Source organism: Streptomyces sp. NBC_00659 (assembly GCF_036226925.1).
In the GTDB taxonomy this organism is placed as follows: domain Bacteria; phylum Actinomycetota; class Actinomycetes; order Streptomycetales; family Streptomycetaceae; genus Streptomyces.
In genome coordinates, this window is the sequence record NZ_CP109031.1 from 1 (window position 1) to 57,671 (window position 57,671).

Here is a 57,671-nt window from a genome sequence, read left to right on the forward strand (position 1 = left end):
CCCGCAGACGTGACGCGGCGTCGCTACGCGACGCTCCCCCGCGCTCCGCGCGGGAAGGCGGAACTCCGTTCCGCCGCCGTCCGATCGCTCCGCGATCGGACGGGATCCGGCTGACGCCGGATCACACCCCGTGCCAAGCCTGCTCCGCAGTCCAGGCACGGGAGCTGACGTGCCCTCCGGGCGCGTCAGAAAAACGGCAGTTGCAGGGGCTGGGTCTCTACGGTCTCGGTACTGACTTCCTGGATGGTCGATCACATGTCACCATTTTCGGACATCGCGTGTGCGTCACTTTGGCTCTACAGATATGTTCTGGGATGCTGGATAGGTACCCCTCCAGATGAGAACGGGTCGAACCATAGAGAGTGAATCGGTCTCCTGATTTCTTGTCTTCCTGTCTTGAATGACCCTCGAATTCGCTCCGTACGAGAGCGGGAGAAGAGATTCTCATGGCGATCGTGACGTTGCGTCCGCATCAGGTGGAGGCCGTTGATTCGATTCTCCAGGCTCTGTCGGATCCGCCTGGTGGCCGTATGCCCGCGGAGGGGTTGAGGACACAGGTCATTGCTTGTACGGGGTCTGGCAAGACCTTGATGAGTGTGGAAACCGCGGTCCGTCTTTCCGCCCGTAGGACGCTGGTGCTGGTGCCGACCCTGGATCTGCTGCTGCAGCAGGCTTCGGCGTGGCGGCGGGGCGGCCGTAGGGGTGCCATGGTCGGTGTGTGCTCGCTGCGGGCCGAGGAGAGCGAGGGCATGCCCTGTACGACCGACTCTGCGGAACTGACCGTCTGGGTGTCGGAGTTGGAGACCGTGACGGTGTTCGCCACCTACGCGTCGGTCGGGCTCGGGATTCTCCAGCGGGCACACGAGGCCGGCCTGCCGGTCTGGGACCTGATGGTCCTGGACGAGGCGCACCGGGTCAGTGGGGATGCGGGCCGGCCGTGGGCGGCAGTGCATGACCATCGGCTGATTCCGGCGGTGCGGCGGCTCTACATGACCGCGACGGCGCGTGTCTGGGAGGCGGAGGGTGACAGGCCGCGGCTGGTGGCGAGCATGGAGGAGGACTCTCCCGTGTTCGGGCCGGTGGCCTACAAGCTGCGACTTTCGGAGGCGATCCGGCTGGGGCTGGTGGCGCCGTATCAGGTGCTGTGTCTCGACATCCGCGATCCCGACCTCTACGCCGCTCTGACCAGTGAGGACACCGGGTCTGTGGCCGTGCGCGGGGCACGGCTGGCCGCCGTTCAGGCCGGGTTGATGCGCGCAGCCGTGGAGGAGCGGTTTAGGCGGGTGCTGGCGTTTCACAGTCGGGTGGGTGAGGCGGAGGCGATGGCGGTCGGGGTGCCGGCTGTCGCGGCCCGGCTCGCCGAGGACGACCCGGGCATGTTCCCTGCTGCGGAGCGGGTGTGGGCGGACTGGCTGTACGGCGAGCACGCTCCCCTCCACCGCCGCCGGGTACTGGATGAATTCGCCTCCGATTTTCTCGGAGGGCCTGAATTCGAGGGTCGGGATATTCAGGCCGCATTGCGTGTGTTGAGTTCCGTTCGGGTTCTTGGGGAAGGTGTCGATACGGCTGAGTGTGATGCTGTGCTTTTCGCGGATGCGCGCGGGTCGATGACCGATATTGTGCAGATGGTCGGACGGGCGCTGCGCATGTATCCCGGGACGGGGAAACTGGCCACGCTGATCGTTCCGGTATTCCTCGGGCCGGACGAGGATCCGAACGACATGCTGACCTCGAACTCGCTGGGCACCCTCACGAAGGTCCTCGGGGCGCTGCGGGCGCACGATGCGGAGACGATCGAGGCACTCGCCGATCCCCGTATCCGCAACAGTCGTCCCGGTATCGAACAGGACGGTGCGGAGGGCGAGTTCGAAGGCGAGGGCGAGGGCGAGGGCGAGGGGCGGGGTCAGGAGTTGCGGCGGGTGAGTGGAGCGGCGGCTGGGGTGTTGCGGTTCAGTGAGGAGCGGGATCCGTTCGCGCTGACGCAGTTCATCCGGCTACGGATCATCGACCCCGAGGGAGCGTACTGGCGGCGTGGTATCGAGGCCGCGACGCGATGGCTGCGCGAGAGCGGCAACGTCGAGCTGCGGGTGCCCTACGTTTTTGAGGCGCCGGAGGACTGGGGGGCGGTTAGCGGGTTTCCGCTGGGGCGCTGGCTGGCAGACGTGCGGCGCTACTACGCGGCCGGCACGCTGGAGGCCAAGCGTGTCGTGGAGCTCGAGGCGCTCGGGATGGTGTGGTCGGCGTGGGACACCGCCTGGGCCGACGGCCTCGCTGTGGCGAAGGACTACGCGGCCGTCCACGGGCACTTCCTCCCACCCACCAATGCCGTCTGGGGCGGCGGTAGCGGTGAGGGTGGTCTGGCCATCGGGACCTGGGCCAAGAACCAGCGCGCAGCCGCCCGCAAGACCCGTGTAAACGCCGAACGGCGCGCCGCCGGGGAAACAGGCGTGCCCTACACAGGCGAGCTCTCCGAGAGCCGTATGGACGCGCTGGACGCGATCGACCCGGGCTGGTGCCCCGCCTGGAGTATCGACTGGCAACGCTGCTTCGCATTGACGCTCGTGCATGTCCGGGCCGGCGGGGCGCTGTCTGGAGCTGCGGGTGAGGTGATCATGCAGGGCGAGGACCTCGGAGCCTGGAGTCGGGCGCAGCGGGCGGGGTGGGAGAAACTGACACCGGTGCAGCAGTGGCTCCTCGACAGCGTCCTCGGACTGGAACCGCTCACACCAGAAGAAGCCGCGGCGCAGCCGACACGGAGGACACAAGCAGACCGGTGGGCTATCCATCTCACCGCCGCCCGCCGATACCGTGCCCGCGAAGGCCACCTGAACGTCCCGAGAAAACACATCGAAGAACTGGCCGGAGAGGACAGCGAGAGCAGAACGTCTGTCCGGCTCGGAGGATGGCTCGACAACACCCGCAGAAGGGCAGACAAACTCACCCCGGAACGCCGAGCGGAGCTCGATGCGCTCGGTATGCGCTGGTGACAGTCGCGAGGTGGTGCGCGGTCCAGCGCATCTGTCCGCGTCCGCCAGCCCTGGCCAGGGAGCCTTCACCTGCCAAGGGTCGTTTGCGTCCGCTGGTTTCCGGATGGTGCCGTACCGGACGCCGCGTCCCTATCGTTACGCCATGACGGACGAACAACTACCTGCGCAGGTCTTCCCGAACCACTTTCCCGAGGCGGTGGACTCCCGGTCCGGGGTGCCGCAGGACAGCTGCGACTGCTTCAGCCAGGTTCGGGTGAGTTCCCCCGGCGCGGTGGCGTCCTTCCACGCCGAGATCCAGGACACCAGTGCTCCGGGCTGGCTCCGGTTGCTGGAGCTGATCGAAGAGGCGGCGGCCGACAGACGGGAGGAATTCCGCCCGCTGCCGGAGCTGAGCCCTGAGGAGCGGCGGCAGATCGTGACGCTGCCGAAGGCGATCGGACGGTTGACGGCGGTACGGACCCTCGTGCTGTACGGAAGCAACCTCGTCCGGATACCTCCAGAGATCGGCGACATGACGAGCCTGGAGCAGTTCAGTCCATACACTTCGCGACGGCTGCACTGGTTCCCGTACGAAATCACGCGGTGCGCTCGGCTTGCGCGCAGCACGGTGAGCACGCGCTCGATCTACGGCAACTACAAGCACCGGCCGCCCTTCCCGCGGCTCCTCCCGCCCGGCGATGCCGTCCTGGACCTCGGCAGTCTGGCTCCCTTCCGCTGGGGCAGCACCGCCGCCCGCACCTGCAGTGTCTGCACCGGGCCGATCTCGGTGACAGGCCCTCACCAGGCTTGGCTCTCCCAGGTGGTGGCGACCGACGTCCTGCCGCTATTGGTCAACGCCTGCTCCCAGGCGTGCCTCGACGCTCTGCCACCCGGGCCAAAGGGCTACATCCCTACAGCTCATCGTGGCGGCGCGATCGAACAGCCTCCGTCGCGTTGACCGTCGTCAGCCGGGCCCCGAGTCCTGGCGAAGCAGAGCTGGTGGCTGTCTTCGTACTGCGCCACCTCGCTGGGGGTCGGCGCGGTGGGTGTGCAGGCGGGCGAGGGTGTCGTCGACGGCCAAGGTGACACGGTGCAGGCCCAGCAAGTTGATCGACGTGTTCCGCGGCTGCCGCCCGGGCGCCTGGGGAGGTTGTCGCGACCGGTTCCTCGTTCCGCGCCGGCCTGCGCACGGCCACCTTCTGGACGGCCCGCCAGGTCGACGTGCACGGTGCGGCAGCGGCAGCGGTCGGCGGAGCGGCGGACAGGGTGGTCGCGAGGGCGGTGGTGACGGCGGCCGCCGTGGTGAGCAGGCGTCGGGTCAGGTGCATGACTACTCGTTCCCGCGCGTCGATGTCACGCCCGCGCCCAAGGGCCGTTACGCCACGCTGAAGGTCCGCGGCATCGTCGAGACCGGTGCGCAGGTCGACCGAAGGTCGCGGCCCCGGGCCTCCGCTGAACCGGCCTCGTTTCCCTGCTTGCCATGGGCGATCACCCCGCCGTACATTCCCTGCACCCGGCTTGTCCGGCCGCTTCGTCTATCCCCTTTGAGCACATGAGGAGCGCCCGGTATGACGGGTGTACTGGCGGTCGCAGGCGGCACCGCATCCGGCAAGTCCACCCTTGCCGAAGCCCTGTCGCTGCAGTGGCCCGAGAGCGTGGCGCTGGTCCATCTGGACGACTACTACGTGCCCGCGCACGACCCCTTGAGGGGTGTGTGGACGGTCAGTGCCGACGGGCACGCCGTCCTCGACTGGAACCATCCGGGGTCGATCGACGAGACGGCGGTGGCACACGCCGTCGACGCGGCGCTGTTGCGCCCCGGCGTGCTGCTGGTGGTGGTCGAGGGCCTGTTCGCGCTGTCGCTGCCGTCCGTGGTCCGGCGGGCGGCGTGGCGGGTGTATGTCGACACCCCCGACGACATACGCCTGGCCCGCAAGATCCTCCGGAAGATCGAGGTGCAGCGGCAGGACCCCCGGCTGTCCCTGCGCAACTATCTGCAGACCGGCAGGGACCGCCACGCAGCCCATGTCGCGCCCTCCCGGGCAGCGGCCGATCTGGTCGTGGACGGGACCGCGAGCGAGGCGGAGATGCTGGCGGCCGTCATGCCGCTGATCGGGCCGGTCCTCGCGCCGCCGCCTGCGGCGCCCTCGCGGGCACGGGGGGTGTGCGGTGTGACCCGTACTCCCGGGGTCCCGGTGTTCGCGCTGTGACGTGCCCCGGGGGCACCGGCCCCGGCGAGGGACTCCGCGTGATCATGCTTCCGGCGACACAGCCCAAGCTCCGGCGGGCTCTCAGGTGGATCACGACCGATCCCGGTTCACCTGCGGCCAGGCGAACTGCAGGGGCGGCATATGGCGGGATCGGGGGAAGGCCCGCATCCAGGCTCTCGTCCGCTTCGCCCGGCACCGCATGGGGGTGCGCTTCGGAACGCTCCGCGACGGCACCTTCTACGAACCGCGCACCACCGGAACAGCCACCGCAGACCACTCAGCCTTGATGAAGGGCATAGAGGCATCCCCCGCCCCTCCCGGTCTCAGCTGGTTCATACCGCTCTTCCCCGGGCCGTACGAGCCGGCTGATGGCACCGGGAACGAGGCACGATTCCTGGACCGCTCGCGGACGCGGTCGTGGACGGCCGAAGTACGCGTCAGCCGGCCCGAAGACCGACCGCCAGCGTCAGTTCAAGGACCCGGTGTGGCGATGCGAGATCGGGAAACAGCTCCCGCAGCTGCGACATCCGGTACCGGACTGTCTGGGGATGGACGAACAACGCCGCCGCCACCTCGTCCCGCCTGCCCTGGTGCAGCAGCCACGCCCGCAATGTCTCCTCCAGCCGCTGTGCGGTCGCGACAGGCAGGGTCCGCAACGGTGCGAGGGCTCGGGCGCGCAGGTCTGCGAACGCGTCCATGTCGGCGCTCAGCACCAGCTCGGGCAGGTGGTCCTCGGTGTCGCGAATGTCAGAGGAGAGGGAGCGCGCGCGTACGGCTCGTGCGTACGAGGCGGACGCACGAGTCCATGGCCGGGCCGGGCCGGCCACGGCGGTGCGGTCGGTCAGCTGCCGCAGGAGATGTGATCGGTCGGCATCGGGGACGAGCAGCACACCGGTGGCGTCCGGCAGATCGTCGAGGACGAGGGTGCCCGGGTCGAGCGCGCGGTAGGCAGGCCGGGCCTGGGCGGCGGGCAGCAGGACCGCGGTCAGTGAAACCGGAGGCTGCCACCCGGCCCGTTGGACAGAGGCCAGCAGCACGTCCGGGCTCGCGCCGGCGAGGAGGTCGCGGGCCAGGTGTTCCAGGTGGCGCTCGTGGTCCCTGCCCCGGGCGGCCAGTTCGTCGGCGTGGCCCGCGGCGCTCGCGGCGGAGAGCTCGTCGATGTAGGCGAAGGTCAGCTCGGCGAACTTGGCGACCTCGGCGGCGGGCAGACCTGCGGGTACGGCACCCGCTGCCAGGCATCGCCAGGCCACGCGGGCGCCGACGCGGTAGGCGCTGAGCAGGGCGTCCATCGAACGGCCGTCGCGCACCTCGCCGCGGCCCAGTTCGTAGGCTGCGTCACCGGCGTCGCCGCCTGTGGCGTTCCCGCTCGCGCGGTCCAGGTAGTGCCCCAGGGCGGTGCGGACGGCTCGGCGGATGGTGGCGCCCATGTGGCCCGCAAGGGCGTTTGCGTAGGGAGGGACCTCGTCGATGATCGCCTGGACGACCTCGTCGGCGGTGGTCTTCAGCGCGGCCCGAAGTGCGGTGACCGTCGTCTCGTCCAGGGCCAGTTCGCCGGCCCTCCGAATTGCATGGCTCACGTTTTGTTCCCTGCGAACAATTCAGTCGACCAGATTTACGTCCTGCGGTCAGGACTTTACGCCTTGAGGCGCAGCAAGCTGGGGTCATGACGAGTGCAGCCCTTCGCAGCAGGGCGTGGAAAGTGCTGGAGATGGTCACGACGCCGCTGCTGCCGTCGGACTACCTCGACCTGGTCAGCCCGCTGCGTGCGGGTGCTGACCTGCGTGGGCGCATCGAGGCCGTGCACCCCGAGACGGGGGACGCCGCGACTGTCGTGATCAGGCCGGGACGGGGCTGGCGCGGCCACACGGCCGGTCAGTACGTGCGGATCGGGGTCGACGTCGAGGGGGTGCGCCTGTGGCGTGCCTACTCCATCACCTCGCCGACAGACCGCCAGGACGGCCGCGTCACGATCACCGTGAAGGCGATCCCGGACGGCAAGGTCAGCAACCACCTGGTCCGCAGGGCGAAACCGGGCACGCTGATCCAGCTCGACCAGCCGACCGGTGACTTCGTGCTGCCGCAGGCCAAGCCCGCCAAGGTGCTCTACCTGACGGCCGGCAGCGGCATCACGCCCGTGATGGGCATGCTGCGCGATATCGAGTTCGACGACGTCGTCATGGTCCACTGCGCGCCGCAGCCGCAGGACGTGATCTTCCGCGACGAGCTGCACGGCCTGGTCGCGGACAAGAAGCTGCGGCTCACCGAGGTGCACACCGACACGGACGGCATGCTCGACATCGCCCGTCTCGGCGAACTCGTGCCCGACTGGGCCGAGCGCGAGACCTGGGCCTGCGGGCCCGCGGGCCTGCTCGACGCCGCCGAAGAGCACTGGAGCGAGCACGGCGTCCAGGAGCGCCTGCACACCGAACGTTTCCGCCCCGGCATCGTCGTCGCCGGCGACGGCGGCGAGGTCACGTTCAGCGCCACCGGCAGGACCGTCGACGCGGACGGCGCCACGCCGTTGCTGGACATCGGCGAGGAGGCCGGCGTGCTCATGCCCTCCGGGTGCCGCATGGGCATCTGCTTCGGCTGCGTCACGCCGCTCAAGGCGGGCGCCGTCCGCGACCTGCGCACCGGCGAGATCACCGAGGCCGAGCCGGGCGTCCTCATCCAGACCTGCGTGTCCGCCGCGGCGGGCCCCTGCGACATCGAACGGTAGGAGCACCTTGACCGCCATCGACCCCACCGCCCACCTGACCGCGGAGCAGATCGAGGAGCTGGGCCGCGAGCTGGACGCGATCCGCGACGAGGTGATCGCCGGCCGCGGCGAGAAGGACGCCGCCTACATCCGTAAGGTCATCTCGGCGCAGCGCAGGCTCGAGCTGGTCAGCAGGGGCGTGCTGCTGTTCTCGATCTTCCCGCCCGCGTGGCTGCTCGGCACCGCCGGGCTGTCCGTGGCGAAGATCATGGACAACATGGAGATCGGCCACAACGTCCTGCACGGCCAGTGGGACTGGATGCGGGACCCGAAGATTCACTCCACCACCTGGGAGTGGGATCACGTCTCGCCGTCCGAGCAGTGGAAGCACTCGCACAACGAGCTGCACCACACGTACACCAACGTGATCGGCAAGGACAACGACCTCGGCTACGGCATCATGCGCGTCGACGAGGACCAGAGGTGGCACCCGTTCCACCTCGGCCAGCCGCTGTGGAACTTCATCAACGCCTGCTTCTTCGAGTACGGCATCGCAGCGTACGACCTGGAGCTCGGCAAGAACCTGCACAAGCGCCGCCGCAAGAGCCCGGAGTTCCGCGCGCGGGCCAAGGCCGTGGGCCGCAAGATCCGCAAGCAGGTGCTCAAGGACTACGTGATCCACCCGCTGCTGTCGGGCCCGTCGTTCCTCCCCACGCTCGCCGCCACGTTCACCGCGAACCTGGTCCGCAACATCTGGACCCACTCGGTGATCATGTGCGGGCACTTCCCCGAGGGCGTACAGGTCTTCGAGCGCCGGTCGATCAGGGGCGAGACGCGCGGCCGGTGGTACCTGCGCCAGATGATGGGCTCGGCGAACATCAGCGGCAGCAGGGCCATGCACTTCATGACCGGCAACCTGTCGCACCAGATCGAGCACCACCTGTTCCCGGACCTGCCGAGCAACCGGTACGCCGAGGTCGCGGTGAAGGTGCGTGCGCTGTTCGAGAAGTACGAGCTGGAGTACGTCACCGGCCCGCTGCCCAAGCAGGTGTTCTCCGCGTGGCACAAGGTCTTCCGGCTCTCGCTGCCGAACAAGAAGCCCAAGGTCAAAACGCCGGACCGCGAGCAGGAGCTCGTCGCCGCCTGATCCCGGTATCGGTTCGGATCTCCCGGCCGTACCGGCGGCATCGCCGGTTTCGGTGAGATCCGTTGTCGAGGGGGAGCTCATGGCAGAGCTTGTGCGGCAGCAGGATGTGCATGCGTATGTCGGCTTTCATGCCTTCGGGTTGCAGGAGTCCGATGACGCGGATCTGCCGGTTCCCTTCCCGGACGACTTCAACCGGCGTGCGTTCCTCGGCACTCACCCGGGACGTCTGGACATCACCAGTGGTGGCCATACCCACACCGCCGCGGTCAGCGTCGAAGTGTGGGACGGGCCTCCGTCCCAGCAGGAGCGGGCCGGCTGGGACGAGAGGGCCGAGGCCGACTTCGAGTCGGCCAGTGGTCAGGTAGCCGTGTGGTCCATGTACACGGGCCGGATGGACGACCTGATCACGCTGGCGGATTCCGGTGGTTCGTGGCACGTCCGTGTCCACTGTGCAGGCCGGGCCGAGGCCGCAGCCCTGTCGGAGGGCGAGGGCACCGGCCACGGTGTGGAGCGCTACCTCGTGCAGTTCTGGCCCGTCACATCGTGAACCGGCTGCGGCGGGAGCGGCCGGTGCCAGGGCCGCTCCCGCCGCAGCACAGGTCAGGTGACGATCTTCACGATGAAGCCGTCGTCCATTCCGCCGATGATGCGGTTCTTGGCGTAGAAGCTCTTCAGGATGCTGCCGCCCGCCTGGTTGTCGTCGCCCGGGATCGGCTTCGCGGAGAAGTCGAACTCTCTTGCCTCCGGGTCGCAGTAGTGCTCAGCAGTCCCTTCGTACCGGCACCCGAGCGCGAGCCGAGGCATCCGCCAAGGCCGGCTGGCACTCTGCGGAGCCGCGTCCTCGGCGGCTCACCGCCCTCACGGGTGGCGAGCCGCTGTCAGAGAACGAACTGCCGGCCGGCCCGATTACGAGGTCTCCCATTCCGAGCGGGGACCCTTCTGGCCTGGTGCCAAGGGGCTGCTGGTCAGGAGGTCATTGGTGCTGGATTCCGAGCTGGTTCGCGGCGGCGTCCACGGTCTGCGCCAGCAGGACGGCGATGGTCATCGGCCCGACGCCGCCGGGCACCGGAGTGATCAGACAGGCGCGGGTGCGGGCGGTGTCGAAGTCCACGTCGCCGACGTTGCCCGGGTTGTATCCGGCGTCGATCACCACCGCGCCGGGCTTGATGTCCTCACCCCGGATCAGCCGGGGCCGTCCCACGGCCGCTACCAGGACGTCTGCTTCCCGGACGATCGCCGACAGGTCCGCCGTGCGGGAGTGGCAGTACGTCACCGTTGCGTTCTTGGCGAGCAGGAGCATCCCGGCCGGCTTGCCGAGAATCGGGCTGCGGCCCACCACGACGGCGTGCTTGCCGGCGAGGTCGACGTCGTACGCCTCCAGCAGTCGCATGATTCCGCCTGGAGTGCAGGACGCGAAGCCCGGCAGCGCGAAGCTCATCGCGGCGAACGAATGCATCGTGACCCCGTCGACGTCCTTCTCCGGGGCGATGGCCTCGAACGCGGCTCGCTCGTCGATGTGCGGTCCGCAAGGGTGCTGGAGCAGGATGCCGTGCACGTCCGGATCGCCGGACAGGCCGGCGAGGGTGTCGATCAGTTCGGCGGTCGTGGTGGTGGCGGGCAAAGCGATGTGCCGGGACTGGATGCCCGCCTTCGCGCACCGCGCCCGTTTCATGCGGACATAGGTGGCCGACGCGGGGTCCTCCCCCACCAGCACCGTCGCGAGACAGGGACTGGTTCCCCCACGCCGTGAGATCTCTGCCGCCTTGGCAGCAGCCTCTTCGATGATGCGTTTGGCGAGGTTGGTGCCGTCCATGAGTTGGGCCGTCCGAGTCGCGGACATCGTTGCCTCCAGGCATTGCCGACCACTCGCCCAGGCGCACGGCAATGACGTCTCGTCAGACCGCTCCCCGGTGGTGCTCCACCTCAGCGCCAGTCACAGCCCACGCCGCACTGTAGTAGACGCAGCATGCTCACACCGGTCAGCCAGGCGCGGTCGCGCCGGCGCCCGCCGTGGCGGGTCTTCGTGCCGCCGCCGTGGTACGAGTTGGTGCAGTCCTGGCCGTATTCCCAGCGTGTATCGACGTTGCGGGAAGCCTGCTCGAGCGTTCCGGAGCCGGACACCTGTGTGGCGGCGCGCTTGACGCGCGGGTGCCGGTTTCCGAACGGCCGGAGCGGGTTCCTCGGTCGGCAGGCCGTCCGTGTCGGGCCGATCGGGGCGGACGGGCCCGGCTGCCCGCGCGGGGTGCCTGCCTGCCGCCGGCTCGCGGGGCGGTCAGAGGTTGTCGCCCCAGCCTGACTGGATCATGGTCTGGAAGGCCCAGGTGCCGGCTTTGCGGATCAGGATGTCGGCGTACGTCATGTCGTGGGTCCGGTCGGCCGTGGTGACGGTGGAGTGGGTGAAGACCACGGCCATGGACGGGGAGAGGAAGACGGGGGTGCGGGTGTTGTCGAAGGTGATGTCCGCGGTGCCGTCCCCCATGACGTGGGTCATGGTGTCGATGAACCGGCCGCGGTTCCACTGAGCCGACCTGCCGTCGCCCGCGGAGTCGTCGCTGATCAGGTTGAGGGGGAAGACGGCCATGTCCGCCATCCGCTCGACGTCCGCCTTGGTGCAGTGGGCGTCGTACTCCTGGAACCAGGCGTCCAGGCTTGCGCGTTCCTCGGCGGTGGGGGTGTAGCCGGTCTCGGGCAGGGTCACGCGGGCTCCCGGAGGCAACTGTACTGATCAAGTTTGACTACGGAGCAGCGTAGAGCGGTTCGGGCGGTGGGGCAAACTCGGACGAAGGTGCGGCGGAAGGGTCGATACCGGTGCGGCCCGGGGGTTTTCGTACGCCTCGGTGCTGTCGAAGGTTCCGTTCGTGCGGGGAGGAGCGGAACGCCCGGACGGTGGCGGCGCGCGGCGGCGCCGGTGAGCGTTTCGCCGGCGGGCTCGCTGTCGTCCCTCACGGTATCCGCTCCCGGCCGGTGACGAACCGACCGTCCGTCACCAGCGCAGCAGCGTCAGCCCCGTGGTCATGCCGCCGCCGAAACCCGCGAGGAGGACGAGGTCGCCCGGGGTGAGGTGGTCGCGGGCTGCGGCGAGGGTGACGGGAACGGATGCGGCGCCGGTGTTGCCGTAGTGGCGCAGGGTGCGGTGGACGGTGGCGTTCGGCAGGTTCAGTTCCGGCAGCAGGGCGTCGATCATCCGGCCGTTCGCCTGGTGGGGGACGAAGTGGCGTATCGCCGTGGGGGCGACGCCGGTGGCGGAGAGGAAGCGGTGGACGGCGCCGGGCAGATGGTCCCTGACGAAGGTCTTCACCCCGTAGCCGTCCATGGTGAAGTAGTGCAGTCCGTCCTGGAGGGTCTCCTTGGAGGCGGGCATGCGGCTGCCGCCCGCCGGGACCTTGATCAGGTCGTGGTACTCGCCGTGGCTGGCCAGCCGCGTGGCGACGACTCCCCGGCCCTCGGTGACCGGGCCGACGACCACCGCGCCGGCGCCGTCACCGAACAGGGAGACGGTGCGCCGGTCGGCCGGGTCGATGATCCGGGAGTAGATGTCCACGCCCACCACCAGGGCGTGCCCGCCCGGCGGCACCATGCGGCGGGCGGCCTCCAGCGCGTAGACGAAGCCGCTGCACACCGCGTTGATGTCGAAGGCCGCGGCGTGCCGTGCCCCGATCCGGTCCTGCAGCAGACAGGCCGTCGGCGGCTGCGGGAAGTCCGGGGTGGAGGTGGCCACGACGACCAGGGAGAGCTGGTCGGCGCCCAGGCCGGCGTCGCGCAGGGCGGCGCGGGCGGCCCGTTCCGCAAGATCCGAGGCTGCCTGGTCCGGGTGCGCGTAGCGCCGGGCAAGGATCCCGGTCCTGGTCTCGATCCACTGCGGGGTGACACCCGCCGAGGCGGCGGCCTCCACGTTGTCGACCACCCGCTCCGGCAGATACGCGCCGCAGCCGAGGATTCCGCCCGCGGGGGCCGCGGGGCCGCTGTCGGCGGCCCAGGACGCGAGGGCGCACCCGCACCGGCAGTCGTCTCGGTGAGTCATCTCTTCTCTCTCCTCACGCTCTGCCGCTCACGGCCTGCTGCTCACGGCCTGCTGCGGCGGGCTGTGCCGGGGGGTGGTCTCCGCCTCGACGAACCGCCGGGGCATGATCCAGCGCAGCAGTGGTCCCGCCATCGCTGTCGTCACCACAGCCATCACCACCATGAGCGAGTACAGCTCCGCTCCGATGATCTTCATGTGCAGGCCGATGCTCAGTACGACGAGTTCGGTGAGGCCGCGGGTGTTCATGAGGGTGGCCAGCGCCGCGGCCTGACGGGCCGGCATCCTGTGCGCGCGGGCCGCGAAGAACGCGCCCGTGAACTTGCCGCCGATGGCCACCAGGAGGATCAGGGCCAGGTCGCCGAGCCCGTCCGCGCCGATCCCGGACAGGTCGACCTGGAGGCCGGCGACGAGGAAGAAGACCGGCAGGAGCAGCACGCTGCTCAGCTGCCCGATGCGTTCGTGGATCTGGGTCCGCAGGTGTTCGGTCCGCTCCCGGGGGATGACCACGCCGAACAGGAAGGCGCCGAAGATGAAGTGCAGCCCCATCCACTCCGTGGCGGCGGCGGACACCAGCAGGCCGGCGAGGATGCACGCGAGCCAGGTCTGGTTCAGCCGCGGGCCGTCGCCGCGTTCCGTGACGCGGCGCAGCAGCGGCCGTATCACGAAGAGCATGCCCAGGACGTAGGGCACCGCGAGCAGGATCCGCCACTGGTCCGGGCCGGCCGATCCGGCGAGGGCGACCACGCCGGCCAGCACGGACCAGGCCAGGACGTCGTCGATGGAGGCGCAGGCCAGCGCCACGGCACCCAGCGGGGTGCGGTCCAGGCTCCGTTCGGTGAGGATGCGGGCCAGCACGGGGAACGCGGTGATCGACATGGAGATGCCCATGAAGAGCACGAACGCGGTCCTGTCACCGGTTCCGTACTCGTCCATGAAGGACCAGGCCAGGATCGCGCCGAGGCCGAACGGCAGCAGGATGGAGCTCAGGGACACGGTGACCGCCAGGCCTCCCGAGCCGCGGATCAGGCTCTGGTCCCATTCGAGGCCGACGATGAACATGAAGACGGCGACGCCGACGGTGGCCAGGGCGCTGAGGAAGGGCCGGACATCGGTGGGGAAGAGATGCCCGGAGATCGCGCCGCCGAACAGTGTCGGTCCCATCAGGATGCCGGCCAGGACCTCGCCGATGACCGGCGGCTGGTCCAGCCGCCGGGCCACCGTGCCGAGCAGCCGTGCCAGGAGCACGATGGCCGCCAGGCCGAAGAGCAGTATCGATATCTGGTGTGCGTTCACGGGATCAGGCTCCGGCTCGCCGGATGCCGAGGGTCGGGGTGGTGGTGAGGTACAGGCCGGTGGCCGCGTCGTAGAGGTCGTTCGCGTCCATCTTCATCGGGGCCATGGACAGCGGGCTGTTGGGGCTGGCGGTGATGGCCTGCTGCCTCGCCTGCTCGGCCGCGGTGAGCAGTTCGCCCACCGGGGTGCCGTCGAGCTCTGCGGCGTCGTCGATGACGGTCTGGATGGGTGCGGTGCCCAGGCCGGCCTGGCTGCTGGCCTCGCGCAGGTCGGTGACGCCCGCGACGAGTTCGCCGAAGGCGGCGTCGTTGTTGTCGCTGTGCGGGGCGGGGGCGTCCTGTGTCTCGCGCACCAGGCTCTGCGCGAGTCCGAAGTAGGTGTCCTTGCCCATGTACTGCTGGTACACGCCGGAGACGAGGGTGAACAGGCGCTGGTAGGCGTTGCGGAACAGCACCTCGTAGAAGCCGAGCGCCTCCTTCTCCTCGACGTCGCCGTTGACGGTCGCGAGGATGGAGGCGGCGGACAGCATGCCGCTGTACATCGCCAGGTGAACGCCGGTGGACAGCAGCGGGTCCAGGAAGCAGGCGGCGTCACCGACGATGAAGTGGCCGGGGCCGCAGAAGCTGTCGGCGACGTAGGAGAAGTCCTGCTCGACGCGTACCTCGCCCTGCAGGAACTTCGCGTCGGCCAGCTGCTCGCGGACGGTGTCGGACTCGCCGACGAGGGACAGCAGCATCTGCTCGGTGGACTCGTAGTCCCCGCGCCGCTCCAGGAAGCGGGTCTGGTGGGAGACGAAGCCGACGCTGAAGCGGTTGTCGCGCAGCGGGATGATCCAGTACCAGCCGTCGGGGGAGGAGACGACGTTGATGCCGCCGGAAGGGGTGTTGGGCAGCAGCTTGCCGCCCTCCCAGTAGCCCCAGATGGCGACGTTGCGGAAGACCTCGTGCGGGCGGCGGTTCTTGAAGTGCTGTCCGGCGATCACGCCGGACCGGCCGGAGGCGTCCACGACGAAGTCGAACTCCGTCTTGCGCACGCTCTTGCGGTCGTCGGGGTGTGTCCACTCGGCGGCGACGGCGCGCTCGCCGTCGAACAGGACGCGCTTGACGGACGCGCCCTCGATCACCTCGACGCCCTGCTCCTTGGCGTGGTCGAGCAGCACCTTGTCGAAGTCGTCACGGTCGACCTGCCACGACCGCACGTCGGGTCCGAACAGCTGGGACCAGTCGATCGTCCAGTCCTCCTCCTTGCCCCAGCGCAGCAGGACGCCGGTCTTGACGGTGTAGCCGCGTTCCTCGACCTTCTCCAGAGCTCCGCCGAAGTCCAGGATGCTCCGGCAGGACGAGGCGATGGACTCCCCGATGTGGTACCTGGGGAACGTGTCGCGCTCCAGCAGCGTCACCGACAGACCGGCCCGGGCCAGCAGGGTGGCGGCGGTGGAACCACCAGGGCCCCCACCGATCACCAGTACATTCCGCGTCATAGTGCACCCAATCTTGGTATGGCGTATCGCCCAGAGGAGTTCTGAGTTGAATTCACGTGTGGGGGTGAGTGGCTTTCGCCATGAAAAACGAACCATTCAGGCCGACCCCGCCACAACCCCTACCGCCCCCTAGGAGCCCTTGACCGCCGGCCGAGAACGGAGAATTCCGTTTCTTCTTGCGTTGTGATTGCGGATGTTTTCCCGGACCCGGCCGTTGTGCCGCGGGCAGGGTGCCGGGGGGCGGGGTGCCGGGGGCGGACAGGCTGTGGCACCGAGGCGAAGGAGCAGCGGAATGCCCCTCCGGGCTCGCCTGTTGTGGACCGATCCATCGGCTCACGGTCCCCGGAGCGGTTCCTCACCGTGGGGCCTCGGCCGGGAGCCGGCCGCTCGAGTGGCGCCGGGACGCGGGCCGAGGGGGGCGGATGCAGGGGCAGGCCCGCCGGAGACGGGCCCTGGCGCGTGGGCCGCAGGGGGGAGCGGCCGGGTGCGCCGGGCGGGCCTTCCGGGTGCGGATCCTGGTGGATGCGCGGGGCCTGCCCCTGGAATGCCGAACGCGGGACCTGCGGGGTCCGACGCCGCCCAACGTCGCCGGCGGGTCTCCGAATTCCTGATCGGCACTACGAGAATTGAGCCACAGGACGGACCCGGATTCAACTCCTGGTGGCCCCTAGAGCCCCCTGCCTTGCTGCGGGATGTCCCCGGAATTCGTTTTAGGGGTTGGTGCACGGACGGGCCCTCCATAACTTGGTAATCGTCCATGACTTGAGGGCAAGGGGACAAGGTGACCGAGCAATCTTTCAAGCAGAGCCGTGATGTGGCCCAGTTCCAGAACTGGGGCCCCACCTATGAGGACAGCCGAATTCAGCGGATCCGGGACCGGATTCATCAGTCGCTCGTCGACTGGGTCGGCGAGCAGGGAGTCCGGCCGCAGAACGTGCTCGACGTGGGCTGCGGGACGGGTGCGCTGCTGCGGCGCGTCGGGATCCGCTTCCCGGACGCCGAGCTGACCGGCGTGGACGTGTCCCCGAGCATGGTGGAGACGGCACGCGCGAAGGTCCCCGAGGGGCTTCCCGTGACGTTCGTGCACGGGGCGGCGGAGCAACTGCCGTTCGAGGACGCGTCGTTCGACCTGGTCGTCTCGACGATCTGCTTCCACCACTGGCGCAGCCGCAACGAGGGGCTCGCCGAGATCCAGCGGGTGCTCAGGCCGGGCGGCCGCGTTTTCATCGCCGACCACTACGCGGTCGGCTGGCTGCGTCCGTTCTTCGCGGTGACCCGCTGCCGCGACCGGGTGCACACCCGCGAGGAACTGACCCGCATGTACGGCGCGGCCGGTCTGCGGGCGGACCGGTGGAAGCTGCTCGACCGGCTGGCGAAGCTGCCGTTCATCCACGGGATCGGCGCCGTCAAGCCGTGATCGGAAGCCATCCGGCACCGCCCCGTGGCGGTGCGTCGAGCGGATGACGAGGGGCCGGGGATCCTCACCGGCCCCAGCCGCTCTTTTCCTCTCCATTTCCCGCGTTTCTGCTCCGTCTTCGCGTGACCGAGGAGTCTGTTCCATGCTGCGTACCGAACTGGTGCGGCCACTGCCCGAGTTGCTGCGGATCCAGGCCGAGACCCACGCCGGCAAGGCCGCGTTCAGCGACGTACGCCGGAGCGTCACGTACAAGGAGCTCCGGGCCCGCACGGGGCGGCTGGCCGGACACCTCGCGGCGCTCGGGCTCGCGCCCGGTGACCGTGCGCTGATCCATCTGGGCAACACCGTGGAGACGGTCGAGGCCTATCTCGCCGTGCTGCGCGCGGACGGAGTGGGTGTGCCGGCCGCTTCGCAGGCGACGGCCGCCGAGCTGGCGCATCTGCTGGACGACAGCGGAGCGCGCGTGGTGCTCACGGACGCCGCCGGTGCTGCGCTACTCGCTCCCCTGGCCGCCGAACGGTCCCTGATCCTGATCCTGGCCGCGGACGGCGAGAGCACCGAAGGCCTCGCCTCGTTCGAGGCGCTCGCCACGACCGACGCGCCCCGGCCGGCCCGCGACGGGCTGTCCCTGGACGACCCGGCGTTCCTGCTCTACACCTCGGGCACCACGGGCCGCCCCAAGGGCGTGCTGTCCACGCAGCGCAGCTGCCTGTGGTCGGTGGCCGCCTGCTACGCCCCGGTGTTCGGCCTGTCGGCCGAAACCAGGGTGCTGTGGCCGCTGCCGCTGTTCCACAGCCTGGCGCATGTGTTCTGCGTGCTCGGCGTCACGGCGACGGGTGCGTCCGCGCACCTCATGCCGGGCCTGTCGGCGGGTGATGTGCTGGACGAGCTGGCCGAGGGCGGGTACACGCTGCTGGCGGGCGTTCCCACCCTGTACCACCAGCTGATCGAGGTCGCGCGCGGCCGCGGCGGCGAGCGGCCCGTGCTGCCGGGGCTGCGGCTCGGCCTCACCTCGGGGGCCGGCGCGGGCACCTCGCTCGCGCACGCCTTCGAGGACGTGTTCGGGGTGCCGCTGCTGGACACCTACGGCTCCACCGAGACGTGCGGGGCCATCACCGCCGACGTGCCCGGCGACGAGCGCGTCCCGGGCTCCAGCGGCCGTCCCGTGCCCGGCCTTTCGCTGCGGCTGGCCGACCCCGGCTCCGGGGCGGACGTCGCCCCGGGCGAGGAGGGCGAGGTGTGGGTGTCGGGCCCGAACCTGATGCTCGGCTACCACAACCGCCCCGAGGACACCGCCGAGGCACTGGTCGACGGCTACTACCGCACCGGCGATCTGGGCCGCACGGACTCCGCCGGCCGGCTCACCCTGACCGGGCGGCTGAAGGAACTCGTCATCCGCGGCGGCGAGAACATCCACCCCGGCGAGATCGAGGAGGTGCTGCGCTCGCTCGGCGGCGTCGCCGACGCCGCCGTGAGGGGCGTACCGCACGAGGTGCTCGGCGAGGTGCCGGTCGCGTTCCTGGTGCCCGCGGCGGGTGCCGGGCCGCTGGACGCGGACGTGATCTTCGCCGCCTGCCGGGAGCGGCTGTCCCACATCAAGATCCCGGAGACGCTGTACGTGACGGAGTCGGTGCCGCGCACCGGTTCCGGGAAGCCGGTCCGGCACGCGCTCGACCCCGCGTCGGCGGTGCTGCTGGCGTCGCGGCCGGCCGATGTCTCGGGGCTCGCCGAGGCGGCCCCGCCGGCGGATCCGGCCGTCGCGGACGCGCTGCGCGAACGGCTGCTGGCAGCCACCGTGGACAGCCGCACGGACCTGCTGGCCTCGGTGGTACGGGAGGCGGCCGCCCAGGTGCTGGGCGGGCGCGGGGCGCACGCCGTGCCGGCGGACCGTTCGTTCAAGGACCTGGGCCTGGACTCGGCGGCCGCGGTCCGGCTGCGCAACCGGCTGACCGCCGCCACGGGTCTCAGGCTGCCCGCCTCGCTGGCCTTCGACCGGCCCACCTGCGAGGCGGCGGCCCGGCACCTTGTGGACCTGCTGCTGGGCACGTCGGCCACCCCGGTGGCGCGGCGGCGCCGGGCGGCGGCCGACGAGGACCCGGTGGTCGTCGTCGGCATGAGCTGCCGGCTGCCGGGCGGGGTGCGCGGCCCCGAGGACCTGTGGGACCTGGTCGCCGAAGGGCGCGACGCGGTCTCGCAGTTCCCCGCCGACCGGGGCTGGGACCTGGAGAAGCTGTATCACCCGGACCCGGAGCAGCCGGGGACGAGCTACGTGCGCGAGGCCGGGTTCCTGTACGACGCGGGGGACTTCGACGCGGAGTTCTTCGGGATCAGCCCGCGTGAGGCGCTCGCCATGGACCCGCAGCAGCGGCTGCTGCTGGAGACCTCCTGGGAGGCTTTCGAGCGGGCCGGTATCCACCCGCGGTCGCTGCGCGGCACCCGGACCGGTGTGTACGCGGGTGTGATGTTCCACGACTACGCCACCGGTCTGGACCGGGTGCCGGAGGGTCTGGAGGGCTATCTCGGCACCGGCCGCGCGGGCAGTGTGATGTCCGGCCGCATCAGCTATGTGCTGGGCCTGGAGGGCCCGGCGATGACCGTCGACACGGCCTGCTCGTCGTCGCTGGTGGCGCTGCACCTGGCGGCGCAGGCGCTGCGCGGCGGGGAGTGTGACCTGGCGCTGGCCGGCGGTGTCGCGGTGATGTCGACGCCCGAGGTGTTCGTGGAGTTCAGCCGGCAGCGCGGGCTCGCCGCGGACGGGCGCTGCAAGGCGTTCGCGGGCGCGGCCGACGGCACGGGCTGGGCCGAGGGAGTGGGCGTCCTGGTCCTGGAGCGGCTGTCGGACGCGCGGCGGGCGGGCCACCGGGTGCTGGCCGTGGTGCGGGGCACGGCCGTCAACCAGGACGGTGCCAGCAACGGTCTCACGGCACCCAACGGTCCCTCCCAGCAGCGTGTCATCGAGGAGGCTCTCGCCAGTGCCGGGCTCGGTGCCTCGGACGTGGACGCGGTCGAGGCGCACGGCACCGGCACCCGGCTCGGCGACCCGATCGAGGCACAGGCCGTCCTGGCCGCCTACGGTCAGGACCGCGAACAGCCTTTGTGGCTGGGCTCGTTGAAGTCCAACATCGGGCACGCGCAGGCCGCCGCCGGTGTCGCCGGTGTCATCAAGATGGTGCAGGCCATGCACCACGGTGTGCTGCCCAGGACCCTGCACGTCGACGAGCCCACCCCGCACGTCGACTGGACGGCGGGCAACGTCGAACTGCTCACCGAGGCCCGGGAGTGGCCCGAGCTGGACCGGCCGCGCCGCGCCGGTGTCTCCTCGTTCGGGGTCAGCGGCACGAACGCCCATGTCGTTCTGGAGCAGGCTCCCGCCGAGGAGCCGGCGCACAGCGGGACGAAAACGGGCACGGCGCCGTCGATGTGGCCGCTGTCGGCCCGCACCGAGGAGGCTCTGCGCGCCCAGGCCGGGCGGCTGCTGGAGCGCGTCGAAGCGCGCGCCGACGCCGAACCCGCGGCCGTGGCACGGGCGCTGGCCACCACACGGGCCTCCTTCGACCAGCGCGCGGTCGTGGTCGGGCAAGGCCGCGCCGATCTGCTTCAGGGGCTGCGCGCGCTCGCCGAGGGCGCCTCGGCGCCGCAGGTCGTCGAGGGCACGAGCGTCGGCGAGGACGCGGGCCGGGCCGTGTTCGTCTTCCCCGGCCAGGGCGCGCAGTGGGCCGGCATGGCCGTCGAACTGCTCGACACCTCACCGGTGTTCGCGGCCCGGCTCACGGAGTGCGCCAAGGCGCTGGCACCGTTCACCGACTGGTCGCTGATCGACGTCCTGCGTGAGGCACCCGGCGCGCCCGGCTTCGACCGTGTCGACGTGGTGCAGCCCGCGCTGTGGGCGGTCAACGTCTCCATCGCCGCGCTGTGGCGGTCCCACGGCATCCACCCGGCCGCGGTCGTGGGCCACTCGCAGGGCGAGATCGCCGCGGCGGCCGTCGCGGGCGCCCTCACGCTGCAGGACGCGGCCCGGGTGGTCGCCCTGCGCAGCCGGGCCATCATCGCGCTGGCCGGGCGGGGCGGCATGGTCTCGGTCGCGCTGCCCGCCGCCGAGGCGCGCGAGCTGCTCGCCTCCTGGCAGGGGCTGTCGGTGGCCGCCGTCAACGGCCCGGCGTCCGTGGTCGTCTCGGGCTCCACCGCCGAGCTGGACGAACTGATGGAGCGGTGCGCGGCACAGGAGGTACGCGCCCGCCGCATCACCGTGGACTACGCCTCGCACTCGGCGCACGTCGAGGAGATCCACGACGAGGTGGCCGAGCTGCTGGCGCCGATCGCGCCGCGCACCGCCGAGGTGCCGCTGTTCTCCACGGTGGACGGCGAGTGGCTCGACACCACCGTCATGGACGCCGAGTACTGGTACCGCAACCTGCGCCAGACCGTGCGCTTCGAGGACGCCGTCCGTGCGCTCGCCGGGAGCGGGCACGGCCTGTTCGTCGAGTGCAGCCCGCACCCGGTGGTCGCGATGGGCGTGCAGGAGACCGTGGAGGACGCCGGGTCCGCGGCGGCCGTCGTCGGCTCGCTGCGGCGCGGCGAGGGCGGACTGCACCGCTTCACGCTGTCACTCGCCGAGGCGCACACGCGCGGCGCCGTCCCGGACTGGGACGCCGTACTGCCGCCGTCCGCACGGCCGTTCACCGATCTTCCGACGTACGCCTTCCAGCGCCGCCGGTACTGGCTGGAGGCGGCCCCGTCCGCCGGGGACGTCTCGGCCGCCGGCCTGGGCGCCGCCGGGCACCCGCTGCTCGGGGCCGAGGTGCCGCTCGCCGACGGCGAGGGGCTGCTGCTGACCGGACGGCTGTCGGCCCGTACGCACCCGTGGCTCGCCGACCACCTGATCATGGACGCGGTGCTGATGCCGGGGGCGGCGTTCGTGGAACTCGCGGTGCAGGCCGCCGACCGGGTGGGCTGCGACCACGTCGAGGAACTGATCATGGAGGCGCCGCTGGTGCTGCCCGGGCAGGGCGCGGTCCAGCTGCAGACCTTTGTCGGCGCGCCGGACGACTCCGGCCGCCGCCCCTTCACGGTGCACTCGCGTCCCGAGGACGACCCGGACGGCCCCTGGACCCGGCACGTCAGCGGCACCCTGGACACGGCGCCGCCGACGGCGCGGCAGACGGCGTACGACTTCACCCTCTGGCCGCCGCAGGGCGCCGAGCCCGTCGGCATCGACGGCTTCTACGACACTCTGGCGGTCGGCGGGCTCGGTTACGGGCCCGCGTTCCAGGGGCTGCGCAGGGCCTGGCGGCGCGGCGACGAGGTGTTCGCCGAGGTCGGCCTGGACGAGGAACTCACCTCGCAGGCGGGCGAGTTCGGCCTGCACCCGGCGCTGCTCGACGCGGCCCTGCACGCGATGGACCTGGGCGCTGTCGACCGTGATCCGAGCGAGGGCAGGCTGGCGTTCTCCTGGAGCGGGGTCACCCTGTACGCGGCGGGTGCCTCCACCCTGCGGGTGCGGCTCGCCTCGGCCGGGCAGGACGCGATCTCGCTGGACGCGGCGGACAGCGCCGGGGTGCCGGTGGTGGGCGCGCAGTCGCTGGTGACCCGGCCCGTGTCCCGGGACCGGCTGTCCGCCTCGCGCGAGGCGCCGCTGCTGCACGTGGACTGGGTGCCGGCGCCGAAGGGTGCTGTCTCGCCGGTGCCGTCCTTCGCGTGGGCGGTGGCCGGGGACGACCTGGAGGCGCTTGTCGAGGTGCCCCAGGTGGTCGCGGTGAACGTGCCGGGTGCGTCCGAGGGTGAACTCGCCGATTCCGTACGGGGCGTGACGGGCTCGGTGCTGGAGCTGGTGCAGCGGTGGCTGGCCGGGGAGCGGTTCGCCGGGGCACGGCTGGTGCTGGTGACCCGGGGGGCGGTGGCGGCCGGGGAGCAGGTGCCCGATCCGGCGGCGGCCGCCGTGTGGGGGCTGGTGCGGTCGGCCGAGTCGGAGAACCCGGGACGGTTCGTGCTCGTCGACGTCGAGGGTTTCGAAGGACAAGACGCGGTCGCCGAGGCGGTGGCCACCGGTGAGCCCCAGCTGGCGCTGCGGGGCGGGCGGATCCTCGTACCGCGGCTGACCGCCCTGGCGGCGACGGAGCGGGACGGGGCGGTCTGGGACCCGGACGGGACCGTGCTGGTCACCGGCGGCACCGGAGGTCTGGGCGCGCTCGTGGCCCGCCACCTGGTGGCCGAGCACGGCGTACGGCACCTGCTGCTGACCAGCCGGCGCGGACCCGAGGCCGCCGGGGCGGCGGAACTCGCGGCCGAACTGACCGGCCTGGGCGCCGAGGTGAGGGTCGCGGCCTGCGACGCCGCGGATCGTGACGCGGTCGCCGCACTGCTGGCCGCCGTGCCGGGCGAGCACCCGCTGCGGGCCGTCGTGCACACCGCCGGCACGGTCGCCGACGGTGTCGTCGGCTCGCTCACCCCGAACCACCTGGACGAGGTGTTCCGCCCCAAGGCCGACGGCGCCCTGCACCTGCACGAGCTGACCCGCGATCTGGACCTGACGGCGTTCGTGCTGTTCTCCTCCGCGGCCACCGTCTTCGGCAGCCCCGGACAGGCCAACTACGCCGCCGCCAACGCCTTCCTGGACGCCCTCGCCCACCAGCGGCGCGCCCAGGGCCTGCCCGCCGTATCGCTGGCGTGGGGCGTGTGGGCCGAGAGCGGCGGCATGGCGGGACGCCTCGACGAGGGCGACCTCAAGCGGCTCGCCCGCGCGGGCGCGGCCGCGATGACCGCGCAGCAGGGCCTGGCCCTGTTCGACACGGCCGTCTCCGCGGCCGCATCGGCACCACCGGCGCTGGTGCCGATGCGCCTGGAACTGCCCGCGCTGCGGGCCCAAGCCGCCGACGGTGAACTGGCCCCGCTGCTGCGCGGACTGGTGCGCGCCCCGCGCCGCCGCACGACCGCGGCCGCCGCACTCCCGGGCGGCGGTTCACCGCTGGCCGAACGGCTCTCCGGGCTCGGCGCGAAGGAGCGGCACGAGGCTCTCCTCGACCTGGTACGCGGCCACGCGGCCACGGTGCTCGGCCACGGCTCGGGGGGCTCGCTCGCCGCGAACCGCACGTTCAAGGAACTCGGCTTCGACTCGCTGACCGCCGTCGAGCTGCGCAACCGGCTCACCGCGGCGACCGCGCTGCGGCTGCCCGCGACGCTGATCTTCAACTATCCGACACCGGCGGCTCTGGCGGAGCATCTGCACACCGAGCTGGTGGGCACGCAGCCGGCCGTCGAGCCGGCTGCCGCGGCCGCCCGGGTGGATGCCCGGGCGGACGACGACCCGATCGCGATCGTGTCCATGAGCTGCCGGCTGCCGGGCGGCGTGCGCTCCCCCGAGGACCTGTGGCAGCTCCTGGCCTCGGGCGGCGACGCGATCGGCGCCTTCCCCGCCGACCGCGGCTGGGACGTGGAGAACCTGTACGACCCCGACCCGGACGCCTCCGGACGTACGTACGTCCGCGAGGGCGGCTTCCTGTACGACGCGGGCGGCTTCGACGCCGAGTTCTTCGGGATCAGCCCGCGCGAGGCACTCGCCATGGACCCGCAGCAACGGCTGCTCCTGGAGACGTCCTGGGAGGCCTTCGAACGGGCCGGCATCGACCCGGAGCGGGTGCGCGGCGGCCGGGTCGGCGTCTTCGCCGGTACGCACGGCCAGGACTACGCCACGCTCCTGCCCGACGCCCCCCAGGAACTGGAGGGGTACCGGGTGACCGCCGGTGCGGCGAGCGTCGTCTCCGGCCGGATCTCGTACGCGCTGGGCCTGGAGGGCCCGGCCGTGACCGTCGACACGGCCTGCTCGTCCTCGCTGGTCGCCCTGCACCTGGCGGCGCAGGCGCTGCGGGCCGGCGAGTGCGACCTGGCGCTCGCGGGCGCGGTCGCGGTCATCGCCACCTCCGAGGGGCTGGTGTCTTTCAGCCGCCAGCGGGGGCTGGCCCGCGACGGCCGCTGCAAGGCCTTCTCCGCGGCGGCCGACGGCTTCGGCTTCGCCGAGGGCGTGGGCGTACTGCTCCTGGAGCGGCTGTCCGACGCACGGCGCAACGGGCACGAGGTGCTGGCCGTAGTGCGCGGGTCCGCCGTCAACCAGGACGGGGCGTCGAATGGTCTTACGGCTCCCAACGGGCCCGCGCAGGAGCGGGTCATCCGCCAGGCGCTCGCCGGTGCCGGGCTGAGCACGTCCGATGTGGACGCGGTGGAGGCACACGGCACCGGCACCAAACTGGGTGACCCGATCGAGGCCCAGGCTCTGCTCGCCACCTACGGCAAGGACGACCGCGAACAGCCTCTGTGGCTCGGGTCCATCAAGTCCAACATCGGGCACACCCAGGCCGCCGCCGGCGTCGCCGGTGTGATCAAGATGGTGCAGGCGATGCGGCACGGGGTGCTGCCCAAAACCCTGCACGTGGATGAGCCGACCCCGCACGTCGACTGGTCGGCGGGTGCGGTGGAGCTGCTGGCCCAGGCCCGGCAGTGGCCCGAGGCCGACCGGCCGCGCCGGGCCGGCGTGTCCTCCTTCGGGATCAGCGGCACCAACGCGCACGTGATCCTGGAGCAGGCACCGGCCGAGGAGCCCGCCGAGCAGGCTGAGGTCCAGCCGGGGCGTGAACTGCCCGTTGTGCCCTGGGTGTTGTCGGCCAAGAGCCGGCCCGCGCTGCGGGAGCAGGCCGCACGGCTCGCCGCGCACGTCACCGGTGACCAGGACACATCACCGCTGGATGTGGCGCTGTCGCTGGCCGTGTCACGGACCGGCTTCGACCAGCGGGCCGTCGTCGTCGGCGCGAACCGGCAGGAACTGATCGCGGGGCTCACGGCCGTGGCCGAGGGACGCCCCGGCATCATCTCCGGGACCGCCAAAGCCGGGCGCACCGCGTTCCTGTTCACCGGTCAGGGCGCCCAACGCGCTGGTATGGGGCGTGAGTTGTACGACGCCTTCCCCGTCTTCGCCGACGCGCTGGACACCGCATGCGCCGCACTCGACACCTACTTGGACCGGCCGCTGAAGGACGTGATGTTCGCGGCCGACAACGACCTCCTCGACCAGACCCAGTACACCCAGGCCGCCCTCTTCGCCCACGAGACCGCCCTCTACCGCCTTGTCACCAGCTGGGGCGTCACCCCCGACACCCTCGCCGGACACTCCATCGGCGAACTCACCGCCGCCCACCTGGCCGGACTGTGGACCCTGGACGACGCCGCCCGCGTGGTCGCCGCACGCGGACGCCTCATGCAGGCCCTGCCCGCCGGCGGCGCCATGGCCGCCATCGAAGCAACCGAAGACGACATCACCCCGCTGCTGCGCGGACAGGCCGTCATCGCCGCCGTCAACGGACCCACCTCCACCGTCATCTCCGGCGACGAACAGTCGGTCACCGCCATCACCGACGAACTCTCCGCCCAGGGACGGAAGGTCAAACGGCTCACCGTCAGCCACGCCTTCCACTCACCCCTCATGGAACCCATGCTCCACGACTTCCAACACATCCTGGAGTCGGTCGAGTTCCACTCCCCCACCCTGCCGATCATCTCCAACCTCACCGGACAACCCGCCGACCCCGACCAGCTCACCACCCCCGCCTACTGGGTCCGCCACGTCCGCCAGGCCGTCCGCTTCCACGACAGCCTGCGCACCCTCGCCGACCAGGGCACCACCCGCTTCCTCGAGATCGGACCCGACGGCGTCCTCACCGCCCTGGCCCAGCAGAGCCTGGACGACACCACCGCGGCCGCCACCCAGACCAGGAAGCACACCGGGCCCAAAGCCCTGCTCGAGGCCGTCGCCCAGCTCCACGTGCACGGCGCGTCGGTCGACTGGAGCGCCTACCTCGCAGACACCGGCGCCAAAACCGTCGACCTGCCCACCTACCCCTTCCAGCACACCCACTACTGGCTCGAGCCCACGCCCCTCGCAGAGCCGATCGAGGCCGACACCACCGACGCCCGCTTCTGGGAGACGGTGGAGCGCGAGGATCTGGACGCGTTGGCGACGTCGCTGGCGATCGCTCCGGAGACTCCGTTCAGCGAGGTGCTGCCCGCGCTGTCGAGCTGGCGGCGTGAGGTGCGTGAGCAGTCCGCGGCGGAGGCTTGGCACTACCGCGTGGCGTGGCGGCCTCGGCGCACGGGCGGGACGGCGGCGCAGGCCCCGGCCGGCCGCTGGCTGCTGATCGCCTCGGCGGGGAACGCCGAGCACGCGCTCGTCACCGGGGTGACCCGGGCACTGGCCGGGCGGGGCACCGATGTCGCGACCGTGCTCCTTCCCGAGCGGGCCGGCCGGGCTGCGGTGGCGGAGGCTCTGCGTGCCGCCGCGCCGGCGGGGCCGGACGAGATCGGCGGCGTGCTGTCCCTGCTCGGGCTGGACGAAGAGCCTCTGGAGGAGTTCCCGTCCGTGTCCGCCGGCCTCGCCGGCACCCTCACCCTCACCCAGGCCGTCGGCGACATCGGCCTGACCTGCCCGCTGTGGCTGGCCACCAGCGGTGCCGTCGCCGTCGGCGCCGGCGACGCCGTCACCCGGCCGACCCAGACCCAGCTCTGGGGCCTCGGCCGTGTCGTCGCCCTGGAGCACCCGGACCGGTGGGGCGGGCTGGTCGATCTGCCCGCCGTGCCCGACACCCGCACGCTGGAACAACTGGCCGCCGTACTCGCCGACCCACAGGACGAGAACCAACTCGCCCTGCGCCCCTCCGGCACCCACGCCCGCCGCCTCACCCACACCACCCACACCACCCCCGACCAGCACTGGCAACCCCACGGCACCGTCCTCGTCACCGGCGGCACCGGCGCCCTCGGCACCCACGTCGCCCGCTGGCTCGCCACCCACGGAGCCCAGCACCTCATCCTCACCAGCCGACGCGGACCCCACGCACCAGGAGCAGCACAACTACAAACCGAACTCGAAAACCTCGGCACCCACGTCACCATCACCGCCTGCGACACCTCCGACCGCCACGCCCTCGCCACACTCCTCGACCAACACCCGCTCAACGCCGTCGTCCACACCGCCGGCGTCCTCGACGACGGCGTCCTCGACACCCTCACCCCCCACCGCCTCCACACCGTCCTGACCGCCAAAGCCACCACCGCCCACCACCTCCACGAACTCACCACCGGACACGACCTCGACGCCTTCATCCTCTTCTCATCGTTCGCGAGCCTGACCGGCTCTCCCGGCCAGGGGAACTACGCGGCGGCCAACGCCTACCTGGACGGCCTCGCGGAGCACCGCCGCTCCCTCGGACTGCCCGCCACCTCCATCGCCTGGGGCGCCTGGGCCGAGGGCGGCATGGCGACCGGGCCGGAGCTGGAGGAGCGGATGCGCCGGATCGGGCTGGCCGCGATGGCGCCCGGGCGCGCGGTCGCGGAGCTCGGGCGAACCTCCTCGGGCGGCTGCTTCTCGGTGGCGGACGTCGACTGGAAGCGGTTCACGGGGAACCTGGTGCGGCGCGACCGGTTCTACGACGAGTTGGTCGCCGTCCCGCGGTCCGGCGAGGCCGTGAGCACGGCCGTGGAGGACTCCCCCGCCGGGCTCGTGCAGCGGCTGCGTGCCGCGGCGAGCGGTGAGCACGGGCAGCTGGTCCTCGCGTCGGTGCGAGCCGAGGTGGCCGGGGTGCTCGGTCACGCGTCGGCGGACGCGGTCGACCCGGAGCGCGAGTTCAAGCTGCTCGGTCTCGACTCGCTGACCGCCGTCGAGCTGCGCAACCGTCTCACCGCCGCCACGGGGCTGCGGCTGCCCGCGACGGCGGTCTACGACTACCCGACCCCGGCCGTGCTCGCCGCCCACCTGCGGGCCGAACTCGTCGGCGGGGATCCGGAGTCGGCCGTGGACGCGACGGTCCCGGTGCCCCCGGTGGACGACGACCCGATCGCGATCGTGTCGATGAGCTGCCGCTACCCCGGCGGGGTCGGCTCGCCCGAGGACCTGTGGCGCCTGGTCGCCGACGGGGTCGACGCGATGGGCGACCTGCCGGCCGACCGCGGCTGGGACGTGGAGAACCTGTACGACCCCGACCCGGACGCCTCCGGACGTACGTACGTCCGCGAGGGCGGCTTCCTGTACGACGCGGGCGGCTTCGACGCCGAGTTCTTCGGGATCAGCCCGCGCGAGGCACTCGCCATGGACCCGCAGCAACGGCTCCTGCTGGAGACGTCCTGGGAGGCCTTCGAACGGGCCGGCATCGACCCGCACTCGGTGCGCGGCGGCCGGGTCGGCGTCTTCGCCGGCACCAGCAACCTCGACTACACCAAGGCGGTGCGCGAGGTACCGGAGGAGCTGGAGGGCCACCTCGGCCTCGGCAACTCGGCGAGCGTGGTCTCGGGTCGTGTCTCGTACGTTCTCGGGCTGGAGGGCCCGGCCTTCACCGTCGACACGGCCTGCTCGTCCTCACTGGTCGCGATCCACCTGGCCGCGCAGGCTCTGCGGGGCGGCGAGTGCTCGATGGCGCTGGCCGCGGGCGTGACCATCATGTCCAGCCCCAACGCCTTTGTGGAGTTCAGTCGCCAGCGCGGCCTGGCCCAGGACGGCCGGGTCAAGGCCTTCGCGGCAGCCGCGGACGGCACGGGCTGGGGCGAGGGCGTGGGTGTGCTGCTCCTGGAGCGGCTGTCCGACGCACGGCGCAACGGGCACGAGGTGCTGGCCGTGGTCAGTGGCTCGGCCGTCAACCAGGACGGTGCGAGCAACGGGCTGACAGCGCCGAACGGTCCGTCGCAGCAGCGGGTGATCCGGCAGGCGCTCGCCGGTGCGGGGCTGTCCCCCGCCGATGTGGACGCGGTGGAGGCACACGGCACGGGGACCAAGCTGGGTGACCCGATCGAGGCCCAGGCTCTGCTCGCCACCTACGGCAAGAACCGCGAACAACCCCTGTGGCTCGGGTCCGTCAAGTCCAACATCGGGCACACCCAGGCTGCCGCGGGCGTGGCCGGTGTGATCAAGATGGTGCAGGCGATGCGGCACGGGGTGCTGCCCAAGACCCTGCACGTGGATGAGCCGACGCCGCACGTGGACTGGTCGGCGGGTGCGGTGGAGCTGCTGGCCCAGGCCCGGGAGTGGCCCGAGGTGGACCGGCCGCGCCGGGCGGGTGTGTCCTCGTTCGGGATCAGCGGCACCAATGCGCACGTGATCCTGGAGCAGGCGACGGAGGAGCGGGCCGAAGTCGAGCCCGCGCGTGAACTGCCCTTTGTGCCTTGGGTGTTGTCGGCCAAGAGCCGGCCCGCTTTGCGGGATCAGGCCGCACGGCTCGCCGCCCATCTCTCCGGGCGCGATCACACTCCTGCCGAGGTCGCCCTGTCGCTGGCCACCACCCGCGCCCGCCTCGACCAGCGGGCCGTGGTCATCGGCAGCAACCGGGAGGAGCTGATCGCGGGGCTCGCGGCCGTGGCCGAGGGACGCCCCGGGATCGTCACGGGGACTGCCCGGACCGGGCGCACCGCGTTCCTGTTCACCGGTCAGGGCGCCCAACGCGCTGGTATGGGAAGGAGTTGTATGACGTCTTCCCCGTCTTCGCCGACGCGCTGGACACCGCATGCGCCGCACTCGACACCTACTTGGACCGGCCGCTGAAGGACGTGATGTTCGCGGCCGAGGACGATCTCCTCGACCAGACCCAGTACACCCAGGCCGCCCTCTTCGCCTTCGAGACCGCCCTCCACCGGCTCGTCACCAGCTGGGGCATCACCCCCGACACCCTGGCCGGACACTCCATCGGCGAACTCACCGCCGCCCACCTCGCCGGACTGTGGACCCTGGACGACGCCGCCCGCGTGGTCACCGCACGCGGACGCCTCATGCAAGCCCTCCCCGCCGGCGGCGCCATGGCCGCCATCGAAGCAACCGAACAGGAAATAACCCCGCTGCTGCGCGGACAGGCCGTCATCGCCGCCGTCAACGGACCCACCTCCACCGTCATCTCCGGCGACGAAGAATCCGTGGAAGCGGTCCTCGCCGAACTCTCCACCCAGGGACGGAAGGTCAAACGGCTCACCGTCAGCCACGCCTTCCACTCACCCCTCATGGAACCCATGCTCCACGACTTCCAACAAGTCCTGGAGTCGGTCGAGTTCCACTCCCCCACCCTGCCGATCATCTCCAACCTCACCGGACAACCCGCCGACCCCACCGACCTCCAGACCCCGACCTACTGGGTCCGCCACGTCCGCCAGACCGTCCGCTTCCACGACAGCCTCCACACCCTCGCCGACCAGAACACCACCCGCCTCCTCGAAATCGGACCCGACGGAATCCTCACCGCCCTCGCCGCAGACACCCTCGAAGACACCACGTCCATCGCCACCCAGACCCGAAAGCACTCCGGGCCCTCGGCTCTGCTCGATGCCGTCGCCCAGCTCCACGTGCACGGCGCGTTGGTCGACTGGAGCGCCTACCTCGCGGGCTCCGGCGACGGGACCGTCGACCTGCCCACCTACCCCTTCCAGCACACCCACTACTGGCTGGAGCCCACGGCCGCCGAGGAACCGGCAGGCACTGATGCCCAGTTGTGGGAGGCCGTCGAGGGCGACGATCTCCAGTCGCTGGCCGAGGTGCTGGGGACGGACGTGGACGAACGGCTGGAGGCGCTGCTGCCGCTGCTCTCGTCGTACCGCCGGGCGGTACGGCACGAGGACGCGACGACGGCCTGGCGGTACCGGGTCGGCTGGCAGCGGCTGGTGTCCGGGCGGGGTTCGGGCCCGGGTGGGCAGGCACGCCGTTGGCTGGTCGTGCTGCCGGAGGAGTCGGCGGCGGACTCGCCGTACTCGGATCTGAGCGGTCTGGAGGGGAAGGGTGTCGTGCCCGTCCCGCTGCGGCTGCCGAAGGGGGCTGGCCGGGCTGCGGTGGCGGAGGCTCTGCGTGCCGCCGCGCCGGCGGGGCCGGACGAGATCGGTGGCGTGCTGTCCCTGCTCGGGCTGGACGAAGAGCCTCTGGAGGAGTTCCCGTCCGTGTCCGCCGGGCTCGCCGGCACTCTCGCGCTCAGCCAGGCCCTCGGTGACATCGGTCTGGCCTGCCCGCTGTGGCTGGCCACCAGCGGTGCCGTCGCCGTCGGCGCCGGCGACGCCGTCACCCGGCCGACCCAGACCCAGCTCTGGGGTCTGGGGCAGACGTTGGGGGCGGAATCTCCGGACCGGTGGGGCGGGCTGATCGATCTGCCCGCCGTGCCCGACACCCGCACGCTGGAGCAACTGGCCGCCGTACTCGCCGACCCGCAGGACGAGAACCAGCTCGCCCTGCGCCCTTCCGGCGCCCACGCCCGCCGCCTCACCCACACCACCCACACCACCCCCGACCAGCACTGGCAACCCCACGGCACCGTCCTCGTCACCGGCGGCACCGGCGCCCTCGGCACCCACGTCGCCCGCTGGCTCGCCACCCACGGAGCCCAGCACCTCATCCTCACCAGCCGACGCGGACCCCACGCACCAGGAGCAGCACAACTCCAGACCGAACTCGAAAACCTCGGCACCCACGTCACCATCACCGCCTGCGACACCTCCGACCGCCACGCCCTCGCCGCACTCCTCGACCAACACCCGCTCAACGCCGTCGTCCACACCGCCGGCGTCCTCGACGACGGCGTCCTGGACACCCTCACCCCCCACCGCCTCCACACCGTCCTGACCGCCAAAGCCACCACCGCCCACCACCTCCACGAACTCACCACCGGACACGACCTCGACGCCTTCATCCTCTTCTCGTCCGTGGCGGGGGCGTTCGGGGCCGCCGGACAGGGGAACTACGCGGCGGCCAACGCCTACCTGGACGGCCTCGCGGAGCACCGCCGCTCCCTCGGACTGCCCGCCACCTCCATCGCCTGGGGCGCCTGGGCCGAGGGCGGCATGGCGACCGGCGGAGCGGCGGCCAGGCGGCTGGAGCTGAGCGGGGTGCGGCCGATGGCGCCGCAGGACGCGGTGGCGAAGCTGCGGCACGCCGCGGACGGCCGTACGGGCGGGTTCGTCGTCGCGGACATCGCGTGGGACCTGTTCACCCGGGAGTCGGGCTCCGGCCGGCCGAACCCGCTGTTCACTGCCCTGCCCGAGGTACGGGCGGCCCAGCCGGACGGCACGGCCGAACGGCGGGAGGCGGAGCCGGCCGAGGCACTGCTCGCGCGGCTCGCGGACGCGTCGGGGCCCGAGCGGGTCCGGGTGCTCGGCGGGCTGGTGCGGCGCGGGGCGGCCGAGGTGCTCGGCTTCGGTTCGCCCGACGCGGTCGATCCGGAACGGGGCTTCGTGGAGCTCGGCTTCGACTCGCTGCTCGCGGTCCGGCTGCGCAACCGGCTGGGCGCGGAGACGGGTCTGCGGCTGCCGCACACGGTGATCTACGACCACCCGACCCCGGCGGCGCTGGCCGCGCACCTGCTGGCGGAGCTGTTCGCCGCCCCGGAGGAGGACCCCGAGCCGGTGCCGGAGGTCGTACCGGACGGCGCGCTGCTGGAGACCGACCTGGACGCGCTCGATGTGGACGCACTGATCCAACTGACACGCAAGAGCCTGTGAAACCCTCTTCATCGCGGGAGCTGGACAGCGAATGACGAACAAGCCGAACACCTCTCCCGAGGCCGTCGTTGAGGCTCTGCGGGACTCCCTCAAGGAGATCGGCCGGCTGCGGCAGCAGAACCAGCAGCTGGCCTCCGCCGCACACGAGCCGATCGCGATCGTCTCCATGAGCTGCCGTTTCCCCGGCGGGGTGCACTCTCCGGAGGACTTCTGGCGGCTGCTGGCCGAGGGCCGGGACGCCGTCGGGGACATGCCGGCCGACCGCGGCTGGGACGTCGAGGCCCTCTATGACCCGGACCCGGACAAGACCGGCAAGAGCTATGTGAAGCAGGGCGGGTTCCTGTACGACGCGGGGGACTTCGACGCGGAGTTCTTCGGGATCAGCCCGCGTGAGGCGCTCGCCATGGACCCGCAGCAGCGGCTGCTGCTGGAGACGTCCTGGGAGGCCTTCGAGCGGGCCGGGATCGTGCCCGCGCGGTGCGAGCAGAAGGCCGGTGTGTTCATCGGCAGCAACACGCAGGAGTACGCCTCGCTGGCCGGGGACAATCCGCCGGAGGGCCTGGAGGGCCATCTGGGCACGGGCAGCGCGGCGAGCATCGCCTCGGGCCGGATCGCGTACACGCTCGGGCTGGAGGGCCCGGCGCTGACCGTCGACACGGCCTGCTCGTCGTCGCTGGTCGCGATCCACCTGGCGGCGCAGGCGCTGCGGGGCGGGGAGTGTGAGCTGGCGCTGGCCGGCGGTGTCACGCTGCTGCCGAACACGGCGCCGTTCGTGGAGCTGTCCCGGCAGGGCGCGTTGTCGCCGGACGGCCGCTGCAAGGCGTTCTCGGCGGACGCGGACGGGGCCGGGTGGGCCGAGGGCGTGGGCATCCTGCTCCTGGAGCGGCTCTCGGACGCCCGTCGCCATGGCCACCGGGTCTTGGGTGTGATCCGCGGCTCGGCGGTCAACCAGGACGGTGCCAGCAGCGGTCTGACCGCGCCCAACGGGCCGGCACAGCAGCGCGTGATCCGTCAGGCTCTGGCAGCCGCCCGGCTGAAGGCCGCCGACGTGGACGCCGTGGACGCGCACGGCACGGGCACCAGGCTCGGTGACCCGATCGAGGCGCAGGCCCTGTTCGCCACCTACGGCAAGGACCGCGAACGGCCGCTGTGGCTGGGCTCGGTGAAGTCGAACATCGGGCACACGCAGGCCGCCGCCGGGGTGGCCAGCGTGATGAAGATGGTGCTGGGCATGGCCCACGGGGTTCTGCCGCGCACGCTCCATGCGGACGAGCCGTCGTCGTACGTCGACTGGTCGTCCGGGTCGGTGCGGCTGCTGACGGAGGCGGTGGACTGGCCGGCCGGAGAGCGGGCGCGCCGGGCGGGCATCTCGTCGTTCGGTATCAGCGGTACCAACGCGCATGTGATCGTGGAGGAGGCGCCGGCCCTCGAGGCGGCGCCCGCCGCCGTACCCGAGCCGAATCTGGTGCCCCTCGCGCTGTCCGCCAAGTCGGAGGCGGGGCTGCGTGAGCAGGCCGCGCGGCTCGCGGAGTTCCTCGCCGAGCATCCGGAAGTGGCCCCCGCCGACGCGGGTCACGCGCTCGCGACGACGCGCACGCACTTCGCGCACCGGGGTGTGGTGCTCGGTACGGAGCGCGCGGAACTGGCGGCGGGACTCGCGGCGTTGGCCGACGACGAGCCGCGGGCGAACGTGGTGCGGTCGACGACCGCTCCGTCCGGTGGTGTGGTGTTCGTGTTCCCGGGTCAGGGTTCGCAGTGGGCCGGGATGGCCGCCGAACTCCTGGACTCCAGCGAGGTGTTCGCCCGCTCCGTCGAGGACATCACCGCCGTCCTCGACCCCCTGCTCGACTGGTCCGTCAAGGACGTCCTGCACCAGAGCCCCGACGCACCCTCACTCGAACGCATCGACGTCATCCAGCCCGTGCTGTTCACCGTCATGCTCTCCCTCGCCGCCCTCTGGCAGGCCCACGGCGTCACCCCCGACGCCGTCATCGGCCACTCCCAGGGCGAAGTCTGCGCCGCCGTCCTGTCCGGAGCCCTCACCCTCGAGGACGGCGCCCGCATCATCGTCGAACGCTCCCGCGCCTGGGCCACCCTCTCCGGCCACGGCGCCATGGCCTCCCTCTCCCTGCCCCTGGACAAAGCCACCGAACTCCTGCAGCGCTGGCCCGCACGCCTCGGCATCGCCGCCGTCAACAGCCCCACCACCGTCACCGTCTCCGGCGACCCCCAAGCCATCACCGAAATCATCACCACCGCACAAGCCGACGGCACACGCGCCAAACAGATCCCCGGCGTCGACACCGCAGGACACTCCCCCCAGGTCGACCAACTCCGCGACCGCCTCCTCGACAACCTGGGAACCATCACCCCCCGCCGGACCGACATCGCCTTCTACTCCACCGTCACCGGCAAAGCCCTCGACCCACTCGAACTCGACCAGAACTACTGGTACCGCAACGTCCGCGAGACCGTCGACTTCCACACCACCGTCAAAACCCTCCTCACCGACGGCTTCCGCACCTTCATCGAAATGAGCCCCCATCCCGTCCTCGCCCACGCACTCCAGGACACCGCAGAAGCAGCAGGCATCACCGACCCCGCCGTACTCGCCTCACTACGCCGCGACCAAGGCGGCTGGGACCGCTTCGCCCGCTCCCTCGCCGAGGCGCACGCCCGGGGCGTGGAACTGGACTGGGACGCCCTCCTCCCCCAGCGCACCGGCACCCACGTCGACCTGCCCACCTATGCCTTCCAACGCCGCCGCTACTGGCTCCAGGGATCCGCGGGACAGGCCGGCGACGTCACCGCCGCCGGCCTCAAGCCCGCCGGGCACCCCCTGCTCGGCGCGATCCTCACCCTCCCCGACGGCGAGGGCCTGCTCCTCACCGGACGGCTCTCCACCACGGCCCAGCCCTGGCTCGCCGACCACGCCATCGACAACACCGTCCTCTTCCCCGGCACCGGCTTCGTCGAACTGGCCACGCGTGCCGGTGACCTCACCGGATGCGGCAACCTCGACGAACTCACCCTGGAGCACCCGCTGGTGCTGCCGGCGCGGGACGCGGTCCAGGTGCAGCTCCGGGTCGACGGCCCGGACGAGGACGGCAGTCGGCGCTTCACCGTGCACTCGCGGCCCGACGACGCCGAACCGGACACCCCCTGGACCCGGCACGCCACCGGCACCCTGGGCGTCTCGGCGCCGGCGGCCCGGCAGACGGCGTACGACTTCCACGCCTGGCCGCCGCAGGGCGCCGAACCGGTCGACATCGACGGCCTGTACGACCGGATCGCCGCGACCGGCATCCAGTACGGGCCGGTGTTCCAGGGCCTGCGGGCCGCCTGGCGGCGCGGCGACGAGGTGTTCGCCGAGGTCCGGCTGCCCGAGGACAGCCACAGCGAGGCGGCACAGTACGCCTTGCACCCCGCGCTTCTCGACTCCGCCCTGCACGCCCTGGGCCTGGGGTCGCTGACCGACACCGGGGACGGGCTGGTGCCGTTCCTGTGGAGCGGTGTCAGCCTGCATGCGGCCGGGGCGTCCGCGCTGCGCGTGCGGCTGTCCCGTACGGCGGGCGAGGGCATCGCCCTGGAGGCGGCCGACGCCTCGGGCGGCCCGGTGGCGAGCGTGGACTCGCTCGTGCTGCGGCCGGTGCCGCGCGACCATTTGCGGGCCGCCGCCGACCCGGTGGCCGACGCGCTGTTCCGGATCGAGTGGACGCCCGTGTCCGCCGAGGGGACGGGCGAGGGCTGGACGGTGCTGGGCGCCGACCGGTTCGGGCTGCCGGAGGCGTCGGGCGAGCCCCGGTCGGTGTTCCACACCCCGCAGCCGCCCGCCTTCACGGACGCGGCCGGGCTCGCCGAGGCCGTCCGGTCGGCCACCGCGGATGTTCTGAGGGTTCTTCAGGACTGGCTGGGCGACGAGCGGTTCGCGGACCGGCAGCTGGTGATCGTGACGCGTGGCGGGGTCGCGGTGCGGGACGGCGAGGACGTGACGGACCTGGCGCTCGCCCCCGTCTGGGGCCTGGTGCGCTCGGCGCAGTCCGAGAACCCGGACCGGTTCGCGCTGCTCGACCTCGACCCGTCGACGGACGGGGCACCGTCGGCCGCGCTGCTCGCCGCCGCACTCGCGAGCGGGGAGCCTCAACTCGCGCTACGTGACGGGGATTTGTTCGCGCCGCGGCTGGCCAGGCCGCAACGTGCGGACCGGTCGTCCCCGGCCGCCCTGGACCCCGAGGGCACCGTGCTGATCACCGGCGCCGGGACGCTGGGCGGGCTGCTCGCCCGGCACCTGGTGGCCGAGCACGGCGCACGGCATCTGCTGCTGACCAGCCGGCGCGGCCCCGATGCCGCCGGGGCGGCGGAACTCACCGCCGAACTGGCCGGGTTCGGCGCCGAGGTGATCTTCGCGGCCTGCGATGTCACCGACAAAGCGGCGCTGGCCGGGCTGATCGGGGGTGTCGACCCGGCGCACCCGCTCACCGCGGTGGTGCACACCGCGGGTGCGCTGGACGACGGGACCATCACCTCACTCACGCCCGGGCATCTGGAGCGCGTCCTGGCGCCGAAGGTCGACGCGGCGCTGCATCTGCACGAACTCACCCGTGAGCTGGACCTGTCCGCGTTCGTGCTGTTCTCCTCCTCCGCGGCCACCTTCGGCGGCCCCGGCCAGGGCAACTACGCCGCCGCGAACGCCTTCCTCGATGCCCTGGCGCTGCACCGGCGGGCGCACGGCCTGCCCGCGCAGTCGCTGGCCTGGGGTTTTTGGGAGCAGCGTTCGGAGATGTCCGGGCACCTGGATGCCGCGGACGTGGCGCGCATGGCGCGGTCCGGTGCGGGCGCGCTGACCGGCGAGCGGGGGCTGGCGCTGTTCGACGCCGCCCGCGCGCTGGGTGACGCGCTGCTGGTGCCCAGCCCGGTGGACCGGGCGTCGCTGCGGGACCGTCCCGAGTCGGTGCACGCGCTGCTGCGCGGCCTGGTGCGGACGGCCCCGGTACGGCGCAGTGCTGCCGCCGCGGCCGACGAGGCCCCCGGCGGGGCCGGTTCGGAGCTGGTGCGGCGGCTGTCGGCGCTGCCGGAGGCGGACCGGACGACGGCGCTGACCGACCTGGTGCGGGCGCACGCGGCGACGGTGCTCGGCTACGACGACGCCCAGGGCATCGGCACCAAACGGCCGTTCAAGGAGCTGGGTTTCGAGTCGCTGACCGCGGTGGAGTTCCGCAACCGGCTGAGCACGGCCACCGGTCTGCGGCTGCCCGCCACGCTCGTCTTCGACTACCCGACCCCCGCCGTCCTCGCCGTCCACCTGGGCGAGCTGCTGCTGGGCTCGGGGGCGGCGACGGACACCTCCGCGGCCGTGCGGGTCGCCGAGGTGGCGGGGGACGACCCGGTGGTGATCGTCGGCATGAGCTGCCGCTACCCCGGCGGGGCGAGCAGCCCGGAGGAGCTGTGGCGGCTGGTGGCCGAGGAGAGTGACGCCCTGGCGGCGTTCCCCGAGGACCGCGGCTGGGACCTCGAGGCTCTGTTCGGCGCGGACGCGCCCGGCACGAGCTACGCCCGTGAGGGCGGGTTCCTGTACGACGCGGCGGACTTCGACGCGGAGTTCTTCGGGATCAGCCCGCGTGAGGCGCTCGCCATGGACCCGCAGCAGCGGCTGCTGCTGGAGACGTCCTGGGAGGCGTTCGAACAGGCGGGGATCGACCCGGAGTCGGTGCGCGGCACCAGCACGGGTGTGTTCGTCGGCTCGATGTACCAGGACTACCTGCTGCGCCTGCACTCGGTGCCGGAGGAGGTCGAGGGGTACGTCGGCACGGGCAGCGCCGGGAGTGTGGTGTCGGGCCGGATCGCGTACACGTTCGGTCTGGAGGGCCCGGCGGTGTCCGTCGACACGGCCTGCTCGTCGTCGCTGGTGGCGTTGCACCTGGCGGCGCAGGCGCTGCGGGGCGGGGAGTGCGACCTGGCGCTGGCCGGCGGTGTCGCGGTGATGTCCACGGCCGACCTGTTCGCCGAGTACAGCAAGCAGCGGGCGCTGTCGCCGGACAACCGCGTGAAGGCGTTCGCCGACGGTGCGGACGGTACGGCGTTCTCCGAGGGCGTGGGGCTGCTGCTGCTGGAGCGGCTGTCGGACGCCCGGCGCAAGGGGCACCGTGTGCTGGCGGTGGTGCGTGGTTCGGCCGTGAACCAGGACGGGGCGTCGAACGGTCTTACGGCTCCCAACGGGCCCTCGCAGCAGCGGGTGATCCGGGCCGCACTCGCGGGCGCCGGGCTCGGCACCTCGGACGTGGATGTGGTCGAGGCCCATGGGACGGGCACGAGGCTGGGTGACCCGATCGAGGCGCAGGCGCTGCTCGCCACCTATGGCCAGGATCGTGAACAGCCTTTGTGGCTGGGCTCGTTGAAGTCGAACATCGGGCATGCGCAGGCTGCCGCGGGTGTGGCCGGGATCATCAAGATGGTGCAGGCGATGCGGCACGGGGTGCTGCCCAGGACGCTGCACGTGGATGAGCCCACGTCCCAGGTGGACTGGTCCGAGGGCCGGGTCGAGCTGCTCACCGAGGCCCGGGAGTGGCCCGAGCTGGACCGGCCGCGCCGGGCGGGCATCTCGTCGTTCGGTATCAGTGGTACCAACGCGCATGTGATCGTGGAGGAGGCGCCGGCCCTCGAGGCGACGCCCGCCGCCGTGCCCGAGCCGGGTCTGGTGCCCCTCGCGCTGTCCGCCAAGTCGGAGGCGGGGCTGCGTGAGCAGGCCGCGCGGCTCGCGGAGTTCCTCGCCGAACGGCCGGAGACCGGCCTCGGGGACACGGCGTACGCGCTGGCGACCGGGCGCGCCCGGTTCGACCACCGGGCTGTGGTGCTCGGCAGTGACCGGGACGCCCTGGTGGAGGCGCTGGGCGCGGTCGCGGAGGAGCGGGAGTCGCTCGGCGTGGTGCGCGGCACGGTCGCCGCCGAGGGTGGTGTGGTGTTCGTGTTCCCGGGTCAGGGTTCGCAGTGGGCCGGGATGGCCGCCGGACTCCTGGACTCCAGCGAGGTGTTCGCCCGCTCCGTCGAGGACATCACCGCCGTCCTCGACCCCCTGCTCGACTGGTCCGTCAAGGACGTCCTGCGCCAGAGCCCCGACGCACCCTCACTCGAACGCATCGACGTCATCCAGCCCGTGCTGTTCACCGTCATGCTCTCCCTCGCCGCCCTCTGGCAGGCCCACGGCGTCACCCCCGACGCCGTCATCGGCCACTCCCAGGGCGAAGTCTGCGCCGCCGTCCTGTCCGGAGCCCTCACCCTGGAAGACGGCGCCCGCATCATCGTCGAACGCTCCCGCGCCTGGGCCACCCTCTCCGGCCACGGCGCCATGGCCTCCCTCTCCCTGCCCCTGGACAAAGCCACCGAACTGCTGCAGCGCTGGCCCGGACGCCTCGGCATCGCCGCCGTCAACAGCCCCACCACCGTCACCGTCTCCGGCGACCCCCAAGCCATCACCGAAATCATCACCACCGCACAAGCCGACGGCACACGCGCCAAACAGATCCCCGGCGTCGACACCGCAGGACACTCCCCCCAGGTCGACCAGCTCCGCGACCGCCTCCTCAAAGCCATAGGAACCATCACCCCCGCCCAGAGCGACATCGCCTTCTACTCCACCGTCACCGGCGGCCCCCTCGACCCCCACAACCTCGACCAGGAGTACTGGTACCGCAACGTCCGCGAGACCGTCGACTTCCACACCACCGTCAAAACCCTCCTCACCGACGGCTTCCGCACCTTCATCGAAATGAGCCCCCATCCCGTCCTCGCCCACGCGCTCCAGGACACCGCAGAAGCAGCAGGCGTCACCGACCCCGCCGTACTCGCCTCCCTGCGCCGCGACCAAGGCGGCTGGGACCGCTTCCTCCTTTCGCTGGCCGAGGCGCACGCCCGGGGCGTGGAACTGGACTGGGACGCCCTCCTCCCCCAGCGCACCGGCACCCACGTCGACCTGCCCACCTACGCCTTCCAGCGGCGCCGCTACTGGCTCCAGGGATCCGCGGGACAGGCCGGCGACGTCACCGCCGCCGGGCTGAAGCCCGCCGGACACCCGCTGCTCGGCGCGATCCTCACCCTTCCGGACGGCGAGGGCCTGCTCCTCACCGGACGGCTCTCCACCACGGCCCAGCCCTGGCTCGCCGACCACGCCATCGACAACACCGTCCTCTTCCCCGGCACCGGCTTCGTCGAACTCGCCACCCACGCCGGTGACCTCACCGGATGCGGCAACCTCGACGAACTCACTCTGGAACTGCCCCTGGTACTCCCGGACAAGGGCGGGGTCAGTGTCCAACTGGCCCTCACCGCACCGGATGTGGACGGCGCGCGCGGCTTCACCGTGCACTCGCGGCCCGACGACGCCGAACCGGACGCCCCCTGGACCCGGCACGCCACCGGCACCCTCACCACCCTCCCGGCCGCGCCGGGCGACGGCGGGCTGACGCTGTGGCCGCCGAAGGACGCCGAGCCGGTCGACGTGTCCGACCTGTACGACCGGTTCACCGCGGGCGGCATCCAGTACGGGCCGGTGTTCCGGGGCCTGCGGGCCGCCTGGCGGCGCGGCGACGAGGTGTTCGCCGAGGTCCGGCTGCCCGAGGACAGCCACAGCGAGGCGGCGCAGTACGCCTTGCACCCGGCGCTCCTGGACGCCGCGCTGCACGCCCTGGGCATCGCTCCGCTGGTGCCGGGCGCCGGTGAGGGCAGGAATCTGCTGCCCTTCACCTGGAGCGGGGTGGCCGTGCACGCGGCCGCCGCGACCGCGCTGCGGGTCCGGCTCGCCCCGGACGGCGCGGGCGGGGTGCGGGTCGCGGTGGCCGATCCCACGGGTGCGCCGGTCGCGACCGTGGAGTCCCTGGTGCTGCGTCCGGCGTCCGCGGAGCTGCTCGGCGCGGGTCGGCAGGCCGCGCACGACGCGCTGTTCCGCATCGACTGGGCCGAGGTACCGCTGCCGGAGCCTGCGCCCGTCGCCGGTGCGTGGGCGTTGCTCGGCAGCGAGCCCCTGGACATCGCGGGTGTTTCGCTGACCTCGTACGACGGGCTCGATGCCCTGAAGGGCGTGGGTGGCGACGTACCCGAGGTGGTGCTGCTGCCCGTGACCGCCGGGTCCCGCACGGACGTTCCGGCGGCGGTGCGCGAGGTCACCTGCCGGGTGCTGGGGCTGGTGCAGGGCTGGCTGGGCGACGAGCGGTTCGCGGACAGCAGGCTGGTCGTCGTGACCCGCGGCGCGGTCGCGGTGCGCGACGGCGAGGAGCTGCCCGACGAGGTGCTCGCCCCGGTCTGGGGCCTGCTGCGCTCCGCGCAGTCGGAGAACCCGGGCCGGATCACGCTGGTGGACGTCGACGCGGCGTCCGTGGACCGGCTGCCCGCCGCGCTGGCGGGCGAGGAGCCGCAGCTGGCGCTGCGCGGCGGCAAGGCGCGGGCGTTCCGGCTCGGCCGGGCCGCCGCCGGCCCCGCGCTGGCGGAGCCGGCCGGGTTGGGCGAATGGCGGCTGGAGAGCACGGCCGAGGGCACGATCGACACGCTGGCCCTGGTCGACCGGCCCGAGCTCGCCACGCAGGAGCTCCAGCCGCACGAGGTCCGCATCTCCGTGCGGGCGGCCGGTCTCAACTTCCGCGACGCACTGATCGCCCTGGGCATGTACCCGGGCAGCGGCGCGATCGTGGGCAGCGAAGGTGCGGGCGTGATCCTTCAGACGGGGTCGGCGGTGACCGGGCTCGCTCCGGGCGACAAGGTGATGGGCCTGTTCCCGGGCGCCATCGGCACGGTCGCCGTGTCGGACTTCCGTACGGTGGTGCGGATGCCGCGGGGCTGGACGTTCGCGCAGGCGGCGACCGTGCCCGTGGTCTTCCTGACCGCGTACTACGGCCTGGTCGACCTGGCCGGTCTGCGGCGCGGCGAGAAGGTGCTGGTGCACGCCGCCGCGGGCGGGGTGGGCATGGCCGCCACGCAGATCGCCCGCCACCTGGGCGCCGAGGTGTACGGCACGGCCAGCCCCGGCAAGTGGCAGGTGCTGCGCGAACTCGGCTTCGACGAAGCCCACTTGGCCTCCTCCCGCGACACGGAATTCGAGGCCGCGTTCACCGCCCGGACCGGCGGCGAGGGCGTGGACGTCGTCCTGAACTCCCTCGCGGGCGAGTTCATCGACGCCTCCCTGCGGCTGCTGCCGCGCGGCGGCCGGTTCGTCGAGATGGGCAAGACCGACGTACGGGACGCGGCGCGGGTGGCCGAGGCGTACGAGGGCGTGGCCTATCGGGCGTACGACCTGGTGGAGGCCGGCCCGGAGCGCATCCGGGAGATGCTGCACGAGGTGCTCGACCTGTTCGAGCGTGGCGTGCTGACGCCGCTGCCGCTGCGGGCCTGGGACGTCCGGCACGCCAAGGACGCCTTCCGCTATCTGAGCCAGGCCCGGCACGTCGGCAAGATGGTGCTGACCCTGCCGCGCCGTCCCGAACCTGAGGGCACCGTCCTGGTCACGGGCGGCACCGGCACCCTGGGCGGCCTGGTCGCCCGGCACCTGGTGGCCGAACACGGCGTACGGCATCTGCTGCTGACCAGCCGGCGCGGCCCTGCCGCCGCCGGAGCACAGGAGCTGGCGGCCGAACTGGCCGGGCTGGGCGCCGAGGTGAGGGTCGCGGCCTGCGACGTCACGGACCGGACGGCGGTCGCCGGGCTGCTGGCTTCGGTGCCGGCCGAGCATCCGCTGACCGCCGTCGTGCACTCGGCCGGTGACGTCGACGACGGTGTGATCGCGGCGCTGTCCCCCGAGCGGGTCGACCGGGTGATGCGTCCGAAGGTGGACGCGGCCCTGCATCTGCACGAGTTGACGAGCGATCTGGACCTGTCGGCGTTCGTGCTGTTCTCGTCGTCGGCGGCCACCTTCGGTGGTCCCGGCCAGGGCAACTACGCCGCCGCGAACGCCTTCCTGGACGCCCTCGCCCAGCGGCGCCGGGCCGCTGGACTCACGGCCTCGTCGCTGGCCTGGGGATTCTGGGCCGAGCGCAGCGAGCTGACCAGCACCCTGGAGGAGGCCGACATCGCGCGGCTGACCCGGGGCGGCATGGCCCCGCTGTCGACCCGCGACGGACTGGCCCTGTTCGATGCCGGCCGCGGGCACGCCGACGCGGTCCTGGTGCCGGCGCGCCTGGACACGTCGAAGCTGTCCGGCCCCTCCGGCTCCGTACCGCCGCTGCTCAAGGGCCTGGTGCGGGTCACGGCCAGGCGGGAGCGGGCCGGCGCGGCCGACCGGGCCGACGGCGGCACCTCGCTGGCACAGCGGCTTGCGGGCCTCGCGCCTGCCGACCGCGACACGGTGCTGGTGGACCTGGTCCGTGCCCACGCGGCGACCGTCCTCGGGCATGCCACGGCGGACTCCGTCCAGCCGGAACGCGCCTTCAAGGAGCTCGGTTTCGACTCGCTGACCGCGGTGGAGCTGCGCAACCGGCTGACGGCGGCGGCCGGGACCCGGCTCCCGGCGACGCTCGTCTTCGACTACCCGACCCCGCTGGCGCTCGCCGCCTACCTGCGCGAACAGCTACTGCCCGACGAGCCGGAGGCATCGGCTGTCGCCTCGCTGCTGGCCGGCCTCGACCAGTTGGAGACCGCGCTGGCCGCGGTCACCGCGGACGACGGCGAACGCACGACCGTCGGCCAGCGGCTCCAGGCGCTGCTGGCCGTGTGGCACGGCCTGTCCGACGCCACCACGCAGGACACGGACGACCTGGACTCGGCGACCGACGACGAGCTCTTCGACCTCGTCGACAGCACCTTCGAAGGCTGAGACGGAGAGAACTCGCATGACGACCAACGAAGACAAGCTCCGCGAGTACCTCAAGCGGGCCATCACCGACGCCCGTCAGGCCCACCGCAGGCTGCGCGAGGTCGAGGAGGAGAAGTACGAGCCCATCGCCGTCGTGTCGATGAGCTGCCGGCTGCCGGGCGGGGTGCGTTCGCCCGAGGATCTGTGGCGGCTCGTCGAAGCGGGCACGGACGCGGTCGGCACTTTCCCGGCCGACCGCGGCTGGGACGTGGAGAACCTGTACGACCCCGACCCGGACGCCCCGGGCAGGATCTACGCCGAGGGCGGTGGCTTCCTCGACGACGCGGGCGGCTTCGACGCCGGCTTCTTCGGGATCAGCCCGCGTGAGGCGCTCGCCATGGACCCGCAGCAGCGGCTGCTCCTGGAGACCTCCTGGGAGGCGTTCGAGCGGGCGGGCATCGACCCGCACTCGGTGCGCGGCGGCCGGGTCGGCGTCTTCGCCGGCACCAGCGGCCAGGACTACGCGATGCTGGCCGCGGGCGCCGCCGGCGACGACGGCTATCTCGCCATCGGCAACGCGGCGAGCGTCGTCTCCGGCCGCATCTCCTACACGCTGGGCCTGGAGGGCCCGGCGGTCACGGTCGACACGGCCTGCTCGTCCTCGCTGGTCGCGATCCACCTGGCGGCCCAGTCCCTGCGGCTCGGCGAGTGCGAACTCGCCCTCGCGGGCGGCGTCGCGGTCGTCTCGACGCCCGAGGGGCTGGTGGCCTTCAGCCGCCAGCGGGGGCTGGCCCGCGACGGCCGCTGCAAGGCCTTCTCCGCGGCGGCCGACGGCTTCGGTTACGCCGAGGGCGTGGGTGTGCTGCTCCTGGAGCGGCTGTCCGACGCGCAGAAGAAGGGCCACAAGGTCCTGGGCGTCATCCGTGGTTCGGCCGTCAACCAGGACGGTGCGAGCAACGGCCTCACCGCGCCGAACGGTCCGTCGCAGCAGCGGGTCATCCGGCAGGCTCTCGCCAACGCCCGTATCACGGCCGCCGATGTGGACACGGTGGAGGCGCACGGCACCGGCACCAAGCTGGGTGACCCGATCGAGGCACAGGCTCTGCTGGCCACCTACGGCAAGGACGACCGCGAACAGCCTCTGTGGCTGGGCTCGTTGAAGTCGAACATCGGGCATGCGCAGGCCGCCGCGGGCGTGGCCGGTGTGATCAAGATGGTGCAGGCGATGCGGCACGGGGTGCTGCCCAAAACCCTGCACGCCGACGAGCCGACCCCGCACGTCGACTGGTCGGCGGGTGCGGTGGAGCTGCTGGCCCAGGCCCGGGACTGGCCCGAGGCCGACCGGCCGCGGCGGGCCGGTGTGTCCTCCTTCGGGATCAGCGGCACCAACGCGCATGTGATCCTGGAGCAGGCACCGGCCGAGGAGCCCGCCGAGCAGGCTGAGGTCCAGCCGGGACGTGAACTGCCCGTTGTGCCCTGGGTGTTGTCGGCCAAGAGCCGGCCCGCGCTGCGGGAGCAGGCCGCACGGCTCGCCGCGCACGTCACCAGTGACCAGGACGCGTCGCCGCTGGATGTGGCGCTGTCGCTGGCCGTGTCACGGACCGGCTTCGACCAGCGGGCCGTCGTCGTCGGCGCGAACCGGCAGGAACTGATCGCGGGGCTCACGACCGTGGCCGAGGGACGCCCCGGGATCATCTCCGGGACCGCCAAAGCCGGGCGCACCGCGTTCCTGTTCACCGGACAGGGCGCCCAACAGGCCGGTATGGGGCGCGAGTTGTATAACGCCTTCCCCGTCTTCGCCGACGCGCTGGACACCGCATGCGCCGCACTCGACGCTCATCTGGACCGGCCGCTGAAGGACGTGATGTTCGCGGCCGAGGACGCGGCACTGGACCAGACCCAGTACACGCAGGCCGCCCTGTTCGCCTTCGAGATTGCCCTTTACCGGCTCGTCACCAGCTGGGGCATCACCCCCGACACCCTGGCCGGACACTCCATCGGCGAACTCACCGCCGCCCACCTGGCCGGACTGTGGACCCTGGACGACGCCGCACGGGTGGTCGCCGCACGCGGACGCCTCATGCAAGCCCTCCCGGCCGGCGGCGCCATGGCCGCCATCGAAGCAACCGAACAGGAAATAACCCCCCTGCTGCGCGGACAGGCCGTCATCGCCGCCGTCAACGGACCCACCTCCACCGTCATCTCCGGCGACAAAGTCTCCGTCGAAGCGGTCCTTGCCGAACTCTCCGCCCAGGGACGGAAGGTCAAACGGCTCACCGTCAGCCACGCCTTCCACTCACCCCTCATGGAACCCATGCTCCACGACTTCCAACAAGTCCTGGAGTCGGTCGAGTTCCACTCCCCCACCCTGCCGATCATCTCCAACCTCACCGGACAACCCGCCGACCCCACCGACCTCCAGACCCCGACCTACTGGGTCCGCCACATCCGCCAGGCCGTCCGCTTCCACGACAGCCTGCACACCCTCGCCGACCAGGGCACCACCCGCTTCCTCGAAATCGGACCCGACGGCGTCCTCACCGCCCTCGCCCAACAGAACCTGGACGACACCACCGCCGCCGCCACCCAGACCAGAAAGCACACCGGACCCAAAGCCCTGCTCGACGCCGTCGCCCGCCTGCACGTCCACGGCACGACCGTCGACTGGAGCGCCTACCTCGCAGACACCGGCGCCGAAACCGTCGACCTGCCCACCTACCCCTTCCAGCACACCCACTACTGGCTCGAACCGAACACCCCCAAGAAGACGGTCCTTGCACAGGCCGTCCCCGAGGACGCCGATGCGGCCCTTGACGGCCCGACTCTGGTACAGCAGCTGGCTGCGCTCCCCCGCGCCGAGCAGGAGCGCGCGCTCCTGGACCTCGTACGGGCCGAGGCCGCGGGCGTGCTCGGGCATGCGGATGTCAACGAGGTCGAGCCGGAGAGTGCCTTCAAGGATCTGGGGTTCGACTCGCTGACCTCCGTGGAGTTCCGAAACCGGCTGCGTGCGGCGATCGGGGTCGAGCTGCCCGCGTCCCTCGTCTTCGACCACCCGGCCCCGCAGCGGCTCGCGGACCACTTGTGGGCGGAACTGCTCGGCAACGGCGAGCCGCAGGCCGCCGCGCGGGTCACGGCGGCCGCGCTCGACGAGCCGGTCGCCATCGTGTCGATGAGCTGCCGTTACCCCGGCGGGGTCGGCTCGCCCGAGGAGCTGTGGCGGCTGGTGGTGGAGGGCACGGACGCCATCGGTCCGTTCCCCTCCGACCGTGGCTGGGACATCGACAGCCTCTACGATCCCGACCCGGGCGTCTCCGGCCGTACGTACGTCCGTGAGGCGGGCTTCCTGCACGACGCGGCGGAGTTCGACGCGGAGTTCTTCGGGATCAGTCCGCGTGAGGCGCTCGCGATGGACCCGCAGCAGCGGCTGCTGCTGGAGGCGTCCTGGGAGGCGTTCGAGCGGGCCGGGATCGATCCGGCGTCGTTGCGCGGCAGCCAGACCGGTGTGTACGCGGGTGTCGTCGCCCACGACTACGGGACCCGGCTGGAGAAGGTGCCGGAGGAGCTGGAGGGCTACCTCTCCAGCGGAGGCGCCGCCAGTGTGGTCTCGGGCCGGGTCTCCTACACCTTCGGTCTCGAAGGGCCGGCGGTGACCGTCGACACGGCATGCTCGTCCTCGCTGGTCGCGATCCATCTGGCCGCGCAGTCCCTGCGGACGGGTGAGTGCTCGATGGCGCTGGCCGGCGGTGTGACCGTCATGGCGACGCCGGGCGCCTTCCTGGACTTCAGCCGCCAGCGCGGGCTCGCGCCCGACGGGCGGTGCAAGTCGTTCGCGGCGGAGGCCGACGGGACGATCTGGTCCGAGGGCATCGGTGTCCTGCTCCTCGAGCGGCTGTCCGACGCCCGTCGCCGTGGCCACCAGGTGCTCGGTGTCATCCGTGGTTCGGCCGTCAACCAGGACGGTGCCTCGAACGGCCTCTCCGCCCCCAACGGCCCCTCCCAGCAGCGGGTGATCCGGCAGGCCCTCGCCAACGCCCGTATCACGGCCGCCGATGTGGACACGGTGGAGGCACACGGCACCGGCACCAAACTCGGCGACCCGATCGAGGCACAAGCCCTCCTCGCCACCTATGGCAAGGACCGCGAACAGCCTTTGTGGCTGGGCTCGTTGAAGTCCAACATCGGGCACACACTGGCCGCCGCCGGTGTCGGCGGTGTGATCAAGATGGTGCAGGCGATGCGGCATGGGGTGCTGCCCAAGACCCTGCACGTGGATGAGCCGACTCCGCATGTGGACTGGTCGGCGGGCGCGGTGGAGCTGCTGGCCGAAGCCCGGGACTGGCCCGAGGCGGACCGGCCGCGCCGGGCGGGTGTGTCCTCCTTCGGTATCAGTGGCACCAACGCGCACATCATCGTCGAGCAGGCACCGCCAAAGGAGCAGCCCGAGGCAGAACCGGTGCGCGAACTGCCGGTCACCCCCTGGCTGTTGTCGGCCAAGAGCCAGGGAGCACTGCGGGACCAGGCCGCACGGCTCGCCGCCCACCTCTCCGGGCGCGACCACACTCCCGCCGAGATCGCCCTGTCGCTGGCCACCACCCGCGCCCGCCTCGACCAACGGGCCGTGGTCATCGGCAGCAACCTGGAGGAACTCCTCGCCGGTCTCGCGGCCGTGGCCGAGGGGAGTCCCGGCGCCCTCACCGGGAGTGCCCAGGCCGGGCGGACGGCGTTCCTGTTCACCGGTCAGGGCGCCCAACAGGCCGGTATGGGGCGTGAGTTGTATGACGCCTTCCCCGTCTTCGCCGACGCGCTGGACGCCGCATGCGCCGCACTCGACACCCATCTGGACCGGCCGCTGAAGGACGTGATGTTCGCGGCCGACAACAATCTCCTCGACCAGACCCAGTACACCCAGGCCGCCCTCTTCGCCTTCGAGATTGCCCTCCACCGGCTCGTCACCAGCTGGGGCATCACCCCCGACACCCTGGCCGGACACTCCATCGGCGAACTCACCGCCGCCCACCTCGCCGGACTGTGGACCCTGGACGACGCCGCCCGCGTGGTCACCGCACGCGGACGCCTCATGCAAGCCCTCCCCGCCGGCGGCGCCATGGCCGCCATCGAAGCAACCGAACAGGAAATCACCCCACTGCTCCGCGGACAGGCCGTCATCGCCGCCGTCAACGGACCCACCTCCACCGTCATCTCCGGCGACGAAGAATCCGTGGAAGCGGTCCTCGCCGAACTCTCGGCCCAGGGACGGAAGGTCAAACGGCTGACCGTCAGCCACGCCTTCCACTCGCCCCTCATGGAACCCATGCTCGACGACTTCCAACAGGTCCTGGAGTCGGTCGAGTTCCACTCCCCCACCCTGCCGATCATCTCCAACCTCACCGGACAACCCGCCGACCCCGACCAGCTCACCACCCCCGCCTACTGGGTCCGCCACATCCGCGAAGCCGTCCGCTTCCACGACAGCCTGCGCACCCTCGCCGACCAGAACACCACCCGCCTCCTCGAAATCGGACCCGACGGCATCCTCACCGCCCTCGCCGCAGACACCCTCGAAGACACCACGTCCATCGCCACCCAGACCCGCAAGCACACCGGGCCCACCGCACTCGTCGAGGCCCTCGCCCAGCTCCACGTCCACGGCACCCCCGTCGACTGGACCGCCTACCTCGCAGACACCGGCGCCAAAACCGTCGACCTGCCCACCTACCCCTTCCAGCACACCCACTACTGGCTCGAGAGCTCGCTGCAGAGCGTGGTTTCGACGCTCGGGGAAAGTGCGGCCGTTCCGGTGGCCGACGCTGGGGAGGCCGCGCGGCTGGCGGGGTTGCCGGAGGGCGAGCGGGTGGATGCGCTGCTGGCGCATGTGCGGGAGCAGTCCGCGGCAGTGCTCGGGTATGCGGACGCCGGTGGGGTGGTGGCGCAGCGGTCGTTCCTGGAGTCCGGGTTCGACTCGCTGACCGCAGTGGAGCTGCGCAACCGGCTCAAGGCGCTGACCGGGCTGCGGCTCGGCGCGACGCTGATGTTCGACCATCCGACGCCCGAGCGGCTGGCCGCGTATCTGGCCGAGCAGCTCGGCGCGCGCGAGGTGGCGGACGAGGCGGCCGGAGAGGGGCCGGGGCCGATCGGGTCGCTGTACTGGCGGGCCTGTGAGCTGGGCAAGTTCGACGAGGCGCAGGAGGTGCTCAAGGCCGCGTCGCTGCTGCAGGAGCAGTTCCGTACGCCGGCTGAGGGGGTTCTTCCGGAGCCGGTGCGGCTGGCGACCGGTCCGGCGGACGGTGACGGGCCGGTGCTGGTCTGCTTCCCGTCGTTCAGCCCGGTGGCGGGTCCGCACGAGTACGCCCGTTTCGCCGCGTATTTCAGGGACGTACGGGATGTGTGGGCGCTGCCGGAGCCGGGGTTCGTCGGCGGGGAGAGCCTGCCGGCGGATGTGACCGCGCTGGCCGGGGCGCATGCCGAGGCGGCCCTGCGGTGCGCGGCCGGGCGGCCGTTCGTGCTGGTGGGACGTTCGGCGGGCGGCTGGGTCGCGCACGCGGTGGCCCAGCGGCTGGAGGAACTGGGCTCGCCGGCCGCGGCGATGGTGCTGCTCGACAGCTCCTCGCCGTCGGCGATGCAGAACTCGCCCGCCGCCACGGAGATGGCGAAGGCGATGCTCGACCGCGAGAACACCTTCGACCTGCTCAGCGACGAGCGGTTGTCGGCGATGGGCGGCTACATCCGGGTCTTCGAGGGCTGGGAGCCGCGGGGCCTGGCCACCCGGACGCTGCTGATCCGTGCCTCCGAGCACTTCGCGCAGGAGGCGCCGGACGGGGACGGCTGGCGGGCGGACTGGGAGTTCGCGGACGACCGGCTGGACGTGCCCGGAAACCACTTCACGATCCTCGAGGACCTTTCACACTCCACCGCCGGGGCGGCACACGGCTGGCTGGAGGCGCTCACGGACGACGGCAACCAGGGAGAAAACCGATGAAGATCATCATTGTGGGCGCCGGTGTGGGCGGCGTGGCCGCTGCGGTCGCGCTGTCGCAGCGCCACGAGGTGGAGGTGTATGAGGCCGCCGACCAGCTGCGTACGGACGGCAACGGCGTGCTGCTGTACCCCAACGCCACGGGAATCCTCGACGAGTTGGGGGTCCCGGCCGAGAGCGTCGACGGGGCGCGTATGGAGGCGCTGGACCTGGTCGCGGACGGGGACACCCGGCTGATGCGGCTGGATCTGTCGCGGCTGGCGCGGCACTTCGGTGCCGAGATCCTGGTGACCAAGCGCGGTCATGTGCTGGCGAAGCTGGCCGGGCGGCTGCCGGACGGCGTGGTGCGGTTCGGCAAGCGGGCGGTGGCCGTCGAGGAGGCCGGCGGGAAGGCGACCGTGGCCTTCGAGGACGGCACGCGGGCCGTGGGTGATGTGGTGCTGGGTGCGGACGGGCACCGGTCGCAGGTGCGGCGGCTGCTGGTGGACGAGCAGCCGGCCGTCTATCTGGGCGATGCGACCTGGCACGGCATCACCAAGCTGCCGCACGAGTTCGCCCATGGTTCGCGGATCCACTCGCTGTACGGCAAGGAGGGCATCTGTGTGGTGCACCCCGTCGGCGGTGGCGAGGTGTACTGGGCGTTCGAACTGCCCTTCAGGGACGGCGACACGGCCCCGCCCGGGGTGGACGGCAGGCCGGCCGCGCCGGGTGCCTCCGCGGTGCGTAACCTGCGGGAGCGGTTCGGGCACTGGACGTCCACGCCGATGCCGACGCTGCTGGAGACGATCACCGACGCGGATGTCGGTGTCTTTCCGCACATCCTGCACAGCGTGCGGGAGAACTGGTCCGCCGGGCCGGTGACCCTGCTGGGCGACGCGGCGCACGCGGTGCCGCCGCGGCTGGGCATGGGTCTGTGCCAGGCGCTGGAGGACGCGTGGGTGCTGAACCGGGTGCTGTCCCAGCCGGGGGCGACTCCTCGGGAGGCGTTGCGCCGGTACGAGGCGCTGCGCTGGCCCCGGATGCGGAAGATGCACTCGATCGCCACGATGATGGGCCGCCGCAATCTGCCGCTGCCGCCCGGGCTGCTGCGTGTGGTGGGCGGCCTGCTGCCGATGACCTCGTACCAGCGGTCCCAGCTGCGCAGTCTGAGCAACTACTTGAACGACGACGCTCCGCCGCTGCCGGCGCGGTCGCTGCGGGTGGCGTGATCCGTTCCCGCTGCTGCCGGTGACGGTTCGGCCCCCTCTCGTGGGAGAGGGGGCCGAACCTCTTCGGGGTGGGCCCGCGGGGGACGGGCCCTTTCAGGGGGTCGGTCAGGCCGGGCGGCGGAAGCCGCGGACGGCGACGGGGATGGCGATCGCGCCGATCGCCGCGGAGAGGGCGACCGCGATGAGGGCGCCCCAGCCGACGGGGTGGGCGAGAGTGAGGTCGCGGGCGGCCTCGACGCCGTACGTCATCGGGTTGACCGTGGCGACCGCGCCGAGCCAGCCGGGCAGGCCGTCGACGGGGACGAAGGCGTTGGAGGCGAACATCAGCGGGAACATGGCCAGGAAGCCGACCGCCTGCATGGACTCGCCGTTGCGCAGCCAGACCGCGAGGGCGAGGAACACCCAGCCCAGCCCCCAGCCGATGGCCAGGGCGAGCCCGAAGGCGCCGAGGATGCCCAGGACGCCGCCGGCCGGTGAGAAGCCGAACAGTGCGACGGCCAGGAGCACCATGAGGGCGAGCCGGATGGCGCCGCGGGCCAGGTCGAAGACGCTGCGGGCGACCAGGACCGAGCCCAGCCAGATCGGCAGGGTGCGGAAGCGGGCCACCATGCCGTTCTTGATCTCTTCGTTGAGGCCGGTGCCGGACAGCAGTGCCGACTGCATGGCCGTGTTGACCATGATCGCCGGGACGAGGAAGTCGATGTAGCTGACGCCCGCGGGGAAGTCCGGTGTCTTGGAGATGCTGTTGAAGATCTGCCCGAACAGCAGCAGGAGGATCAGCGGCTGGAGCACGCTGAACAGCAGGAGTTTGGGGTCGGTGACGAGCCGCCTGAGCGACTTCTCGCTGAGGACGAGGATCTGGGTGGCGACGCCGGTGCCGCGCCAGGTGTCGGTGCGTAATGCGGTGGCGGTCGCCTTGGGAACGGTGCTGGTCATGGCCGGTCTCCTTTCGTGATCAGGCTGTTGCGACCGCCGCGGGGCGGTGGGCGTAGGTGAGGTACACGTCGTCGAGAGTGGGTTCCGCCATGGACAGCCCGGTGAAGTCGATGCCGTGCTCGTCCAGGGCACGGACGACGGTGGCGACGTCGCGGGCCGCCGTCAGCGGGGTGGTGACGGTGGTGCCGCCCTCGTCGTGGGCGGGTGCGAGGCCGGCGCGCAGCAGTGCCTCGGTCGCCTGCGGCACGAGGCTCGCGTTGTCGAAGGTGACGGTGACGGAGTGCTGTCCGGCCCGTGCCTTGAGCTCGGCGGGGGTGCCGGAGGCCACGACGCGGCCCGAGGCGAGCAGGATGATGGAGTCGGCGAGCCGGTCGGCCTCCTCCAGGTACTGGGTGGTCAGCAGGACGGTGGCGCCCGCGCGGACCTGCTGTTCGACGACCTCCCACAGGGCGAGCCGGGCGGCCGGGTCGAGGCCGGTGGTCGGCTCGTCGAGGAAGATGACCTCGGGGTTGCCGATGAGTCCGGCGGCGAGGTCGAGGCGCCTGCGCATGCCGCCCGAGTAGGTGCGGACGGGTTTGCGGGCGGCGCCGGTCAGGTCGAACAGGGTGATGAGTTCGTCCGCGCGCGCGGCGGCCTGGCGGCGGCCCGCGCCGAGCAGTCGCGCCAGGAGCACCAGGTTGTCGACGGCGGACAGCCCGTCGTCGACGGAGGCGAACTGGCCGGTGACGCCGATCCTGCGGCGTACCTCGTCGGGCCGCCGTGTCACGTCGTACCCGGCGATCCTGGCGGTGCCCGCGGTCGGGGGCAGCGTGGTGGTCAGGATGTCGACCAGGGTGGTCTTGCCCGCGCCGTTGTGTCCGAGCAGTGCGAGGACGGTGCCGCGGGGCACCGCCAGGCTCACGTCCTCCAGGACGGTGGCGGTTCCGTATGTCTTGGTGAGGCCCACGGCCTCGATCACGGAATCGTTCATGGGTGTCTCCCTCCCTCCGGTGCGTGCCGCACGGGTCGGTGTGCTGGTGGTGCGGTCCTGTCTGGTGGTGCGGTCCTTGTGCGGTGCGGCGAGATCGGGGCGGGCGGCGTGCTGCCGCCCGCCCCTCTCGCCCCGCCGCGGGGGATTTTCGGCGGGTCAGATGGTGATGACGGTCCGCTTGCCGGGAACGTCCGCCTCCCAGCGGGTCTCGATCTCCGAGAGCGGGGCGGTCACCACGTCGATCTTCAGGTTGCCGGCGGCCGTCTCCGTCATGACGCGGCCCCAGATCGCCTTGACCTCGTCGAGGTCGGGCAGGGAGCCGGAGCCGATGATGGTCACACCGCTGCGGCGCAGCGCGTTGCCGTCGATGGCGGCGAGCCGGCCGGCGCTGTTGCCGATCTGCAGGTAGCGGACGCCGGACTTGACGACGAGTTCGCGGGGCAGGGCCTCGAGGAACTGTTCGGCCGGGTGGCCCCACACGTAGTCGAGCACGACGTTGAATCCGTCGCCGATGGCGTCCGCGTACGCGGCGGCGACCTCCTCGTCGCTTCCGCCGAGCGGGACGATCGCGTCCGCCCCGCGGTTCAGGAGCTGCTTGAGGACCTCCTCGTTGCGGCCGGCGGCGACGACGCGGCCGGCGCCCAGGATCTTGGCGATCTGGACGGCGAGCTGGCCGGCGACACCGGTGGCGCCGAGGACGAGCACGGACTCGCCCTGCTGGAGCTGGATGTGGGAGGCCAGCGGCAGCCAGGACGACAGGGAGGGGTTGATGAGCCCGGCCGCGGTGATGTCGTCGACGCCGTCCGGGACGTCGAAGAGCAGGATGCCGGGGGACACGCTCTTCTCGGCCAGCGAGCCGAACGGGGCGCGGCGGGCGCCGAATCCGACCCGGCGGCCGTCGGGCAGTGTGCCGACGCCCTCGACGCCGGCGACGAACGGCGGGGTGCGTCCCTCCGAGTAGTCGGGGTCGCGGGTGACCAGGCGGGTCAGGTTGGTCAGGGCGGCGGCCTTGACATCGATCAGGACCTCACCCTGGCCGGCGGTCGGCTCCTCGAACTCGGCGTAACGGGGGGCCTGGCCGACGGTGTGAACTACAGCTGCGCGCATGGGGATGCCTCCAGAATGTGGCCATAAGGGATTTCGCATTGCTTACCGGTAGATGTGCTGGTGCCAGTGCGGGAAACGGGCGTACGTGTGACGCGCGAGGTGCTCGTACCGGCGAGGCGCATGCCTTGGTCATCCCGTACGGCACTCTCGTATGACTCGAGCGTGACTGGAGCCGTCCGTTCCGATCCGGCGGACCGGAACGGACGTAGCGCGGATCAGTGCTGGTCAGAAGGCGAGGACGCCCTTGATGCGGTCCATGGCGAGTTCCATGAGATCGGGTAGCTGGGGGGCACAGTCCCGGTCCAGCCAGTACTGGGCCGCCTGCGCGAAGGCCGCGTTGACGGCCGCCGCCGCGAGGCGCACCTCGAAGTCGTCGGGGCTGCGGCCGACCCGGTCGGCCAGGAGGTTGACCAGCTGGTCGAGGTTGGTGCGCTCCTCCCTCATCAGCCGGTCCCGCAGGGCGGGGACGCTGCTCATCAGACGGTGCCTGAGCAACAGGGCTTGGTGGTCGGCCTCCAGCAGACGGGCGGCGAACTCCTGGTAGACGGTGCGGACGACCTCCGCGAGCGGTTCGCCTGGCCGGACGGCCGAGCGAACGCGCGCTCCAGGAAGGGGTCGTAGCCCTCGTTGAAGAGCACGTCCTCCTTGGCGCGGAAGTGACGGTAGAAGGTGGCCGACGAGATGCCCGCGGCGCTCGCGATCTGCTCGACGGTGGTCGCCTCGAAGCCCTGCTTCACGAAGAGAGCCAGCGCCTCACGGCGTGCCTCACCCATCACGCGCTGCCGGTTGGCCTCACGCAGCCCCATGTCCATCACCCCGTCCCTGCATCCAGAGAGAACCTATCACTTCGAGAGGCCATCTCACTTCGAGAGGCCATCTCACTTCGAGAGCCTCTCTCATATCGAGAGACTCTATCACTTTCGGGGGCGGCGTCAAGCGGCTTCGACCGAGCCCCGGCCGGACCCCGGCCGCACCTGGGCCGGA

23 protein-coding genes, 1 pseudogene and 1 riboswitch are annotated in these 57,671 nt (G+C 71.8%); of the genes and pseudogenes, 12 read left to right on the plus strand and 12 right to left on the minus strand.

The window, feature by feature from the left end:
* Positions 1-446 precede the first annotated feature (446 nt).
* The 3 genes from OG410_RS00005 (at position 447) to OG410_RS00015 (ending at position 5,176) form a co-directional block, all read left to right on the plus strand.
* A complete protein-coding gene (locus OG410_RS00005) occupies positions 447-2,987 on the plus strand; it encodes a DEAD/DEAH box helicase (RefSeq protein WP_329297114.1) in 2,541 nt (846 codons plus the stop codon).
* A 142-nt stretch (positions 2,988-3,129) separates the two neighbouring features.
* On the plus strand, positions 3,130-3,924 hold the full coding sequence (locus OG410_RS00010; protein ID WP_329297115.1) for a leucine-rich repeat domain-containing protein: 795 nt from the start codon (positions 3,130-3,132) through the stop codon (positions 3,922-3,924).
* Between the two features lie 610 nt (positions 3,925-4,534).
* Positions 4,535-5,176, plus strand: a complete 642-nt coding sequence (locus OG410_RS00015; RefSeq protein ID WP_329297116.1) for a uridine kinase family protein — start codon at positions 4,535-4,537, stop codon at positions 5,174-5,176.
* Positions 5,177-5,613: 437 nt separating this feature from the next.
* Here OG410_RS00015 and OG410_RS00020 read toward each other — a convergent pair whose 3' ends face one another.
* The gene (locus OG410_RS00020; RefSeq protein WP_329297117.1) at positions 5,614-6,753 is read right to left on the minus strand and encodes a PucR family transcriptional regulator; all 1,140 of its coding nucleotides are present in this window, start codon (positions 6,751-6,753) and stop codon (positions 5,614-5,616) included.
* 86 nt (positions 6,754-6,839) lie between these two features.
* On the opposite strand from OG410_RS00020, the gene OG410_RS00025 reads away from it, so the two are divergent.
* The 3 genes from OG410_RS00025 to OG410_RS00035 all read left to right on the plus strand — a co-directional run bounded on the left by OG410_RS00025 (position 6,840) and on the right by OG410_RS00035 (position 9,568).
* Positions 6,840-7,895: a ferredoxin reductase gene (locus tag OG410_RS00025; protein WP_329297118.1), complete on the plus strand. Its 1,056-nt coding sequence runs from the start codon at positions 6,840-6,842 to the stop codon at positions 7,893-7,895.
* 7 nt (positions 7,896-7,902) lie between these two features.
* The gene (locus OG410_RS00030; protein WP_329297119.1) at positions 7,903-9,021 is read left to right on the plus strand and encodes a fatty acid desaturase family protein; all 1,119 of its coding nucleotides are present in this window, start codon (positions 7,903-7,905) and stop codon (positions 9,019-9,021) included.
* A 79-nt stretch (positions 9,022-9,100) separates the two neighbouring features.
* The gene (locus OG410_RS00035; protein ID WP_329297120.1) at positions 9,101-9,568 is read left to right on the plus strand and encodes a hypothetical protein; all 468 of its coding nucleotides are present in this window, start codon (positions 9,101-9,103) and stop codon (positions 9,566-9,568) included.
* A gap of 53 nt (positions 9,569-9,621) precedes the next feature.
* Here OG410_RS00035 and OG410_RS00040 read toward each other — a convergent pair whose 3' ends face one another.
* The 6 genes from OG410_RS00040 to OG410_RS00065 form a co-directional block, all read right to left on the minus strand.
* Entirely contained in the window at positions 9,622-9,825 is a 204-nt protein-coding gene (locus tag OG410_RS00040; protein WP_329297121.1) for a hypothetical protein, read from the minus strand.
* A 169-nt stretch (positions 9,826-9,994) separates the two neighbouring features.
* Positions 9,995-10,861 carry a bifunctional 5,10-methylenetetrahydrofolate dehydrogenase/5,10-methenyltetrahydrofolate cyclohydrolase gene (locus OG410_RS00045; RefSeq protein ID WP_329297122.1) on the minus strand — a complete coding sequence of 289 codons (867 nt, stop codon included), beginning with the start codon at positions 10,859-10,861 and terminating at the stop codon, positions 9,995-9,997.
* A 21-nt stretch (positions 10,862-10,882) separates the two neighbouring features.
* A riboswitch (ZMP/ZTP riboswitch) is annotated at positions 10,883-10,968 on the minus strand.
* A gap of 325 nt (positions 10,969-11,293) precedes the next feature.
* Positions 11,294-11,719: a nuclear transport factor 2 family protein gene (locus tag OG410_RS00050; RefSeq protein WP_329297123.1), complete on the minus strand. Its 426-nt coding sequence runs from the start codon at positions 11,717-11,719 to the stop codon at positions 11,294-11,296.
* Positions 11,720-12,004: 285 nt separating this feature from the next.
* Positions 12,005-13,042, minus strand: a complete 1,038-nt coding sequence (locus OG410_RS00055) for a 3-oxoacyl-ACP synthase III family protein (RefSeq protein ID WP_329297124.1) — start codon at positions 13,040-13,042, stop codon at positions 12,005-12,007.
* Positions 13,043-13,069: 27 nt separating this feature from the next.
* Positions 13,070-14,335 (minus strand): cation:proton antiporter domain-containing protein, encoded by a 1,266-nt coding sequence (locus tag OG410_RS00060; protein ID WP_329297125.1) that lies wholly within the window; start codon positions 14,333-14,335, stop codon positions 13,070-13,072.
* Between the two features lie 4 nt (positions 14,336-14,339).
* On the minus strand, positions 14,340-15,815 hold the full coding sequence (locus tag OG410_RS00065) for an NAD(P)/FAD-dependent oxidoreductase (protein WP_329297126.1): 1,476 nt from the start codon (positions 15,813-15,815) through the stop codon (positions 14,340-14,342).
* Between the two features lie 781 nt (positions 15,816-16,596).
* On the opposite strand from OG410_RS00065, the gene OG410_RS00070 reads away from it, so the two are divergent.
* The 6 genes and pseudogenes from OG410_RS00070 (at position 16,597) to OG410_RS00095 (ending at position 53,674) form a co-directional block, all read left to right on the plus strand.
* On the plus strand, positions 16,597-17,232 hold the full coding sequence (locus OG410_RS00070) for a class I SAM-dependent methyltransferase (protein WP_329297127.1): 636 nt from the start codon (positions 16,597-16,599) through the stop codon (positions 17,230-17,232).
* Between the two features lie 142 nt (positions 17,233-17,374).
* Positions 17,375-30,799: a type I polyketide synthase gene (locus tag OG410_RS00075; protein WP_329297128.1), complete on the plus strand. Its 13,425-nt coding sequence runs from the start codon at positions 17,375-17,377 to the stop codon at positions 30,797-30,799.
* Positions 30,718-33,723 (plus strand): SDR family NAD(P)-dependent oxidoreductase, encoded by a 3,006-nt coding sequence (locus OG410_RS00080; protein WP_329297129.1) that lies wholly within the window; start codon positions 30,718-30,720, stop codon positions 33,721-33,723. Before OG410_RS00075 ends, OG410_RS00080 begins: the two co-directional genes overlap by 82 nt.
* Before the next feature lie 76 nt (positions 33,724-33,799).
* On the plus strand, positions 33,800-45,514 hold the full coding sequence (locus tag OG410_RS00085; RefSeq protein ID WP_443063866.1) for an SDR family NAD(P)-dependent oxidoreductase: 11,715 nt from the start codon (positions 33,800-33,802) through the stop codon (positions 45,512-45,514).
* A gap of 37 nt (positions 45,515-45,551) precedes the next feature.
* Positions 45,552-52,394: pseudogene (locus OG410_RS00090) on the plus strand (type I polyketide synthase); the annotation flags it as partial.
* 71 nt (positions 52,395-52,465) lie between these two features.
* Positions 52,466-53,674 (plus strand): FAD-dependent monooxygenase, encoded by a 1,209-nt coding sequence (locus OG410_RS00095; protein ID WP_329297132.1) that lies wholly within the window; start codon positions 52,466-52,468, stop codon positions 53,672-53,674.
* Positions 53,675-53,779: 105 nt separating this feature from the next.
* On the opposite strand, the gene OG410_RS00100 is transcribed toward OG410_RS00095, so the two are convergent.
* From OG410_RS00100 to OG410_RS00120, 5 genes are all read right to left on the minus strand, one after another.
* Entirely contained in the window at positions 53,780-54,610 is an 831-nt protein-coding gene (locus OG410_RS00100) for an ABC transporter permease (RefSeq protein ID WP_329297133.1), read from the minus strand.
* 19 nt (positions 54,611-54,629) lie between these two features.
* Positions 54,630-55,580, minus strand: coding sequence for an ATP-binding cassette domain-containing protein (locus OG410_RS00105; RefSeq protein WP_329297134.1), 951 nt, complete (start codon positions 55,578-55,580; stop codon positions 54,630-54,632).
* 156 nt (positions 55,581-55,736) lie between these two features.
* Positions 55,737-56,687, minus strand: coding sequence for a quinone oxidoreductase family protein (locus OG410_RS00110; RefSeq protein WP_329297135.1), 951 nt, complete (start codon positions 56,685-56,687; stop codon positions 55,737-55,739).
* A 225-nt stretch (positions 56,688-56,912) separates the two neighbouring features.
* A complete protein-coding gene (locus OG410_RS00115; RefSeq protein WP_329303979.1) occupies positions 56,913-57,209 on the minus strand; it encodes an acyl-CoA-like ligand-binding transcription factor in 297 nt (98 codons plus the stop codon).
* On the minus strand, positions 57,164-57,493 hold the full coding sequence (locus tag OG410_RS00120; RefSeq protein ID WP_329297136.1) for a helix-turn-helix domain-containing protein: 330 nt from the start codon (positions 57,491-57,493) through the stop codon (positions 57,164-57,166). Before OG410_RS00120 ends, OG410_RS00115 begins: the two co-directional genes overlap by 46 nt.
* Positions 57,494-57,671: the final 178 nt, after the last annotated feature.

Excerpts from the sequence above, each read along its gene's own strand:
- OG410_RS00075 (WP_329297128.1), top strand. The coding sequence starts at position 17,375 with ATGCTGCGTACCGAACTGGTGCGGCCACTGCCCGAGTTGCTGCGGATC.
- OG410_RS00095 (WP_329297132.1), top strand. The coding sequence starts at position 52,466 with ATGAAGATCATCATTGTGGGCGCCGGTGTGGGCGGCGTGGCCGCTGCG.
- OG410_RS00010 (WP_329297115.1), top strand. The coding sequence starts at position 3,130 with ATGACGGACGAACAACTACCTGCGCAGGTCTTCCCGAACCACTTTCCC.
- OG410_RS00100 (WP_329297133.1), bottom strand. The coding sequence starts at position 54,610 with ATGACCAGCACCGTTCCCAAGGCGACCGCCACCGCATTACGCACCGAC.
- OG410_RS00040 (WP_329297121.1), bottom strand. The coding sequence starts at position 9,825 with ATGCCTCGGCTCGCGCTCGGGTGCCGGTACGAAGGGACTGCTGAGCAC.
- OG410_RS00025 (WP_329297118.1), top strand. The coding sequence starts at position 6,840 with ATGACGAGTGCAGCCCTTCGCAGCAGGGCGTGGAAAGTGCTGGAGATG.
- OG410_RS00110 (WP_329297135.1), bottom strand. The coding sequence starts at position 56,687 with ATGCGCGCAGCTGTAGTTCACACCGTCGGCCAGGCCCCCCGTTACGCC.
- OG410_RS00015 (WP_329297116.1), top strand. The coding sequence starts at position 4,535 with ATGACGGGTGTACTGGCGGTCGCAGGCGGCACCGCATCCGGCAAGTCC.
- OG410_RS00035 (WP_329297120.1), top strand. The coding sequence starts at position 9,101 with ATGGCAGAGCTTGTGCGGCAGCAGGATGTGCATGCGTATGTCGGCTTT.
- OG410_RS00055 (WP_329297124.1), bottom strand. The coding sequence starts at position 13,042 with ATGACTCACCGAGACGACTGCCGGTGCGGGTGCGCCCTCGCGTCCTGG.
- OG410_RS00120 (WP_329297136.1), bottom strand. The coding sequence starts at position 57,493 with ATGGGGCTGCGTGAGGCCAACCGGCAGCGCGTGATGGGTGAGGCACGC.
- OG410_RS00045 (WP_329297122.1), bottom strand. The coding sequence starts at position 10,861 with ATGTCCGCGACTCGGACGGCCCAACTCATGGACGGCACCAACCTCGCC.
- OG410_RS00065 (WP_329297126.1), bottom strand. The coding sequence starts at position 15,815 with ATGACGCGGAATGTACTGGTGATCGGTGGGGGCCCTGGTGGTTCCACC.
- OG410_RS00005 (WP_329297114.1), top strand. The coding sequence starts at position 447 with ATGGCGATCGTGACGTTGCGTCCGCATCAGGTGGAGGCCGTTGATTCG.
- OG410_RS00105 (WP_329297134.1), bottom strand. The coding sequence starts at position 55,580 with ATGAACGATTCCGTGATCGAGGCCGTGGGCCTCACCAAGACATACGGA.